This is a genomic window from Kitasatospora sp. NPDC002543 (assembly GCF_053594915.1).
In genome coordinates this window covers 1-57,671 of record NZ_JBSFWR010000023.1, presented here as the reverse complement: position 1 = coordinate 57,671, position 57,671 = coordinate 1, and the positions used below count along the sequence as shown (strand labels likewise).

42 protein-coding genes (1 of these 42 running past the window's edge) are annotated in these 57,671 nt (G+C 74.8%); 16 read left to right on the top strand and 26 right to left on the bottom strand.

Annotation, left to right across the window (positions count from 1 at the left end; translation table 11 throughout):
* The 6 genes in view from ACWD4P_RS13310 to ACWD4P_RS13285 are tightly spaced (at most 60 nt apart) and all read right to left on the bottom strand, a layout consistent with a single transcriptional unit that may run on beyond the window.
* A protein-coding gene (locus tag ACWD4P_RS13310; RefSeq protein WP_449779672.1) for a class I SAM-dependent methyltransferase crosses the window boundary here: on the bottom strand, positions 1-5 show its 5' end (the start). Its footprint begins 1,261 nt before the window's first position; only the first 5 of its 1,266 coding nucleotides appear in the window; the start codon lies at positions 3-5; its stop codon lies off the left edge, out of view.
* Complete coding sequence (locus ACWD4P_RS13305) at positions 5-1,495, bottom strand: NDP-hexose 2,3-dehydratase family protein (protein ID WP_449779671.1); 1,491 nt, start codon at positions 1,493-1,495, stop codon at positions 5-7. Before ACWD4P_RS13305 ends, ACWD4P_RS13310 begins: the two co-directional genes overlap by 1 nt.
* Positions 1,492-2,436, bottom strand: a complete 945-nt coding sequence (locus ACWD4P_RS13300; RefSeq protein ID WP_449779670.1) for an NAD-dependent epimerase/dehydratase family protein — start codon at positions 2,434-2,436, stop codon at positions 1,492-1,494. The genes ACWD4P_RS13305 and ACWD4P_RS13300 overlap by 4 nt, the downstream gene beginning before the upstream one ends.
* Complete coding sequence (locus ACWD4P_RS13295) at positions 2,433-3,047, bottom strand: dTDP-4-dehydrorhamnose 3,5-epimerase family protein (RefSeq protein ID WP_359819743.1); 615 nt, start codon at positions 3,045-3,047, stop codon at positions 2,433-2,435. Before ACWD4P_RS13295 ends, ACWD4P_RS13300 begins: the two co-directional genes overlap by 4 nt.
* 60 nt (positions 3,048-3,107) lie before the next feature.
* A complete protein-coding gene (locus ACWD4P_RS13290; RefSeq protein ID WP_359819740.1) occupies positions 3,108-4,319 on the bottom strand; it encodes a class I SAM-dependent methyltransferase in 1,212 nt (403 codons plus the stop codon).
* Positions 4,320-4,336: 17 nt separating this feature from the next.
* A complete protein-coding gene (locus ACWD4P_RS13285; RefSeq protein ID WP_449779669.1) occupies positions 4,337-5,722 on the bottom strand; it encodes a cytochrome P450 family protein in 1,386 nt (461 codons plus the stop codon).
* 120 nt (positions 5,723-5,842) lie between these two features.
* Here ACWD4P_RS13285 and ACWD4P_RS13280 point away from each other — a divergent pair, with 120 nt between their 5' ends.
* Positions 5,843-6,586, top strand: a complete 744-nt coding sequence (locus tag ACWD4P_RS13280; protein ID WP_449779668.1) for an NAD-dependent epimerase/dehydratase family protein — start codon at positions 5,843-5,845, stop codon at positions 6,584-6,586.
* A gap of 149 nt (positions 6,587-6,735) precedes the next feature.
* Positions 6,736-7,965, top strand: a complete 1,230-nt coding sequence (locus ACWD4P_RS13275) for an acyl-CoA dehydrogenase family protein (RefSeq protein WP_449779667.1) — start codon at positions 6,736-6,738, stop codon at positions 7,963-7,965.
* A gap of 55 nt (positions 7,966-8,020) precedes the next feature.
* On the opposite strand, the gene ACWD4P_RS13270 is transcribed toward ACWD4P_RS13275, so the two are convergent.
* Together ACWD4P_RS13270 and ACWD4P_RS13265 are read right to left on the bottom strand one after the other, a co-directional pair.
* The gene (locus ACWD4P_RS13270; RefSeq protein ID WP_449779666.1) at positions 8,021-8,968 is read right to left on the bottom strand and encodes an aromatase/cyclase; all 948 of its coding nucleotides are present in this window, start codon (positions 8,966-8,968) and stop codon (positions 8,021-8,023) included.
* A gap of 98 nt (positions 8,969-9,066) precedes the next feature.
* Entirely contained in the window at positions 9,067-10,662 is a 1,596-nt protein-coding gene (locus tag ACWD4P_RS13265; RefSeq protein ID WP_449779665.1) for an FAD-binding oxidoreductase, read from the bottom strand.
* Between the two features lie 299 nt (positions 10,663-10,961).
* On the opposite strand from ACWD4P_RS13265, the gene ACWD4P_RS13260 reads away from it, so the two are divergent.
* Genes ACWD4P_RS13260 through ACWD4P_RS13250 form a run of 3 tightly spaced genes read left to right on the top strand, consistent with a single transcriptional unit; the run spans position 10,962 to position 13,448 of the window.
* The gene (locus tag ACWD4P_RS13260; protein ID WP_449779664.1) at positions 10,962-11,951 is read left to right on the top strand and encodes an ATP-binding cassette domain-containing protein; all 990 of its coding nucleotides are present in this window, start codon (positions 10,962-10,964) and stop codon (positions 11,949-11,951) included.
* Between the two features lie 2 nt (positions 11,952-11,953).
* Positions 11,954-12,733 carry an ABC transporter permease gene (locus ACWD4P_RS13255; RefSeq protein ID WP_449779663.1) on the top strand — a complete coding sequence of 260 codons (780 nt, stop codon included), beginning with the start codon at positions 11,954-11,956 and terminating at the stop codon, positions 12,731-12,733.
* A 43-nt stretch (positions 12,734-12,776) separates the two neighbouring features.
* Complete coding sequence (locus tag ACWD4P_RS13250; protein WP_449779662.1) at positions 12,777-13,448, top strand: DsbA family protein; 672 nt, start codon at positions 12,777-12,779, stop codon at positions 13,446-13,448.
* 11 nt (positions 13,449-13,459) lie between these two features.
* Here ACWD4P_RS13250 and ACWD4P_RS13245 read toward each other — a convergent pair whose 3' ends face one another.
* Positions 13,460-14,245 carry an SDR family NAD(P)-dependent oxidoreductase gene (locus ACWD4P_RS13245; RefSeq protein WP_217680453.1) on the bottom strand — a complete coding sequence of 262 codons (786 nt, stop codon included), beginning with the start codon at positions 14,243-14,245 and terminating at the stop codon, positions 13,460-13,462.
* A gap of 155 nt (positions 14,246-14,400) precedes the next feature.
* Between ACWD4P_RS13245 and ACWD4P_RS13240 the strand changes: the two genes are divergently transcribed.
* From ACWD4P_RS13240 to ACWD4P_RS13210, 7 genes are all read left to right on the top strand, one after another.
* The gene (locus ACWD4P_RS13240) at positions 14,401-15,219 is read left to right on the top strand and encodes an NAD(P)H-binding protein (protein WP_449779661.1); all 819 of its coding nucleotides are present in this window, start codon (positions 14,401-14,403) and stop codon (positions 15,217-15,219) included.
* A 97-nt stretch (positions 15,220-15,316) separates the two neighbouring features.
* Positions 15,317-16,501 carry a class I SAM-dependent methyltransferase gene (locus ACWD4P_RS13235; protein ID WP_359819711.1) on the top strand — a complete coding sequence of 395 codons (1,185 nt, stop codon included), beginning with the start codon at positions 15,317-15,319 and terminating at the stop codon, positions 16,499-16,501.
* A 16-nt stretch (positions 16,502-16,517) separates the two neighbouring features.
* A complete protein-coding gene (locus ACWD4P_RS13230; protein WP_449779660.1) occupies positions 16,518-17,741 on the top strand; it encodes a nucleotide disphospho-sugar-binding domain-containing protein in 1,224 nt (407 codons plus the stop codon).
* Between the two features lie 117 nt (positions 17,742-17,858).
* Positions 17,859-18,659 carry an SDR family NAD(P)-dependent oxidoreductase gene (locus ACWD4P_RS13225; protein ID WP_449779659.1) on the top strand — a complete coding sequence of 267 codons (801 nt, stop codon included), beginning with the start codon at positions 17,859-17,861 and terminating at the stop codon, positions 18,657-18,659.
* Positions 18,660-18,724: 65 nt separating this feature from the next.
* Positions 18,725-20,041, top strand: coding sequence for an activator-dependent family glycosyltransferase (locus ACWD4P_RS13220; protein ID WP_449779658.1), 1,317 nt, complete (start codon positions 18,725-18,727; stop codon positions 20,039-20,041).
* 53 nt (positions 20,042-20,094) lie between these two features.
* Entirely contained in the window at positions 20,095-20,532 is a 438-nt protein-coding gene (locus ACWD4P_RS13215; RefSeq protein WP_359819700.1) for a MarR family winged helix-turn-helix transcriptional regulator, read from the top strand.
* A gap of 82 nt (positions 20,533-20,614) precedes the next feature.
* On the top strand, positions 20,615-21,925 hold the full coding sequence (locus ACWD4P_RS13210; protein WP_449779657.1) for an activator-dependent family glycosyltransferase: 1,311 nt from the start codon (positions 20,615-20,617) through the stop codon (positions 21,923-21,925).
* A gap of 29 nt (positions 21,926-21,954) precedes the next feature.
* Here the strand turns inward: ACWD4P_RS13210 and rfbD are convergent, their stop codons facing one another.
* Positions 21,955-22,884 (bottom strand): dTDP-4-dehydrorhamnose reductase, encoded by a 930-nt coding sequence (gene rfbD, locus ACWD4P_RS13205; RefSeq protein WP_449779656.1) that lies wholly within the window; start codon positions 22,882-22,884, stop codon positions 21,955-21,957.
* Between the two features lie 142 nt (positions 22,885-23,026).
* Between rfbD and ACWD4P_RS13200 the strand changes: the two genes are divergently transcribed.
* On the top strand, positions 23,027-23,374 hold the full coding sequence (locus ACWD4P_RS13200) for a muconolactone Delta-isomerase family protein (protein ID WP_449779655.1): 348 nt from the start codon (positions 23,027-23,029) through the stop codon (positions 23,372-23,374).
* 12 nt (positions 23,375-23,386) lie between these two features.
* Here the strand turns inward: ACWD4P_RS13200 and ACWD4P_RS13195 are convergent, their stop codons facing one another.
* Genes ACWD4P_RS13195 through ACWD4P_RS13170 form a run of 6 tightly spaced genes read right to left on the bottom strand, consistent with a single transcriptional unit; the run spans position 23,387 to position 29,440 of the window.
* Entirely contained in the window at positions 23,387-24,355 is a 969-nt protein-coding gene (locus ACWD4P_RS13195; protein ID WP_449779654.1) for an SRPBCC family protein, read from the bottom strand.
* Complete coding sequence (locus ACWD4P_RS13190) at positions 24,352-25,641, bottom strand: activator-dependent family glycosyltransferase (RefSeq protein WP_359831621.1); 1,290 nt, start codon at positions 25,639-25,641, stop codon at positions 24,352-24,354. Before ACWD4P_RS13190 ends, ACWD4P_RS13195 begins: the two co-directional genes overlap by 4 nt.
* A complete protein-coding gene (locus ACWD4P_RS13185) occupies positions 25,638-26,657 on the bottom strand; it encodes a hypothetical protein (protein WP_449779653.1) in 1,020 nt (339 codons plus the stop codon). The genes ACWD4P_RS13190 and ACWD4P_RS13185 overlap by 4 nt, the downstream gene beginning before the upstream one ends.
* Positions 26,654-27,463, bottom strand: a complete 810-nt coding sequence (locus ACWD4P_RS13180) for a phytanoyl-CoA dioxygenase family protein (RefSeq protein ID WP_449779652.1) — start codon at positions 27,461-27,463, stop codon at positions 26,654-26,656. The genes ACWD4P_RS13185 and ACWD4P_RS13180 overlap by 4 nt, the downstream gene beginning before the upstream one ends.
* 53 nt (positions 27,464-27,516) lie before the next feature.
* The gene (locus ACWD4P_RS13175) at positions 27,517-28,665 is read right to left on the bottom strand and encodes a nucleotide disphospho-sugar-binding domain-containing protein (protein WP_449779651.1); all 1,149 of its coding nucleotides are present in this window, start codon (positions 28,663-28,665) and stop codon (positions 27,517-27,519) included.
* Positions 28,666-28,717: 52 nt separating this feature from the next.
* Positions 28,718-29,440 (bottom strand): class I SAM-dependent methyltransferase, encoded by a 723-nt coding sequence (locus ACWD4P_RS13170; protein WP_449779650.1) that lies wholly within the window; start codon positions 29,438-29,440, stop codon positions 28,718-28,720.
* A gap of 162 nt (positions 29,441-29,602) precedes the next feature.
* On the opposite strand from ACWD4P_RS13170, the gene ACWD4P_RS13165 reads away from it, so the two are divergent.
* Complete coding sequence (locus tag ACWD4P_RS13165; RefSeq protein WP_359828199.1) at positions 29,603-30,859, top strand: aromatic ring-hydroxylating oxygenase subunit alpha; 1,257 nt, start codon at positions 29,603-29,605, stop codon at positions 30,857-30,859.
* Here the strand turns inward: ACWD4P_RS13165 and ACWD4P_RS13160 are convergent.
* Together ACWD4P_RS13160 and ACWD4P_RS13155 are read right to left on the bottom strand one after the other, a co-directional pair.
* A complete protein-coding gene (locus ACWD4P_RS13160) occupies positions 30,780-31,184 on the bottom strand; it encodes a RidA family protein (RefSeq protein WP_449779649.1) in 405 nt (134 codons plus the stop codon). The two genes, ACWD4P_RS13165 and ACWD4P_RS13160, sit on opposite strands and share 80 nt — an antisense overlap.
* 202 nt (positions 31,185-31,386) lie before the next feature.
* On the bottom strand, positions 31,387-32,355 hold the full coding sequence (locus ACWD4P_RS13155) for a response regulator transcription factor (RefSeq protein WP_449779648.1): 969 nt from the start codon (positions 32,353-32,355) through the stop codon (positions 31,387-31,389).
* 290 nt (positions 32,356-32,645) lie between these two features.
* On the opposite strand from ACWD4P_RS13155, the gene ACWD4P_RS13150 reads away from it, so the two are divergent.
* The gene (locus tag ACWD4P_RS13150) at positions 32,646-34,097 is read left to right on the top strand and encodes an amidase (RefSeq protein WP_449779647.1); all 1,452 of its coding nucleotides are present in this window, start codon (positions 32,646-32,648) and stop codon (positions 34,095-34,097) included.
* Positions 34,098-34,223: 126 nt separating this feature from the next.
* On the opposite strand, the gene ACWD4P_RS13145 is transcribed toward ACWD4P_RS13150, so the two are convergent.
* From ACWD4P_RS13145 to ACWD4P_RS13110, 8 genes are all read right to left on the bottom strand, one after another.
* Complete coding sequence (locus tag ACWD4P_RS13145) at positions 34,224-35,321, bottom strand: class I SAM-dependent methyltransferase (RefSeq protein ID WP_449779646.1); 1,098 nt, start codon at positions 35,319-35,321, stop codon at positions 34,224-34,226.
* A complete protein-coding gene (locus tag ACWD4P_RS13140) occupies positions 35,318-36,502 on the bottom strand; it encodes a glycosyltransferase (RefSeq protein WP_449779645.1) in 1,185 nt (394 codons plus the stop codon). The genes ACWD4P_RS13145 and ACWD4P_RS13140 overlap by 4 nt, the downstream gene beginning before the upstream one ends.
* Positions 36,499-37,335, bottom strand: a complete 837-nt coding sequence (locus ACWD4P_RS13135) for an alpha/beta fold hydrolase (protein ID WP_449779644.1) — start codon at positions 37,333-37,335, stop codon at positions 36,499-36,501. The genes ACWD4P_RS13140 and ACWD4P_RS13135 overlap by 4 nt, the downstream gene beginning before the upstream one ends.
* Position 37,336: 1 nt before the next feature.
* The gene (locus ACWD4P_RS13130; protein ID WP_359828204.1) at positions 37,337-37,591 is read right to left on the bottom strand and encodes a phosphopantetheine-binding protein; all 255 of its coding nucleotides are present in this window, start codon (positions 37,589-37,591) and stop codon (positions 37,337-37,339) included.
* Between the two features lie 68 nt (positions 37,592-37,659).
* On the bottom strand, positions 37,660-42,231 hold the full coding sequence (locus tag ACWD4P_RS13125) for a beta-ketoacyl synthase N-terminal-like domain-containing protein (protein ID WP_449779690.1): 4,572 nt from the start codon (positions 42,229-42,231) through the stop codon (positions 37,660-37,662).
* Positions 42,232-42,239: 8 nt separating this feature from the next.
* The gene (locus ACWD4P_RS13120; protein ID WP_449779643.1) at positions 42,240-49,172 is read right to left on the bottom strand and encodes an SDR family NAD(P)-dependent oxidoreductase; all 6,933 of its coding nucleotides are present in this window, start codon (positions 49,170-49,172) and stop codon (positions 42,240-42,242) included.
* Positions 49,173-49,538: 366 nt separating this feature from the next.
* Positions 49,539-50,615, bottom strand: a complete 1,077-nt coding sequence (locus tag ACWD4P_RS13115; RefSeq protein WP_449779642.1) for a helix-turn-helix domain-containing protein — start codon at positions 50,613-50,615, stop codon at positions 49,539-49,541.
* 410 nt (positions 50,616-51,025) lie between these two features.
* Positions 51,026-53,095, bottom strand: a complete 2,070-nt coding sequence (locus tag ACWD4P_RS13110; protein ID WP_449779641.1) for a trypsin-like serine protease — start codon at positions 53,093-53,095, stop codon at positions 51,026-51,028.
* Between the two features lie 508 nt (positions 53,096-53,603).
* Here ACWD4P_RS13110 and ACWD4P_RS13105 point away from each other — a divergent pair.
* Positions 53,604-57,671 (top strand): polymorphic toxin-type HINT domain-containing protein (locus ACWD4P_RS13105; RefSeq protein WP_449779640.1); only part of this gene is annotated, 4,068 nt, incomplete at its 3' end.

Genomic DNA, 57,671 nt, shown 5'->3' with positions numbered 1-57,671 from the left:
TGCATCACGGCACCTTCCTCTCCGCGGTCGGCGCCGGCTCGCCGGGGACGAGCAGGCTCTGCAGGCAGGCCACCAGGCTGCGGGCCTGGATGTTCAGGTAGTGGCTGTGGCGCAGCAGCTCGACGAGCTGGTGCACGGTCATCCACCGGTAGTCGGGGTCGTCGGGGGCGATGTCGGTGTCGGCGTCGCCCTCGACGATCAGGTAGCGGTTGCGGGCGTGGTGGAAGCGTCCGCCCTCCTCGGAGAGCACGGACCGGAAGCGGATCCGGCCCGGGTCCGCCGCCTCCACCGCGTCGAGGAAGCGCGGCCGGGCGCTGCCCGGCAGGTGCGCGTAGGAGTCGGGGGTGCACTGGACGGTGGGGGCGAGTTCCACCACGTCCATGTAGCCGGCCTCGGCCCGGGCGTGCATCAGGACGTGCAGCACCCCGTCGATGGGCCGGGTCAGGAAGGCGACCACGCCGGTGCCGTGCGGTTCGATCATCGGCTGGGACCACTGGGCGACCTCCCGGCCGCCGGCCTCCACCCGTACGCCGATGACGTCGAAGAAGGCCCCGCTCTCGTGCGAGATCCGCTCCGGGGTGCGGTGCCAGCCAGGAAGTCCGGCGAGCGGGACGCGGCGCACCCGGACCTCGGTGCGGGTGCGGGCCTCGGTGATCCAGCTCAGCACGGAGTCCAGCGAGTGCCGGGCCCCGGCGGACGGGTCGCAGGAGCGGAACAGGGCCGCCCTGAACTCGTCGTCGGGCGGGCCGAGTTCGCGGGCGAGCCGGGCGTCGGCGAACGGCAGGCAGGACAGCACGGTCCGGGCGTCCATGTTGACCAGGTCGTCCTCGGCGAGGAGTTGGTGCAGCTCGCCGAGGGTGAACCAGCGGAAGCCCTCGTGCACCTCCACGTCCCCGTACGCCTCGACCACCATGTTCCGGTTCCGCTTGTGGTGGAAGGCGGAGCCCTGTTCGGACTGGCGCACGTCGACCAGCGGGCCGTCCGGGCCCGGGTCCCGGAACAGTTCCAGGTACGGTACGGGCCGGCCGCCGTGGACGCCGGTGTAGTTGCTGCGGGTGGCCTGCACGGTCGGCGAGATCTGCAGCCCGTTGGCGTTGCCGGGCTCGACCTTGGCCTGCATCAGGCAGTGCAGGATCCCGTCGAACTCCTGGACCAGGATGCCGAGGACGCCGATCTCGGGCTGGTTGATGATGGGCTGGCTCCAGGCCGGCACCGGGCCGTCCGGGATCCGCACCTCCAGGCCCTCCACGGTGAAGAAGCCACCGGTGTGGTGGCGCAGGTTGCCGGTGCCGGGGTCGGTGCGCCAGCCGGCGAGTTCGTCCAGCGGGACCCGTTCCACCCAGGTGAAGGTGCGCTTCGCGGCCTCGGCGAACCAGTCGCGGAAGTCCTGGCGCGAGGCGGGCCCGTCGGGCCGGGCGCGGGCCGAGGCGGCGACGCGCAGGGGGGTGGCGGCGGTGCGCCGCCGGCTCGCGGGTCGTGCGGTTGCTTCGGTCATGCTCGCTCCAGGTGGTCCGTGCGGGACGCGTCCCACATGTCCTTGATCGAGGCGGGCAGGTCCACCTGCGGTCGCCACCCCAGCAGCCGGGCCGCGCGGGCGATGTCGGCGAGGGTCCAGTCACCGCCCCGGGAGTCGACCGGGGCGGTGCGCCGCCGGACCGCGCCGGGCGGCGGGGCCGCGGCGGCGACGAGCAGGTCGATCAGGCGGCTCACAGGTACTGCCTCGCCGCGACCCACGTTGATCACCTGGCCGGTCACCGGGGCGGTGGCGGCCGCGAGGACGGCGCCGGCCAGGTCCCGGACGTCGAGGTAGTCGCGGTGGGCGTCGGCCACGGTCAGCTCGGCCGGGTGGTCCGGGGTGGCGGCGCGCAGCAGGCGGACCGCGGCGCCCAGGAACCCCGCCGCGACGCCCGGGCCGCACAGGTTGACGACGCGCAGCACCACGCCGTCCACCGCGCCCTCGCGGGTGGCGCGGAGCACCGCCTCGGCGCCGGCCAGTTTGGTGCGGGCGTAGACGGAGCCGGGGTTCGGCGCCCGGGTCTCGTCGACGGCGGTGCCGGCGGGCAGCGGTCCGTACTCGTGCACGGAGCCGATCTGCACCAGGCGCGGCGGTCGGGGCGTGCGCGCGCACGCGGCCAGCAGGTTCTCCACCAGCCGGACGTGGGCGCGCTCGTTCTCGGCCGCTCCGGTGACCCAGCCGCCGGCCGCGTTGACCACGGTGTCCACGTCGGCCTCGGCGAGCAGTGCGGCCAGCTCGGCCGGGTCCGCGGCGGCGACGTCGAGGGCGTGGAAGCGCCGGCCGGCGGTGTCCGGGGGCCGGCGGCGCGCGACCTCGGCCACGGGCCGGCCGGCCCGGGCGAACGCGGCGGTCACCGCGCCGCCGACCCAGCCGGTGGCGCCGATCACGGCGACGGCGCCCGTCCGCGGCCCGGCGGTCATCGGGCCGGGCGTCCGCACAGTGCCCGTTCGAGGTCGAGGCACGCGCGGTACTCCGGGAGGGTGCCGCTCTTCTCGGCCGTCTCCAGGGTCGGCGCGGCCCGGTCCCGTTCGGACATGACCGGGTCGACGTCGCGCGGCAGCGGCAGGCCGAGCGCCGGGTCGAGGACGGAGAGCGACAGCTCGTGCTCGGGGACGTACTCGCCGGAGAGCATGTACGACATCACGGTGTCGTCCTCCAGGGCCACGAAGGCGTGGGCGACGCCGACCGGGAAGTAGACGGCGCGGAAGTCCTCCTGGTCGAGCAGGACGGCGTCCGAGCGGCCGTATGTGGGCGAGCCGACCCGGACGTCGATGACCAGGTCGAGCGCCCGGCCGCGCGCGCAGTACACGTACTTGGCGACCCCCGGGGGCGTGAGGGTGTAATGGGCGCCCCGGATCGTGCCGCGCCGGGAGCGGCTGTGGTTGGTCTGGGCCACGGGGAACAAGGGATGCCCCAGGGCCTCGCGGGCGGCCGTCTCCTGGAACGGGGAGACGAAGAGCCCCCGTTCGTCGGTGAAGACCTTCGGCCGGAACTCGAACGCGCCGGCCACGGCGAGTTGTCGCGACTCCATGTCACCGTCCTCGTTGCTGGTGGTGGCGCCGGCGGGGACCGGCGGTGGGATGGTGCGGGGTCAGATGACGCGGACCTCCGGCGCGTAGACGATCCAGCGCCCGCCGGACTCGCGGAACAGCCGCTCCTTGGCCATGATCTCCTCGGCGTGGTTCCAGGCGAACAGCACCACGTAGTCCGGGTAGGGCTGGGCCAGGGCCTCGCTGGGGCGGACCGGGATGTGCGAGCCGGGCATGAGCTTGCCGTGCTTGGCCGGGGTCACGTCGCAGACCCATTCGATCAACTCGGGTCCGATGCCGCAGTAGTTGGTCACGGTGGCGCTCTTGGCGGTGGCGCCGTAGCCGACGACCCGCTTGCCCTCCGCGCGCAACTTCCTCAGCAGCGTGGTCAGTTCGGTGCGGATGCGTTCGATCCGGACAGCGAACTCGTCGAACACCTCGGGGTTGTCCAGCCCCCTGCGCCGCTCCTCGGCTGCCAGTTCGGCCACGGCCCGGTTCGGGGTGCCGCGGCCGGCCCGCTTGAGGGTGTAGCGCAGTTCGCCACCGTGCACCGGCAGCCGTTCGACGTCGACGACCTCGAAGCCGTGGCGGGCGGCCGCGTTCCGCACCGAGGTCAGGGTGAAGAAGTAGAAGTGCTCGTCGTAGATCTGGTCGAAGGTGGTGCGTTCGAGGATGTCACCGAGGTACGGGTCCTCGAAGACGAAAGCGCCGTCCGGGGCCAGCAGGGTGTCGAGGCCCCGGAAGACGGAGTCCAGGTAGGGGATGTGGCAGACAGTGTTGGCGGAGTAGACCAGGTCGGCGGGGCCGTCCGCGGCCAGGATCGCGGCCGCCGTCGCCTCCTCGAAGAACTCGGAGCGGACCCGGACGCCCTGCTGGCGGGCGAGTTCGGCCACGCCGCCGGAGGGCTCGACACCGAGGTGACGGATGCCCTCCTTGGCCAGGGCGCGCAGCATCACCCCGTCGTTGCAGCCGATCTCCACCACGAACGGGTCGGGCCCACGCAGGTGGTCCCGGGACAGCCGGGCGGCGGTCCGCTCGAAGTGCCGCCGCATGTGGGCCGAGCCGGACGAGTGGTAGGGGTAGGCCTCGTGGAACATGCGGTCCCGGGCGACCTCCTCCAGGAGCTGGGTCATGCCGCAGGACTCGCAGATGCCCACGGCGAGCCGGAAGAAGTACTCCTCGTCGACGCGTTCTGGGTCCACGAAGGCGTCGGACAGTGGCTGGCGCCCGAAGTCGAAGAACTGACGGACGGGTCCTCCACAGACACGGCACATGGGGCCTTCCTCGGGATTCATCGGGCCCGGGGCGGGATCTGCCGCCGGACGGTTCCGTGGCGGGCGGCGGGGAAGCGGAGCACCCCGCTGGTGATCGGTGAGCGGAGCCGGCGCAGCACCTCGCCGGTTCGGGTCAGGTCGGGCAGCTCCGCGGCGAGGGCCCGCAGGGCCGCGTCGGCCGCCAGCCGCGCCGCCGGGACGACGAGACCGCCGTGGTGGCCGTCCTCGGGGAGCAGCCGGCGGTCGGGGGCGGGCCGGCGGAGGTCGAAGCGGTCGGGGTCGGGGTGCCGCCGGGGGTCGCGGTGCACGGCCTCGACCAGCACCACCACCTCCTCGCCGGCGGCCACCCCGGTCCCGGCGATTTCCAGGTCCTGCCGGGCGTACAGTCGGCGCAGCCGGACCGGCGGCGCGTGCCGCAGGGTCTCGGCGACGCAGGCGGTGGCGAGCCCGGGGTCCTCGACCAGGGCCCGCCACTGCTCGGGGTGGTCCAGCAGGAGGGCGAGCGCGTTGCCGACCAGCGTGGTGGTGACGTCGACGCCGACGGTCGCGAGCAGGACGCTCACGGTCAGCACGTCGTCGGCTGCGGCCGCCGGACGCCCGTCCGGGGGCGGGAGCCGCAGCAGCCGGCCGGGCAGGCCGCCCCCGGTCGCACGCCCGACCGTCTTCCCGGCGTACGTGTTCCCGGCGACCGCCTTCTCCGCGTCCGCGACCGTCTCGGCGAGCAGGGCGCGGAGTTCGGGCAGGGCGGCGCCCAGCCGGCGGGCGGTGTCCAGCCTGGGCGGGCAGAGCGTCGCGTCCAGCGCTCCGGCGGTCGCGCCGCACAGTTCGGCGAAGCGCTCGGCCCGGTGCCGCGGCAGCCCGAGCAGCACCCGGGCCGTCTCGACGGTGGCCGGCCGGATCAGGTCGTCCACCAGGTCGAACCGCTCGCCGAGGGCGGCCGCCCGGCTCCGGTAGGCCCGTACGGCCGGTGCCCGCAGGCGGCCCACGGCCCGTTCGCCGAGCACCGGTTCGGCCCAGCGCGCCAGCCGCTCGTACTCCTCGCGGTCGAGTCCGGTGGGCAGTTCGGCGAGCGGCAGTGCCTCGTGCAGGGCGGGAACGTCCCAGGGCGCCGGTTCGCCGGCCGGCTCACCGGCTGACGCCCCGGCCCCCGGTGGCCGGGGCGTCAGCCGCCGGTCGGCCAGCGCGGCGGTGGCCGCCTCGTGGTCCGCCGTCACCCACGCCTCGGCGCTGCTGCGGTACAGGGGGCCGCGCTCGCGGACCCGCCGGCCCAGTTCGGCGCGGTCGTCCCCGGCAGCACGAAGCAGCAGCGCGTACGGATCGCCCTTGGTGCCCAGGATCCACTGCACGCCGCGCAGGGTCAGCAGCACACGCCCCAACTCGCCGTCGGTCATGCTCGCTGTCATGGGGAAGGACGCTAGGCAGGTCCCCTCGATCACCCCTCGACTTCCCGTGGCCGGGTCCGGGCGGGCCGTCGAGCCGGGCACGAGGGGGGCGTGGCACCCACGCCCTAGCGTGACGCGGTCATGGACATCATCGGCAAGGGATTCATCGCCCGGTACCTGCGGCCGCTGCGCGAGGCCTACCCCGGGGTGACGGTGCTGGCCGCGGGCGTACCCCGCCAGCACCTGCCGGACTCCGAGCACGAGCGGGAGGCCGCGCTGGTGCGGGACACGGTCGCGCGCTGCCGCGACCGGGGTGACCTGCTGGTCTTCCTCTCCACGGTGAGCATGTACGGCGGCCCGGGCTGCCGGGGGCGGGAGGACGACCCGCTCGTCGCCAGCACCCGCTACGGCCGGCACAAGCACGCCCTGGAGACCGTGATCCGGGAGTCCGGCGTCGAGCACCTGGTGCTGCGCCTGGCGTATGTCCTCGGGCCGCACGAGCCCGACTTCCGGCTGGTGCCGGCCCTGCTGGCGCAGGTCAGGGCGGGGCTGGTCCGGGTGCACCCGGGGGCCCGGCGCGACCTGCTGCACGTGGCGGACTTCGTCCGGCTCGTGGACGGGCTGCTCGCCGCGGGCGTGCGCAACGAGACGGTGAACGTGGCCTCCGGCGACTGCGTGGACGTCCGGGACCTGGTGGCCCACCTGAAGCGGCGACTGGGCCTGGAGGCGGCCGAGGAACTCGTCGGCGGCGGGGACAGCGCCTTCTCGCACTGCCCGTCGGTGGCGAAGCTGCGGCGGCTGGTGCCCGGGTCGGCCGGGCCCCCCTTCGGGCCCGGCTACCACCGGCGGGCGCTGGACCGCTATCTGCGGGAGACCGGTGCCTGACCGGCCGGACCGGCCGAACTCCGTTACGGAGCATGGACTTTCGGGACGGGCAGCGACTCTCGAACGGTCGTCGAACCGCACCGGACATCATCGAGGCCGTCCCGATCGCACCGGGCGGCCGGATATCGAGCGAAGGAAGCGGGAACGCGATGGCGACACACGACGGATACCGGGCGGTCACGGCGGATCTGCGCACACCGAGGACCGCGGCCGGCCGGGCCCTGCTGGACCGGCTCACCGGGCACCTGCCCGCGATCCGGGACGGCGCCCGGTCGGCCGACCGGGAGGGGGTCTTCCGCACCGAGGTGTTCGCGGCCCTGCGCGCCGGCGGCGTGCTCGGCGCCACCGTGCCGCGGGAGTTGGGCGGTCTGGGCGTCACCTCCCTGCACGACGTCGCCCTGGCTCTGACGGCGGTCGCCGAGGCGGACGCGTCGACCGCGCTGGCACTGCACATGCAGCTCAGCCGGGGGCTGACCTTCACCCACGAGTGGCGGCACGGCGACGACGGGCCGCGGGCGCTGGCCGAGCGGCTGCTGCGCGGCATGGGCTCGGGCGAGGCCGTGGTGTGCACCACCGTCAAGGACGCCCCCGGCGGCCGGGGGGCGACCAGGCTGCGGCCGGCCCCGGACGGGGGCTGGGTGCTGACCGGCCGCAAGACCCTGGCGAGCATGGCGCCGTTCGCGACCGACTTCGTCGTCTCGGCGCAGGTGGAGGTGGCCGGTGTGGCCCGCTCGGCGGCGGCCGTGCTGTCGCGCGGGACCCCGGGCCTGACCGTCCTGGACAACTGGGACGGGCTGGGCATGCGGGCCTCCGGCACCGTGGACGTCGTACTGGAGGACTGTCCGATCCGGGCCGGGGACGTGTTCCTGCGCGGGCCGGTCGGGGAGCAGTCGGACGCGTCCCTGGCGGGCCAGACGGTCAGTTCGATCACCATGCTGGGGATCTACGCGGGGGTGGCGCAAGCGGCGCGGGACGTCGTGGTGGCCGAACTCGCCAAGCGGGGCGGGCTTTCGGCGGCGGGGGCCGCGACGCGCACGCTGCTCGCGGAGATCGAGGCCCGGCTGTACGCGCTGCGCACGACGGTGGCGGGCACGCTGTCGGTGGCGGACTGGCTGGCGTACGGCTTCGACGGTGATCCGGCGGAGCGCGGGCGGCGCATGATGGCCGACTTCCAGTGCGCCAAGCTGATGGTGAACCGGCTGGCACCCGACATCGTCTCGGACTGCCTGGTGGTGATCGGCGGCGCCTCCTACGCGGGGGCGCATCCGCTGTCGCGGCTCTACCGGGACGTGCGGGCGGGCGCGTTCATGCACCCGTTCACCTATCCCGACGCGGTGGATTGGCTGTCCGAGGCGGTGCTCGGCGGCCCGAATGCCTGAGTGACGGGTGGGGGGAGGGCCGGCTGTCCCGGCCCTCCCCCCACCCTTGGTCGCGCTACGCCCGCGGCCGGCCGGCGTGCGCCACGGCGTGCTCCATGGTGGTGGTGCTGTTGCGGCCCAGCGCGTCGCGCACGAAGGCGCGGGCGTCGGCGAGGGTGGCATCCGGTCCGAGGACGGCCGGCACGGCCTCCTCGTCGAGGACCACGGTGTGCACGGAGGTGATCCGGGCCCCTTCACCGTCCGCCCGGAACAGCCACTGCCCGGTGTGGGCGGTCATCAGCGCGGGGGTGCGCAGCTGCTTGTAGACGATCCGGTCGTGCGGGAAGCAGATCCGGACGGACCGGGTGGTGTGGGTGGATCCGTCCGGCGCCCTGGTGTCCATCTCCAGTACCTGGAGGCCCGGTTGATCCTCCGTCAGCTCCGCGCGGGCCACGTGCGGCAGCCGCTCGGGCCAGCGGTGCGCCTCGTCGACGAAGGCGAAGGCGGCCTTGACGTCGCCGTCGAAGGCGACGGTGTCCTCGAAGGTGAGCACCGGGCCGGCCCCGGCCTCCTCGCGCTCGACGGCGGCGCGCAGGGCCTCCAGTTCGGCGCCGCTGTTGTGGTCGACCGCCCGCTGGATCCAGGCGGCGTTCTCGGCGTCGTCGTCGACGGCCCGGAAGTCGTGCAGCAGACGCACCCTGGTCTCGGTATCGGTGAGCGGCTCGACGATCCACTCCCCGCCCATGGCGGACACCGGGGGTTGGGAGACCTCCTGCCGGAAACGGACGCTGAGCCGGCCGGGGTCCAGCAGCCGCCGCGAGGTCCAGGTCTTCACCTCGCCGTTGGCGGTGGCCCAGATCCGGATGCGTTCCCCGGTGTCGCCCCGTTCGACGCGTTCGACGTGCACGGTGGGCGGGAAGGTCTCCGGCCAGCGGCCGACGTCGGCGATCAGGTCGTAGACGCGCCGCGGGGACGCGGACACGGTGATCGAGTGTTCGGTGTGGTGGGTTCCGGGACGTGACATGGTCCTCCTCCGGCTCCGCTGTCGGTCAGCGGAGCCAGGGTCGGGGCCGGCTCTGGTCGGTGACTCGAGAACCGCTGGGCAGGGCTCATCGCCGTCCGTCAGCCGGCCGGCCGGACGCCCAGGTCGTGGTGGAACAGGTCCAGCGGGTCCCAGCGCTCCTTGACCCGTTGCAGCCGCCGGTGGTTGTCCCGGTAGTAGAGGGCGCTCCACGGCACGCCCGAGGTGTTCCAGCCGGGGTCGGCGAGGTCCGTGTCCGGGTAGTTGACGTAGGCACCGCCGTTGGCCTCGTTCGGCACCGGGACGCCGCCGGTGTCGGCGTGCAGCTCCCGGTAGAGGCCACGCACCCAGGCCAGGTGGCGTTCGGTCTGCTCCGGCTCGCCCCACAGGGTCTCGTGGACGACGCTGAACAGGCTGTCCCGGTGGGGCAGGGCGGTGGCGTCCTGGGGCACGGTGTTGATCCGTCCGCCGAGGAAGGTGAGGTAGACGCCGGCGGTGGCGAACTCCTCGCCGCCCCGGTTCAGGTGGTCGTGCAGGACCGCGATCTGCCGGTCGGACCAGGGTTTGCGCAGCACGGTGGACTTGGACTTGAACCGGGCGCCGCCCGGCCACTGCACCACGCCCAGCACCGACTTCAGCCACGGCGTCTCGGTGGTGGTCGCCGTGTGCGGGACGCCGGCCGCGGCGGTCAGTTCGGCGGCGAAGGCGTCCAGGAGTTCCCGGGCGCGGGGGCGGGAGGCGTCGAGGGCGGCGTCCACCGAGACCCGCCCGGCGGCGCGGTGGCCGAGGGTGAGGCCGCTCGACAGGTCGGCGTAGGGCGTGTCCGTACCGGCGTGCCGTTGGTGCCAATCCCCGTGGGCGCGCAGCAGCCGGGCGAACGCCTCCTGGTTCAGGTCCTGCCACTGCCAGCCGAGGGACACCGAGCGTACGGCGGTCGGCGGTTTCGGCAGCAGGTCGCCCGGCGCGCCGGCGGCGCCCGGCGACCGGAACAGGTAGCGGGTGACGACCCCGAAGTTGCCTCCTCCGCCGCCGGTGTGGGCCCACCACAGCTCGCGCTCGGGCCCGGTGGAGTCCCGGGTGGCGGTGACCTGGCGGGCCCGGCCGGACCGGTCCGCGACGACGACCTCGACACCGTACAGGTGGTCGACGACCAGCCCGTACCGGCGGGACAGTGCCCCGTAGCCGCCGCCCGCGACGTGGCCGCCCACCCCGACGCCGGGGCAGCTGCCGCCCGGCAGGGTCACGCCCCAGCCCAGGTAGAGCGTGCGGTAGACCCGCCCGAGGGTGGCGCCGGCCGCGACGGCGAAGAGCTGCCGCTCCGGGTCGTGGGAGACGTCCGTCATCTCGGAGACGTCGATCAGGACCCGGACGGCGGGGTCGTCGACGAAGCCCTCGAAGCAGTGGCCGCCGCTGCGGACCGCGATCCGCCTGCGGTCCCGGGCGGCCTGCTCGACCGCGGCGACCACCTGCCCGGGTGAGCCGACCAGGTGCACCACGTCCGGGGAGCCGGTGAAGCGGCCGTTGTGCCCGCGGGTGGTGAGTTCGGTGTAGCGGGGGTCGTCCGGGCCGAGGACCACCGGCCCCAGGGGGGCACGCGCTCCGGCCACCGGAGTGGCGGCGGCCGGGGCACCGAGCAGCGCGGCTCCCCCGGCCATCGTCGAGAGCTCCATCAACCGTCTGCGCGTGAGTCCTGCCATGGGGTTCACCGACCTTCCCGTGCGGCCTGCGGCGGATCGTCCGTCGGCGGTCAGCCTGGGGTCCGTCGCTGGCGGGCCGGTGGAGGGTCGCTGGTACGCGGCGCGCTCGAACGAGCTTCCGAGGGCGGGAGAAGAACTGTCAGCGGCGCTGACAGTGACGTTATTGACGCTTCTAAGCTCTCAGAAGTCAAGAGCCCGGAGCAGCCGACTTCTCCTCCGCCTGCCCGGGGCCGCTCCGACCGGCCCCGCCCGGCAGCCGTGACCTCCGCGCCCCTCCACGCCCCCGTACGGGAGACCTCATGATCCACACCCGCGGACTCACCCGAAGTTTCCGCGCCAAGGGAGAGACCGTCGAAGCCGTCCGCGGTCTCGACCTCGACATCGAGGCCGGCTCCGTGGTGGCCTTCCTCGGCCCGAACGGCGCCGGGAAGACCACCAGTCTGCGGATGCTGACCACCCTGCTCCCGCCGACCACGGGCACCGCCACCGTCGCCGGGCACGACGTGGTGGCCGACCCGGCCGGGGTGCGCCGCCGGATCGGCTACCTCGGCCAGGGCAACAGCGCCGGCACCGGCTTCCGGGTCATGGACGAACTCGTCACCCAGGGCCGCGCGTACGGCCTGGGCCGCACCGAGGCGCACGCCCGGGCCGAACGCCTGCTGGACGCCCTCGAACTGGAAGGGCTGTCCCGGCGGACGGTCGGCACCCTCTCCGGGGGCCAGCGCCGCCGGCTCGACATCGCCATGGCCCTGGTCCACGAACCGGACCTGCTCTTCCTCGACGAGCCCTCCACCGGGCTCGACCCGCACAGCCGCGCCAACATCTGGGAGCACGTGCTGCGCCTGCACAAGGACCTCGGCACCACCATCGTCTTCACCACCCACTACCTGGAGGAGGCCGACCTGTGGGCCGGGCGGGTGCTGGTCATCGACCACGGCCGGGTGATCGCCGACGACTCCCCGGAGCGCCTCAAGGCCGAACTCGCCGGTGACCTCATCACGTTCACGACCTCCGACCCCGCCGACACCGGCCCGGCCGCCACCCGGGCCCGCACCCTGCGGGCCGTTCGGGAGGTGACCGTCGAGGACCGGGAGGTGCGGGTCCGGACCTCCGACGGCGACGTCCGGCTGCCGGAGCTGCTGCGCGACCTCGACGCGGCCGGGATCCGGGTGCACAGCACCCGGCTGACCCGCCCCACCCTCGACGACGTCTTCCTCACCCTGACCGGCCGCACCCTCCGGGAGAGCGCCGACGCCGGCATCCCGACCACCCCTCACCAGGGAGCCTGACCATGAAGGTGCTCACCGACACCCGCACCGCGTTCGCCCGCGAACTCAAGCCCGAACTGCGCCAGCCCGTCGGCCTGCTCTTCACGATGATGCTGCCGTTCCTGCTGCTGGCCCTCTTCGCGCCGCTGCTCTCCAACTCGGGCCCGGGCGCGGGCGGCGGGCCGGCCGGCGCGGGCTCACCCTGGCAGTGGTTCGTCCCCGGCATGCTCGTCCTGCTCGGCCTGTCCGCCACCGCGGGGTCGGGCGCCTCGCTGCTGGGCGAGATCTCCTCGGGCGCATTCGAGCGGCTGCTCGTCACCCCGCTCAACCGGGCCGCCATGCTGGTCGGCCGGACACTGAAGGAGGTCGTGGTCCTGCTCACCCAGGCCCTGCTGATCCTCCTCCTGCTGCTGCCGACCGACTTCCGGCTGCACCTGCCGGGCGCCCTGGCCGGGCTCGTGCTGCTGAGCGTCTTCGGCGTCGGCATCGGCGCGCTGTCCTTCACCCTGGCGCTCCACTCCCGCCGCCGGCAGACCCTGTTCTACGGGGTACAGCAGGTGGTCTTCTTCCCGCTGCTGCTTCTCTCCGGGGTGCTGCTGCCGATCACCGAGGCGGCCGCGCCGACCTGGCTCTACGTCCTGAGCCGGATCAACCCGGTGACCCACGTGGTCGAGGCCGAACGCGCCCTGTTCGACGGACAGTTGACCGAATCGGTGGTGCTGTACGGATTCCTCGCGGCCGTCGCCATCGCGATCCTGGGCGTCGCGGCCGGGATCCGCGGCATGCGCAACGCCTCAGCGTAGTACCCGCCCCTGACGAAGCATCACATCCTCCGAGGGAGCCACCGTGACCGACCGCAGCGCGCCGGGCCCCGGCGCCCGCACCGTGGACGTCTGGTTCGACCCCGCCTGCCCCTACACCTGGCTGACCTCCCGCTGGCTACGGGAGGCGGCACTGGTCCGCCCGCTGGCTCCGCGCTGGCACCTGATGAGCCTGGCGCTCCTCAACGAGGGCCGCGACGACGACCCGGAAGGGGACCCCGAGGGCTACCTCCTGGTGCCGGTGCGGATCGCCACCGCCGTCCGGCAGGCCCACGGCCAGGACGCCCTGGTCCGCTTCCACCGCGCTCTGTGGGCCGGCAGCGGCCGGCGCTGGATCACCGACCCGGCCACGGCGCTGGCCGCCGCCGGTCTGCCGGCCGCCCTGGCGGCGGCCGGCACCTCCACCGCGCACGACGCGGCGCTGCGCGCCTCGCACGCCGAAGCCCTCGGCCTGCTGGGCCCGCGCACCGGCACACCGGTGGTGGCCGTCACCGACCCGGCACGGCCCGGCCGTCCTCCGGTGGCCTTCTTCGGGCCGGTCCTCTCCCGCGTGCCCCGCGGAGAGGAGGCGGGCCGGCTGTGGGACGCCGCCCTACTGCTGGCCGGCACCCCCGGCTTCCACGAGCTCAAGGGAACGCCCGCGCCCCCGGACCCGGACGTCGGCGCCGGGGACGGGGGCGGGGACGAGCTGCCGTGACCGGGCCGCGCTCAGTAGTTGCCGAGCCCGCCGCACACGTTGAGGGCCTGGGCGGTGATCGGCGCCGCCGTGTCCGTGATCAGGTAGCCGACCAGCCCCGCGACCTCCTCGGGCGTGGTGTACCGGCCCAGCGGGATCTTCGCCTCGAACCGTTCGAGCACCGCCTCGGGCGTGGTGCCCCACACCTCGGCGTAGCCCGCCCGGACCCGCTCGGCCATCGGCGTCTCCACGTAGCCGGGGCAGACCGCGTTGACGGTGATGCCGGTCTTCGCCAGTTCCAGGCCCAGCGCCTTGGTGAAACCGACCACGGCGTGCTTCGAGGCCGAGTACGGCGCGCCCAGCACCACGCCCTGCTTTCCGCCGGTGGAGGCGATGTTGACGATCCGGCCCCGACCGCGGTCCAGCATGCCGCCGCTGGTCAGGGCGGCCCTCGTCACCCGGAACACGCTGGTGAGGTTGGTGTCGACGACGTCCAGCCACAGCTCGTCCGTCAACTGGGCGGTGGCCCCACCCCCGTTGCGGCCCGCATTGTTGACCAGGACGTCGATCGGGCCGAACCGGTCGACGGCGGCGCGCACGAAGGCGTCCACCTCCTCGGTGGAACGCACGTCGCAGCTCCGCCCGTCGGCGTCGACCCCTTCCTCCCGCAGGAGCGTCACGGTGTCGGCAACCGCCGCACCGTCCCGGGCGCAGAGGAAGACCCGCAGCCCCCCGGCGCCCAGCGCTCGGGCCACGGCGAGGCCGATCCCGCTGGTCGCACCGGTGACGACGGCCACCCGTCCATCCGTGCCGCTCATGGTTCCTCCCGGATCGTGACGTGGAACGTACGTAGGCGCCCCGACGATGGCAACGGCCGCTCGACGGGCGCTCAAGTCGCGGCGGAAGCCGCGCCCGAAGCCCCCTGAACACGACGAAGCGCAGTACCCGAGAAGAAGCAGAAGGAGACGAAACCATGACCGTTCTGGTGACCGGAGCCACCGGCAACGTGGGCCGGCACGTGGTGGCGGGCCTGCTGGCGGCGGACGTGCCGGTGCGCGCGATGACCCGCACGCCGGAGCGCGCCACGCTGCCCGAGGGAGTGGAGGTGGTCCGCGGCGACCTCGCGGATCCGTCGAGCCTGGACGCGGCCCTCGCCGGGGTCGACCGGGCCTTCCTGTTCCCGCTCCCCGGTACCGCGGAGGAGTTCACCGCCCGGGCCGCCAAGGCCGGGGTGCGGCGGATCGTCGTGCTCTCCTCGATCGCGGCCGAGTACGCCGCCGGGGACTACAGCGGCGACCACCACAGCGTGGTGGAGCGGGCCGTGGAGGCCTCCGGACTGGAGTGGACGCACGTCCGGCCGGGCGAGTTCATGACCAACCTGCTGTCCTGGTGGGCCCCCACCATCCGGGCCGAGGACACCGTCCGCGCCCCGTTCGGGGCGGCCCGCAGCGCCCCGGTGCACGAAGCCGACATCGCCGACGTGGCGCTGGCCGCCCTGCTGGAGGAGGGGCACGCCGGACGGGCGTACGCCTTCGCGGGCCCGGAGTCGCTGTCCAAGCACGAGCAGGTGCGGGTGCTCGGCGAGGTCCTCGGCCGGCACATCGGATTCGAGGAGCTGACCGTGCCCGCGGCCCGTGAACTGTGGCTCGGCCAGGGCATGCCGGCCGAGGCCGTGGACTGGCTGCTCCAGGACCCGGTGGACGTCCCGGTGGGGCCGACCTGCGAGCGGGTCACCGGCCGGCCCGCCCGCACGTTCGCGCAGTGGGTGGCCGACCACCGCGCGGACTTCTGAGTCCGGGGCCCGGCGGCGTTCAGCGGCGGTCGAGCCACTCTCCAGGCGTTCCCTCGACGGTGGTCGGGACCGCTTCGTGGACCGATGGGACGCCGCCATGGTGGATGCCGCAGAGAACGCCCTGATCCGACGCCTGATCCGAGCCGGAGCCGGCTCCGACGACGAGATCGACGCCCTACTGAAGGACGTCGGCCTGTCCGAGGTGGCCCGGGTGCTCGTCGACGAGGTGCGGTTCCGCTGCCCGGAGCCGGCCAACACCGCCCCCGTCGACGTGGCGCTCGACCTCACCCACGGCGGGGAGCGGCACTCGGCCGCGCTGCGCGTGGTGCGCGACGAGCCGGTCCGCCTGGTCGCCGAGGAGTCCGCCGAGGTCCGCTCGCGGATCACCTTCACCGCCGCGGGGCTGCTCCGCCGGCTCTTCGGGCCAGTGGACTCCCCGCGCACCGGGGACTTCCACAACACCTTCATGCCCACCCCCGAGGACCCCGGTCGACTGCGCGAACTCCTCGGCGAGATGGACATCGTGCTGCGCGCGGCGGCCCAGGCCACCGCCACCCTGATGGCCGGCTGCACCGGGCGCGCCCCGGAGCTCGGGGAGCTGTCCATCCGGTACGGCTCCGACAAGTGGGCCAGCTTCCACTGGTACACCGCGCACTACGAGCACCACTTCGCCCGCTACCGGGACCGGCCCGTACGGGTGCTGGAGATCGGGATCGGCGGGTTCGAGGACGACCTCGGCGGCGGCTCGCTGAAGATGTGGAAGCGCTACTTCCCCCGCGGCACCGTCTTCGGGCTCGACCTGTACGACAAGACCTCGCTCTCCGAGCCCCGGCTCACGGCGCTGGTCGGCGACCAGAACGACCCCGACTTCCTGACCGAACTGGCCCGGGAGCACGGCCCGTTCGACATCGTCATCGACGACGGCAGCCACCTGAACGAGCACGTGCGCACCTCGTTCCGGGCCCTCTTCCCGCACGTGCGGCCCGGCGGCCTGTACGTCGTCGAGGACCTGCAGACCGCCTACTACTCCGACTTCGGCGGCAGCCCCGGCGGCGTCGCCGGCCCGGACACCTCGCTCGGGCTGGTCAAGGAGCTGATCGACGACCTGCACCACCGGGAGCACCGGGACCCCACCGTCACGAACCCCACCCCCACCCAGAGCAGCGTGGTCGGGGTGCACGCGTACCACAACATCGTCTTCGTCGAGAAGGGCACCAACGGGGAGGACACCCTGCCCCGGTGGATGGACGCCGACGTGTGGACCGCGCTCGGCGCGAAGTGAGACGGGGGGACCGACCGTGCGGGTGCTGTTCACCGTGTCGTCCTGGCCCACCCAGTACGCGGCGCTGGTGCCGCTCGGGTGGGCGTTCCAGGCGGCCGGCCACGAGGTGCGGGTGCTGTGCGACCCGTCCCAGACCGATCCGGTCGCCCGGTGCGGGCTGCTGCCCGTGCCGGTCCTCTCGGGGATGCCGGAGGTCCTGCGGCTGCGGCTGCAGTACCACGCGGAGGCGGTGGCCGGGATCTGGCCGTACCCGTGGCTTCCGCCCCACCCGGTGACGGGTGACCGGCTGGACCGGCTCGACGCGTTCGACCTCGCGCACTTCGAGAGCCGGACCGCTCCGGGGCTCGCCGAGGAGGCCGCCCGCGGCTTCGACGCGGCCGTGGCCCACGCCCGGGACTGGCGGCCGCAGCTGGTCCTGCACGACCCCGGGAGCCTGGAGGGGCTACTGGTGGCGAAGCTGCTCGACGTGCCGTCGGCGCTGTGCCTGTGGGGGCCCGCGAGCCCGCACGACCCCGAGCACATGCGGATCGTCCCCACCGACCACAGCGGTTCGTTTCCCCGGTACGGCCTGGGCGCGTTCGACGTGTCGATGATCGAGCGGGTGGTGGACCCGAACCCGGCGTCGCTGAAGGTGCCGGTCGAGGCCGAACGGCTGCCGGTCCGCTTCGTCCCGTACAACGGCGCCGCGTCCGCGCCCGCGTGGACCGCGCGGCGCCCGGAGCGGCCCCGGGTCGTCGTCACCTGGTCCACCGCGCTGTCCACCGTCTCGGGGCCGGACTCCTGCCTGCTCCCCCGGATCGTCGCCGCCCTCGACGGCCTGGACGCGGAGGTGCTGGTCACCGCCACCGCCCGGGACCTGGCCGAGCTCGGGCCGGTGCCGCCCCCGGTCCGGGTGGCCGAGCGCCTACCCCTGGCCACCCTGCTGCCGGGCGCCTCGGCGGTCGTGCACCACGGGGGCGGCGGCAGCTCGCTGACGGCCATATGGGCGGGGGTGCCGCAGTTCATCGCGAGCTTCGCCGCCGAGCAGCGGATCTCCGGCGAGCGGGTGGCCGGCACCGGGGCCGCGCTGCACGTCTCCGGGGAACTCGCCGACGAGGCGACGATCAGGTCGGGCATCGAGCGACTGCTCGACGACACCTCCTACCGGGCCGCGGCCGGGCGGCTGCGCGATGAGGTGGCGGCGGCCCCGACCCCGGCCGAGCTCGCCGCCGACCTGGCGGGGCTCGCGGCCGACGGCTGACCGCAGGGTCCCGGGGCGTTTCCGACGATTCGCGAGTCCGACCGGAATCGTCGGACACGCCCCGCCGCTGCGCGAGGGTCGAGGCGGATGCGAGGCCCGCTCCCGATCCTGTCCGGCATGACCACACGAACCGAGAACACCGACCACCCGGGCCGGTCCGGGGCCGGTGCCCCGCGCGGGATCGTCGTCACCGGCGGCGGCACCGGCATCGGCCGGGCCACCGCCCGCGCCTTCACCGCGCACGGGGACCGGGTGCTCGTCGTCGGCCGCACCGCGGCCACCCTGGCCGAGGCCGCCGACGGGCACCCGGGCGTCCACACCCTGGCCGCCGACCTCACCGACCCGGACGCCCCGGAGCGGATCGTCGACGCCGCTGTGCGCGAGCTCGGCGGCATCGACGTCCTCGTCAACAACGCCGCCGCGCTGGGGTACCGCCCACTCGACGCCCTGGACCGGGCCGAGGCACGGCGCCAGCTCGACACCAACCTGCTGGCGCCGGTGCTGCTCACCCGGGCCGCGCTCGCGCCGCTGGCCGCACGCTCCGGCACGGTGGTGAACATCGGCTCGGCCGGCGCGCTCGGCCTGCGCTCCTGGCCGGAGAACAGCCTGTACGGGGCCACCAAGGCCGGCCTGGACTTCCTCACCCGGTCCTGGGCCGTCGAACTGGCACCGCACGGCATCCGGGTGGTCGGCCTCGCGCCCGGGGTGACCGACACCGCCCCCGAGCCGGCGCCGGGCGGCCCGGGCGCCGATCCGCGGTACGCGGCCTTCCTGGAGCAGACCGCCGACCGGACACCGAGCGGCCGGGTCGCCCGCCCCGAGGAGATCGCCTGGTGGATCGTCCAGCTCACCCGGCCCGAGGCCGGGTACGCCAACGGCCTGGTGCTGCCGGTGGACGGCGGCCTCTCGCTCACCTAGATCCGGGCCGACCACCGCCGAACCGCCGACCACCGCGCCGGCCCGTCCGAGAGGGGAACGCCCGGATGCGGGTCCTGTTCCAGCCGTTCGCCGCCGCCACCCACGTGGCCGCCCAGGTGCCGCTCGCGTGGGCGCTGCGCGCCGCCGGGCACGAGGTGCGCGTCGCCACCCAGCCCGACGCGGCGGAGTCCGTCGCGCGGGCCGGCCTCACCGCGGTGCCGGTCGGCGATCCGCTGCACGTCGCGGCCAAGATGAACCCCGACGAGACGGGACTGCCGGCGGAACTGCGCGACGACGCCTGGCTGCGGATCCTCGATCCGGGCGAGATCCGCCCGGCCCGGCTGTCCGCCGACCACCTGCACGGTGTCTTCGCCGCCTGGACACCGCTGGTGCACCGCAACACGGTGCCGGACCGGATGATCGACGACCTGGTCGCGTTCGCCCGGGACTGGCGGCCGGACCTGGTGGTCTGGGACACCATGACCTTCGCGGGACCGGTCGCCGCCCGCGTCTGCGGCGCCGCCCACGCCCGGCTGATGTTCGGCCTCGACCTGGTCGGCCTGCTCCGCGAGCGCTATCTGGCCGTGCTCGGCCGGCGGCCGGCCGAGCTGCGGGACGATCCGCTGGAGGAGTGGCTGGGGCAGGTCCTGGAGCGGTACGGGATGACCGGTCCGGGCCGCGGCTTCGACGAAGAACTGGTGGTCGGGCAGTGGACGATCGACCCGGTGCCCACCTCCCTGGCCCTGCCGCTCCGCACGCCCCGCGTCCCGGTCCGCTACGTGCCGTACAACGGCCCGGCGGCGGTGCCCGGTTGGCTGGACGAGCCGCCCCGCCGGCGCCGGATCTGCCTCACCCTGGGCGTCTCGTTCCGCGAGGTGGTCGGCGGGGACCAGGCGTCGGTCGGCGACCTCCTCGCGGCCGTCGCCGACCTGGACGTGGAGGTGGTGGCCACACTCGACTCCGAGCAGCTGGCCTCGATCGGGCCGCTGCCGCCGAACGTGCGCGCGGTGGACTTCGTCCCGCTGAACGAGCTGCTGCCGAGCTGCTCCGCGGTCATCCACCACGGAGGTGCCGGCACCTTCCTCACCGCGCTGGCCCACGGGGTGCCGCAGGTCGTGGTGCCGGCCCGGATGTGGTGCAACACCCCGCGGGCCGAACGGGCTCGGGCCGCCGGCCTGGCCCTGACCTGCCCGCCGGAGAAGCTGACCCCCGGCCGGCTGCGCGCGATGGTGACCAGGGTCCTGGAGGACCCCTCGTTCGCGCGCGCCGCGGCCCGGGTGCGGGCCGAGCTGCTCCGCACGCCGGCCCCCCGGGGGCTGGTGCCGGTCCTGGAGCGCCTGGTCGCCGAGCACCGCCCCTGTCGTCACCGCAGCGGGACATGACGTACCGTCGGAGAGGAAACGATCACGGCTCTCCCGGTTGAGGTGAACCGCCCTTGAGGACCCACATCCCCTACCTCCTGGCCGTGGCCAGCACGGTGGCGACGCGCCGGGTGGACGAGCGTCTGCACGACTACGATCTGACGGTCCGCCAGTACGGCCTGCTCATCCAGCTGTCCCACGAACCCGGGCTGACCATGGCGGACCTGGCCCGTCAGCTCGGCATCGCCCGGCAGTCGGTGCACCGGCTCGTCGGCGAACTGGTCGAGGCCGACCACGTGCGCCGCCGGCCCGGAGCCGACGACCGCTCGCGCCGGCTGGAACTCACCGACACGGCCCGCTACATGCTGACCCGGATCGACGGCCCGCTCGCACGAGTGGAGGCGGACCTGCTCGGCGACCTCGACCCGGACGAGATCGAGACCCTGCGCGAGCTCCTCCAGCGGGTGCTGGCGCACGCCACCGACGACGAGGCGTGGCTGCCCGCCCGGTGACGCCCCCCGGGGGGACGGGGCCGGGAACGGGGTCGAGAACGCGTCGAGGTGGGGTCGAGGCCGCCTTCCTACGCTCACCCCCATGCGAGTGCTCTTTGTGACCGTGGCCGCCAAGGCCCACTTCCACGTCCAGGTGCCCTTGGCGTGGGCTCTGCGCGCCGCCGGCCACGAGGTGCGCGTGGCCAGCCAGCCCGACCTGCTGGACACCGTCGTCGCGGCCGGCCTGCCCGCGACCGCGGTGGGACCGCCGCTCGCCCAGGAGGAGTCCGTGGCGGAGCTGCGGCGCCGGCAGGAGCGGGCGGCCGAGCGCCTGACGGACCCGCCCGACGCCCAGGAGCTCATGCGGATGACCGAGGACCGGCCCGAGCACCTGACGCCCGACTTCCTCGACGGCCTGTTCACCGTGATGACCTCCGCCATCTTCCAGAACTTCTCGGCCGAGGAGACCGTCGACGACCTGGTCACGCTGGCCCGGCGCTGGCGCCCCGACCTCGTCGTCTGGGACACCCTGCTGATGGGCGGGGCCGTCGCCGCCCGGGCCGCCGGCGCCGCGCACGCGCGCCTGCTCTACGGCCTGGACCTGGTGGGCACGATGCGGCATCGGCACCGGGAGTCACTGACCGCCCGGCCCGGGGAGCTGCGCGAGGACCCGCTCGCCGAGTGGCTGGACTGGACGGCGGCCCGGTACGGCGGCGGGTTCAGCGAGGACCTGGTGACCGGTCAGTGGACCCTCGACCCCGCGCCGGCCGCGCTGCGCACGCCCACCGACCTGCCCTGGGTGCCGATGCGGCACGTCCCGTACAACGGGCGGGCGGTGCTGCCGCCGTGGCTGCTCGAACCACCGCGCCGGCCCCGGGTATGCCTGACCCTCGGGATCTCCTTCCGCGAGGTGATGGGCGGCGAACGAACCTCCGTGCAGGTGCTGCTGGAGGCACTGGCCGAGCTGGACGCGGAGGTGGTGGCGACCCTGGACACGGCGCAGCTGGCCGAGGCCGGCCCGTTGCCGGCCAACGTGCGGGCGGTGGACTTCGTCCCACTGGACGCGCTGCTGCCGTCCTGCTCCGCGATCGTGCACCAGGGCGGCTTCGGCACCGCGCAGAACGCGCTGGTGCACGGCGTCCCGCAGGTCGTCGTCCCCAACGACCTGTGGGACCTGCGCCCCCGGGCGGAGCTGATCGAGCGGTCGGGGGCGGGAGTGCGCTGGTCCGGCACCGGCCCGCTGACCCCGGCGGAGCTGCACGGGCTGGTGACCCGGGTGCTCGACGACCCGTCGTTCGCGCGCGGGGCGGCGCGGCTCCGGGACGAGATCGGGGCCATGCCCTCGCCCGCCGATCTGGTCCCGGTCCTCGAAGGGCTGACCCACCGGCACCGGCGGGCCGCCTGGACCGGCTGAGCCGGCCGGATCGGCACCCGGCCCCGCCGTCAGCGGGGCCGGTCCGCTTCCTCCCGGGGCGCCGCCGACAGCGCCTCGGCCAGCGCCTCCCGCCAGGGCCGGGGGGCCGGGATGCCCACCTCGTGCCAGCGGTCGTGGCCGAGAACGGTGTACCGCGGCCGGGGGGCGGGGCCGGCGACGGCCGCCGCGGGCACCGGCCGCACCAGGCCGGGATCGGCACCGACCAGCCGGAACACCTCGCGGGCCAGCTCGTACCAGCTGGCCCGGCCGGCGTTGGTGGCGTGGAAGACGCCCCGCGCGCCCGGGGTCCGGCCGAGCGCGAGCAGCAGCCGCGCGACGTCCGCCGCCCAGGTCGGCTGCCCCACCAGGTCCGCCACCACGTCGACGGTCCGGCCGGCCCGGGCCCGTTCGGCCATCACCCCGACGAAGCTGCGGCCGTGCGCGCCGTGCAGCCAGGCGGTGCGGACCACCGCGCCGAGGTCCGGCAGCAGCGCGAGGACGGCCCGCTCGCCCGCGGCCTTGCTGCGCCCGTAGGCGTTGCGCGGGGCGGTCGGATGCCCCTCCGGGTACGGGGAGTCGGCGTCGCCGGGGAAGACGTAGTCGGTGGACAGGTGCAGCAGCCGGGTGCCGTGCCGGGCGCACAGTGCGGCCAGCTGCCGCGGCCCGTCCCCGTTGACCCGCAGCGCCCGCGCCTCGTCCGCCTCGGCGGCCTCCACCGCCGTGTAGGCCGCGCAGTTCACCACCAGGTCGGGGCGGTGCCGGGCGAAGGCCCCGACGAGCGCGTCGGGGTCGGTGACGTCCAGGGCCCGCCGGTCCAGGGCGACCGCGGTCACGCCCTCGGCGGCCAGCGCCGCCGTCACCTCGCGCCCGAGCAGCCCGCCGGCCCCGGTGACGAGCCATCGCGGCGGGGGCGGAAAGGGCGTCTCGGGCCGGCGGTCGGCGGGGAGCGAGGAGTTCACCCGGCCGAGCCTGCCCGCGCCCGGTCGAGCATCCGGCGACGTGCCGTGGTCTCCCCCGAACCGTCCGCTCCAGCGGTCGTCGACCGATCGGTGACCGGGGCCGCCCAGACTCGGACGTCGAGATCCCCGTCCTGGAGGAACGATGGCGTTGTTCGCGGTCCTGGCGACCCAGTCCCCCACCGGCATTTCCGCCGACGACTTCCGTCGGCGGCTCCCCGAAGGCTTCGCGTACATCAAGGAGTTGGTGGACAAGGGTGTCATCCAGCACAACTGGATCCGGGTCGGTGCCTCGGGCGGACTGCTGATCTACCGGGTCGACTCGCACGAGGAGCTCAACACCCTGCTGTACGGGAACCCGCTCAGCCCCCACCTGCGCTTCGAGGTGATCCCGCTGGCGGAGGTCGGCGGCTTCGACCCCAGGGCCTTCGAGTCCACCACCTTCGGGTCCACCACCTTCGAGTCCGCGGCCGCCGAGCGGCCGGCCGGCTGACGCCCCAGGGCGTCAACCGGCCGGCAGCGCGCGGGCGAGGGAGCGGTAGAAGGCCAGGACCCCGGGTTCCTTCGGGGACAGGTGGCCGCGCTCGGCGAACCGGGAGCCGGCCACCCGCTGGACGGCCTCCATGCCCAGCCGGTCCTCCCGGTTCACCACCGCGGCGCTGCGCGCGTTCTCCTCGCGGAGCGCGTCCAGGTCCTGGCCGTCGAGCGCGGCCGGATGCGTCAGCACCCCGCCCCGGACCTCGATCCGGTCGATGGCGAGCGGGATCATGCTGATCCAGACCACCGAGTCCCCGAACGCCGCGAGGCTCGCGGAGGGGAACACCGCGCAGTTGTACATGGTGGCCCGTTGATCGGCGCTGAGCGGCAGCGCCGTGGACGCCAGCGGTTCCCGGAACGGGCTGAGCAGCCGGGTGACCCAGCGGGACTCGGCGCGCACCTCCATCGCTCCGCCGGGCGGGGTGATCAGCGCGACGGTCGTCGGGTGGAGCCCCATCGCGTGGTAGTTCTCGTGGGCGTTCTGCACCGCGATCTTCCAGTTGCACCGCCACACTTCGGTGAAGCCGGTGACCGGCGTCATCTCCGTCAGCCGGTAGGCGGCGAGTTCCTCGCCGATCCGGCCCAGGTGGGGTGCCAGGGGCTCGGCATCCGGGTCGGCGTTGACGAAGACGAAGCCCTGCCACTCCTCCACCGACGTGGGCGGGCGGCGCGCGCCCGTGGCGGACCTGGCTCGCAGGGCCCCGTCCTCCTCCCTGGTCACGGTGACGGGCCGGCCGGCGGGCGCGAGGGTCACCGACGCGCCCGCCTCGGCCAGGTCGCCGACATGACCGGCCAGCAGCCAGGACCGTCCGAAGACCCGTTCACGTTCGGCCGCCCACAGCTCCGGCGACGTGAAGGCCGCCGGGGACAGGCTCAGCCGGGGGGCGTCCTCGTCCAGGTAGCGCCCCAGCTCCGCCACGAGCTCCGTGAGCGTCATGCTGCTCCTCCTCCCTTCCGGTGACGGGCCGTGAGCCGTTCGATGACGGTGACGGCCTCGTTCGGTGTCGGCATCTCCTGGATCTCCCGCCGCAGCCGTCGTGCGTGTTCGGCGAACGACGGCTCGTCGAGCACCCGCGCGACCGTCTCCCGGAAGCGGTCGCGGGTGAACGAACGCAGCGGCAGGGCAAGGAGGTTGCCCTGTTTCTCGTACTCCTCGCCCATGGCCTCGGTGACCCACTCCCAGCCGGTGAGGAGGACCTGGGGCACGCCGTGGAACTCTGCGGTCGCCTTGGTCTGGTAGCCGGCGTGGTGCACGACGGCCGCGCAGGTCGGCAGCAGGTCGTGCATCGGCACGTGGTCGACCACCCGCACGGTGCCCGGGAGCCTCGGCAGGTGGGCGCGCTGCCGTTCGGAGAGCGCGGCGACCACCTCGACGTCCAGGTCGGCCAGGGCGTCCAGCATGCCGGCGAGCACCGCGTCGAGGTCCCACAGGCCGTAGCCGCCGTCGATGCTCACCCCGAGGGTGAGGCAGACCCGGGGCCGCGCCGGCGCCTCGCGCAGCCAACGGGGCACCACGGAGCGGCCGTTGTACGGGACGTAGCGCGCGGGGACGGTGGGCACGCCCAGGTCCTCGCGCAGACCGGCCGGGCGGGTGTCGACGGTCCACTGGCCGGTGAGCACCGACTCGTCGAAGCGGGCCGGCGCGCCCAGGCGCTCCAGGGTCCAGTCCAGCCATTCCGCCGTCGGGTCCTCGCGGTGTTCGGGCGGCTGCTCGGCCGCCAGTCGCAGGAACTCCCGACGGGTGCCCAGTTGCATGGCCAGCTCGGGGCCGGACACCACACGGGCGTGGGCGGCCCCCACCGTGAGCGCGGCGACCGGGCCGGCCAGGCACAGCGTCTCCCAGATGACCAGGTCCGGCCGCCAGTGCCGGGCGAAGGCCACCAGCTCGTCGATCAGCCGGTCGGAGTTCAGGCGGGAGTTCAGGGCGGGGACGATGACGCTCTCGTAGCCGAGCTGATCCGCCCAGGTGTCCTGGCGGTCCGGCTCCCGCTGCTGGTCGGCGGTGCCGAAGTGGGCGATGGCCTCCTGGTGGAACGGCCCGAGGCCCTCGTACCACGGCGGGCAGTCGAGCGGGACGGCCGTGATCCCGGTCCGGGTGACGGTCTCCACCACCTCGGGGACGCAGGCGGCGCGGACCTCGTGCCCGGCGGTGCGCAGCGCCCACGCCAGCGGGGCGAGCAGCTGGAAGTGGCTGCCTTCCAGCGAGGCGAACAGGACCCTCATCGGCCGCCTCCGCCCGTCGCGGCCGCGGTGGCCCGGACCGGCACCCGGGCCGGTCCCCGGGTCAGCGGCGCCCGGGGGCGGCGCACCGCGGGGCCGGCGGGGCGCAGACCGGCGTACCGGGCCGCGAAGGCGGCGAGGGCGCCCTCGGCCAGAGCCCGGCGGAACGGGGCGAGATCCTGACCGTGGTCCTGGCCGTGGTCCTGGCCGTGTCCGTGGCCGATCAGCACCGCCACCCGCTCGCCGGCGGCGATCCGTTCTCCGGCGAGCGGCACCTCGGAGCGGGCCACCAGCGGGGCGATCCACACCGGCGGCCGTTCCCGCAGCGCGTCCGAGACCGTCGGGCCGACCGCGGCGAGCGGCAGCGGGAACCGGGCCCGGAGCAGGGTCCGGACGATCAGGTCGGCGCCGGTGCGGGCGGCGGCCACCACCGTCGCCGGTACCGGGGCGCCGGGGACCGCGGCCAGCAGGGAGCGGAGCGCGTCGGCGGCCGTGTCCAGGCGCCGCGTGGTGTCCAGCCGCTGGGGGCACACCGTCGCGTCCAGGGCGGTGCCGCAGGCCGTGACGGCCCGCGCGAACCGCTCGTGCTCGTTCGCGGGGATCCCGCACGCCTCGGCCAGGGCCGCCGCCACCAGCGGTTCGGCCACCTCGGTGACCAGGTCGAACTCGGGCCCCAGGGCGTCCGGTACGCGAACCCGGACGGCCTCGGGCGGGGGCACCGGCCCAGCCGGGGGCGAGCCGTCGCCGCCGTCGCGGCCGCCGTCGGGCAGGACCGGCGCGGGCGCGAGGCGGGGGTCGGCGAGCAGCGCGGCGCCCATGGCCGGATCCCCCGTCACCCACGGGCCGGTGGCGGAGCGCCACAGCGGTCCGACGGCGCGGACGCGCTCGCGCAGCGGCCCCGGGTCCTCGTCCACGTCGCAGAGCAGCGCCGCGTACGGGTCGCCCTTCATCCGGTGCAGCCAGAGCAGTCCGTGCTCGTGCTGGAGCCGCTCCCCGAGCCGGGCCGGCGCCGCGGTCACGAGGCGCCCCCGGGACCGACTGCGATCAGCGGGAAGAGCTCGCCGTCGACCGGAGCGCCCGGCTCCAGGTGGGCCACCGGGTGGTCCTGCACCCCGGGACGGTAGGTGGCGTCGGAGTCCATGTAGACGGCGGCGAAGGCGAGCCGGCGCTCGCCGTCGGTGTTGGCGGCGGCCATGTGCACGGTGCGGAAGTCGTGGAAGACCACGTCGCCGGCGCGCATCGGAACGGCCACCCGGGGGCTGAACGGGAACTCGGGCCAGATCTCCTCCATCGGCCGGTAGTCCTGGAACCCGGCCAGGTGGACCTGGCGGTGCTCCGCCGGGCGCCGGTGCGAGCCGGGCACGTAGACCAGGCAGCCACGGTCAGCGGGCACGTCCAGCAGCGGGATCCAGGCGGTCAGCGTCCGGCTGAGGCCCGCGAGCGGCAGGCCCGGCTCGTCGTCGTGGACCACGGTGGGCAGGTGGACCCGGGGCTCCTTCTTCAGCACGTCGGTGCCGTAGAGGCGCAGCGGCCCGCCGGCCAGGGACTCGGCGAGCCCGGTGACCGCGGGGTGCAGGGCGAGTCGGCGCAGGTCCGGGTGCTTGCGCCAGGCCGCCTCCACGTAGTGGACCTGGGCCTGCTCCTCGGAGGCGCCCCAGGTCTGCGGGCCCTCCTCGGTGAGGAGTCGGTCGGCGGCGGCCCGGAACACGGCCACCTCGTCGGCGGGGAGCACGGACGTGAAGTGGACGAAGCCCTGCTCCCGGTAGCGGCGCAGGGCCTCCTCGGTGGGCCGCCCGGCCTTCGTCAGATCGGTGGTTGTCTGCATCTGTTCGGCTTCCTGGATCGGGTGGGCGGGGGCAGGGAGGGCGGGCCGGGCGTTCAGCCGAGCGACTCGGCGAGCCGGGCCACCGTCTCGGCGGGGGTGGGCATGGCGAGCAGTTCGGCCCGAACCTGCCGGGCGTTCTCGCGCAGGCGGTCGTCCCGGAGCAGGGCCCGGCACTCGGCCGCGCCGAGGGTGGTGGCCTCGGCCACGAGCCCGATGCCCCGGGCCGGCAGCAGGTCGGCGCCGGTCTGCTGGTACGAACCGCGGGGGATCACGCACTGCGGGATCCCGGCGGCGGCCGCCGTCAGCAGGGTCCCGCTGCCCCCGTGGTGGACGATCGCGGCACAGGTGTCCAGGAGCTGGTCGAGCGGGGCCCACTCGACCAGCCTGACGTTGGGCGGGACATCGCTCAGGAGCGCCGGGTCGCCGCCCCCGAGCGTGACCACGAACTCGGCGTCCACGCCCCGGGCGGCCTTCAGGAGCGGCTCCAGGATGGCGATGCCGCCCCACTGGGCCTCGATGGTGCCGAGGGTGACGGCGATCCGGGGCGCCTGCGGGCGTTCCCTCAACCAGCCGGGCAGCACGGACCCGCCGTTGTAGGGCACGTGGCGCAGCAGCCCGGCCCCGGGGGTGCGGCGGTCTTCGGGGAGGAGCGCGGTGAGGCTCGGGGGGAGGGTGGTGAGCGCGACCGTGGCCGTGGGTTCACCGGTGACGCCGTGACGCTCCCAGTGCGGTGCCGTCCCGGCGCGGAGCAGGGTGCGCAGACTGGCGCCGCTGTCGTACGAACCGAGCCGGGGCTCGACCAGCGGCACGCCCAGCGCGGCGGCGACGAGCCGGCCGGCCGCCTGCAGGGGTGGCGCGACCATCAGGTCGGGTGACCAGTCGCGGGCCGCCGCGAGGACACCGTCGACCATGACCCCGGAGACCCGGGCGAAGAGCATGGCGAGTTCGGCGTCGTCGGGGTCCTCCGCGAACATGGGGTGGTCCGTGGGAACGCCGTCCCCGCTCTCCTGGGGCAGGTAGACCGGCAGGTAGTCCAGGTCCGGGGTGACGTCCACGACGTCGAACCCGGCCTCGGCCGCGGCGAGGCCGAGCCCTCCGGTGGCGTAGCGGACCCGGTGGCCCGCGGCACGGAAGGCCTGGGCGAGGGGGATGGTCGGGAAGAGGTGGCCGAGGCCCGGGGAGGTCACGAACAGGACGCGCATGCTGCTCCCAGGTTGGGTGTCGGGTCGGTCGTCGTCGGGCGCGGCGCGGGTGTCACGGGACCACCGAGGCGGTCCCGAGGAAGAGACCGCGGCCGGCGTGCGGACCGGGGACGTACGTGACGTCGAGGCCGGCCGCGCGGAACGCGGCCTCGTAGGTGGCGCGGGGGAACAGCGAGATGCGGTGGGTCTCGGTGAAGTGCCGGACGCCGGAGCGGGCGTCGGCCACCACGTAGTGCACCTCCATCCGGCAGGCGTCGCCCGCCCGTACGGAGTGCGAGACCCTGGCGATGGTGCGCCCCGCCACGGTGGCGACATCCCCGGAGACGTATCCGTCGAGGTAGGTCTCGGGGAACCACCAGGGATCGACGGCCACCACTCCCCCGGACGTCAGGTGCCGGGCGAAGGCGGCCAGGGCGGCGTGGAGTTCGGCCGGGTCGGTGGCGTAGCCGAGCGACCCGAACAGGCAGGTGATCACGTCGAAGCGGCTGTCGAGCCGGAAGTCGCGCAGGTCTCCGGTGTGGACGGGAACGTCGGGCAGCGCCCGGCGCGCGGCACGGACCATCGGTTCGGACAGTTCGAGCCCGGCGACCCGGTCGAAGAGGCCGGCGAAGTGGCGCAGGTGCGCCCCGGTGCCGCAGGCCACGTCGAGCAGGGAGTCGGCGTCCGGCCGCAACGCGCGCACCCGCCGGGTGAGGTCGTGCGCCTCGGCCGCGTAGTCCTTGCCGCGGCTCTCGTGGATGAGGTCGTGGATCTCGGTGAGGTCAGCCCCGTACATGAACGGGATCGTCGGAAGCCGCGCTGGAGAAATCGCCCAGGGCGGATGGAGGCGGTGCGCGGCGGCGGCGGGGCCGGGTCCATCGCGATCCGACCGGTTCACGAGTGCGCGCGGCCACCCTCGGCCGGAACCGGACGAAGCCGGACCGAAGGGAGGACCGACGTGGACATCGGGGAGATCACGGCGGAGCTGGAGCGGTATCTGGGGCCGGACGCCGAGGATCTGAGCCTGCCGCCGGCGGCGTTCACGTCGCCCGAGTTGTGGGAGGTGGAGCGGCAGCTGGTGTTCGGTCGCTCCTGGGTGCTGGTCGCGCACGTGGACGAGCTGACGGAGACCGGGTCCTACGTGTCCCTGTCGGTGGCGGGCGAGCCGGTCGTCGTGGTGCGCGGCGAGGACGGCTCGCTGTACGGGCTCTCGCCGGTGTGCCGGCACCGGCTGATGCCGGTGGTCGAGGAGGGCGCGGGGCGGACCGACGTCTTCACGTGCCCCTATCACCTGTGGCGCTACGCTCTGGACGGCCGCCTGGTCGGTGCCACCCACATGAAGCGCAATCCGGCCTTCGACCCGTCCACGTGTCGGCTGCCCGCCTTCGCGGTGGAGGAGTGGCAGGGGTTCGTCTTCGTCAACCTGGACGCCTCGGCCGAGCCGCTGGGGCCCCATCTGCGGCGGATCGGCGAGGACCTGGTCAACTACCGGCTGCCGGAGCTGACCCAGGTGGCCGGCTGGACGGAGGAATGGCACTGCAACTGGAAGATCGCCGTCGAGAACGCGCACGAGAACTACCACGTCATGGGCTTCCACCCGGAGACCCTGCAACCGACCACGCCCGGGGGCGCGCGGACGACGGTCCGCGCGGACTCGCCGTGGGCCGACAGCATGCGGGTGCGCTACGCGGAGCCGCTGGAGCCGGTGGTCCTCGACCTCACCGAGGAGGAACGCGCGCACCTGTACGGCTTCTTCGTCTTCCCGTCGGGCAGCCTGGCCGCCTCCGGCGACATGGTGATCTGGCTCAGCCTCCTTCCGACGTCCATCGACCGCACCCTGGTGCGGGGCGGGGTGCTGATGCCCCCCGCCCTGCTCGACGGCCAGGACCGCGAGGCCGTGCGGAAGGAAGCGGAGGCGTACGCCGCCCGGATCAACGGCGAGGACCGACACGGCCTGGAGGCGGTCCAACGAGGCGCCGCCTCGCGCTTCGCCGAGCGCGGCCACCTCTCCCCCAAGGAGCCCGGTGTCCTGCTCTTCTATCGCAGCCTGGCCCGCGCCCTGCTGCGCGACGACGCCGACTGGCCCGGCGAGCTCGGCCCGCCCCCGGAGAGCGCGGCCCCGTCGGACCCCTCACCTACGGCTTCACGTCGAGACGAACGAGCGCGCCGATCTCGACGAGTTGGTCCGGCAGCGCCAAGTCGGATACGCCCATGATCGTGCTGGTGGGCCGGTGCTCCCCGAAGTACTCGGCGTGGAGGCGTGCCGCCGTGTCGAAGTTCTCGCGCAGGTTCCTCACCAGAACCGTGGTCTCCACTACCTGGCCACGCTCGGCCCCGAACTGCCTCAGTACCAGGTCCAGGTTCTCCAGCGTGGTACGGACCTGCAGTTCGAAGTCGTCGGCACCCACGAAAGTGCCGTGCTGGTCATGAGACAGCTGCCCCGACACATAGACCGTGTCACCGACCTGAGTGGCCTGACTGTATCCGTACAACGATTCCCAGGGCATGCCGAACCCGAATGCCTTCACCTGAGTACTCATGGCTCACTCCCTTGATGCAGTTTGCGGGCCGCCCGGTGCAGACAGGCCCCTTACGCGAAGAAAGTTATGGGTTCGCGTGAACAACGCTCGTCCGGCAGCGCCGTCGACGTTTCGTTTGCGCGCACAAAATTGGGTGAGGCCGGACGGGCTGACGGGGCCGGCCTCGATCTCCGGCGGAAGGGCGAGCGACTCGGCGGCCGGATCAACGATGCGCGGCGCCCAACGCGTCCAGGGTGTCGAGTTCGCGTTCGAACGCGGTGCGGGCGAGCGCCGTGCGGTTGGGGCGGTCGAGCTTGATCAGCAGTGACTCGACGTGGCTGCGCACGGTGCGGACCGCGATGCCGAGGGCCAGCGAGATCCGCTCGTTGGACCACCCCCGGGAGACCAGTCCGACGACGTCGAGTTCGCGGCCGGTGAGCCCGCCGAGCGCGGGGGCCCGGCCGATCCGGACGAGGACGGCGTCCGGCCGGCGCACCGCGCGGACGTGCCACCAGGTGCCGTCGGCGGACCGGTGGTGGAAGCCGACGCGGCCCCCCGCGCCGAGGGCGGCGGCCCGGACGGCGAGGCGCAGCTCCGCGCGGTTGAGCGGCGCCCGGGCGAGGTCTCCGGCCCTGACCTCGACCGTCTCCCCGGTGATCCACAGGACCAGGTCGGCCTGGTCGCCGTCGCCGTCCGCCCCGGGGTCGACGAGTCCCGCGAGGTCGTACGACAGCATCGTCAGCGCCAGGCACGACCCGTCGTCGAGCGGTACGGGACGGCTGGAGCTCATCACGACGTATCCCGGGGCGGGTGCGCGGGCGGTGGGCGGAGCCAGGGGCAGCGTCAGCCCCTCGCGGAAGCCGTTGGGCAGGATCGCGTCCCGGTACGTCCGGGTCTCCCGGACGTCGAACGGCACGTCCATGAAGCGCACGGGGGCACCCCGGCGCAGGGCGAGCTGGTGGACCGGGCAGGTGCGCCCGTATGTCGTGGTCACGTAGGCGAGGGTGTCCGCCGGGTAGTCGAGGTTGACGACGGCCGCGTGCGGGCCGGCACCGGAGGCGATCAGCGCGGCGCAGTCGAAGCCGAGCCCGTCGCGCATGGCACGCAGGGGCGCCTCGGGCGGAAGCTCGCCCCGGCCGGCCGCGCGGACGTCCTCGGCGAGCCGGACCCACCACTGCATGTCGGCGGCCATTCGAGAACCTCCCATATGGGACGAATGGACGAATCATGGGGACGGCCGCCCGGCGGTGTCAAGACCAGGAGCCCTTCTGCGGAACGAGGTCGCGGGAGGATCCGGCTCCCGGTGCGAGCGATCGTGCTCCACGGTGGAGCACTCACCACCCCTTCTCCCCCGCCGGACGCACAGCCGGGGCGTGAGGGGAACGGCCTTTCGGCCGAGGTGCGGGACCTCACAGGCTCGTAGCTTCTGCACACCGAGTCGGCCGACGGGCCTCCTCCTCGTCACGGCAGATGGAGATCCTGATGAACATCGACGAATACGCCGCCCTCGACGCCACCGCCCTCGCTGCGGTCATCGCGTCCGGTGAGGTCACCGCCGACGACGTGGCCGCGCTGGCCACCGAGGCCATCACCACCGTCGACAAGGAACTGAACGCGGTCGCCGAGGGCCCGTTCGACCGCCCGCTCGACCACGCCGCCGACGGCCGGTTCGCCGGCGTGCCGTTCGCGATCAAGGACCTCGTCCTCCACGCCGCCGGCGTGCCGACCCGGATGGGGACGCGGCTGCTGGGCAAGGACGGCTACGTGCCGGCCGCCGACACCCACCTGATGGAACGCTTCCGCGCCGCCGGCCTGGCCACACTCGCCGTGACGACCACCCCGGAGCTGGGCTTCAACGGCAACTCCGAGGCGCTCGCCTACGGCCCGACCCGCAACCCCTGGAACACCGCCCACAGCGCCGGCGGGTCCAGCGGCGGCTCGGCGGCGCTCGTCGCCGCGGGGGCGCTCCCGGTCGCGCACGCCAACGACGGCGGCGGCTCGATCCGGGTGCCCGCCGCCTGCAACGGACTGGTCGGGCTGAAGCCCAGCCGGGGCCGCGTACCCTCCGGTCCGGACCACGGTGACGCGCTCTACGGGATGGGCGTCGAGCTCGCGGTGAGCCGTACCGTCCGGGACACCGCCGCGCTGCTCGACGAGGTGGCCGTGAGCTACCCCGGCGATCCGGTCGTCATCGCGCCGCCCGCGCGCCCGTTCCTCCAGGAGGTGGGTGCCGACACGGGCCGGCTGCGGATCGCCGTGCACACCGAGTCCTGGGCGGGCAGCCACGTGGACCCGGAGGTCGCCCGGGCCGTCGAGGCCACCGCCAGGACCCTCGAAGCCGCGGGACACCACGTCGACCGCGCGACCCCCGTCGTCGACTGGGGGCGGCTGCTGACCTCGAACATCGCCCTGTGGTCGGCCTTCCTCGCCGAGGGCGTCGCCGGGATCGAGGCCATGACCGGCATGACGGCGGGGCCGGAGAACCTCGAACTCACCACGCTGGCCTGCGTCGAGTACGGCCGCAGGCTCAGCGCGCTCGAACTCAACGACGCCCTCGCCTCGATGAACGCCGTCTCGCGCGAGCTCGGACGGTTCTTCACCGGGTACGACCTCCTGCTGACGCCCACCATGAACACCCCGGCACCGCTGCTCGGCCACCTCGACGGCAACGCCGACCTCGGCGCGCTGGAGTGGGCCCGACGGATCTTCGAGGTCTGTTCCTTCACCCCGCTGTTCAACCAGACCGGCACCCCCGCCGTCAGCCTGCCGCTCGCCCAGTCCTCGCAGGGCCTGCCCATCGGCGTCCAGCTCGCCGGTCCCTTCGGCTCGGAGGCGCTGCTGCTGCGGGTCTCCGCCCTGCTGGAAAGCGCGATGCCGTGGGCGGACCGGCGCCCTGCCGTCCACGCCGCCACGCTCATGTCCCAGGACGCGTAGGCCTCACCCCCCGCACGGGCCCGTTCCGCCGGAACCGCGGCGGCGGAACAGGGCCGTCGGCCCACACCCCTGCTCCCCCGGCGGGGCGGCGGCCGGGGCTCCGGGCGCCCGGCGGAGGGCCCCGGATCACTCCCGGCGGGCCAGCAGCCGGTAGGCGTTCGACAGGCCGGTGCGGCCGGCGGACCGGGCGGCCAGCCGGTCGAGCAGCGCCGCGAGCAGCAGGACGGGCGCACCGGCCAGGAACACCGCGCCGCGCAGCGCCCGCCGCAGCCGTCCCGGCGGGTCGCCCGGCAGCCAGGGCGCGTCCTCGCGCGGCGCGCCCGCGTCCAGCAGCAGCCAGCCGGCGGCCAACAGGTCCACCGGGTCGTGCGGTTCGCCGTGCTGCTCCAGCACGACGGTGAAGCCGAGTTCGCCGAGCCTGCGGCGCAGGTTGGCGGCCGGCATCAGGTGCAGGTGCTGCGGCTGGAGCCAGGGCAGCCACCAGCGGCCCAGCAGCCGGGCGTAGCGGCTCTGCGGGTCCGGGACCTCGATCAGCAGCAGCCCGCCGGGGCGCAGCACCTGGCGGGCGGCGGCCAGCTCGCGGACCGGGTCGGTGCTGTGCTCCAGGTAGTGGAACATGCTCACCACCTCGTACCGGTCGGCCAGCCCGGGTGCGAGATCGGGCAGGGACCCCCGGAAGCCGTGCGCCAACCGGCCGTTCCGCTGCGCGAGTTCGGCGCCCTCGCTGAGGTCCAGGCCGTCGAAGGCGGTGTCGGGGAAGACCTCGCGGGCGGTCTCGCAGAAGTGGCCGTGCCCGGTGCCGACGTCAAGCCAGCTGCCGGGCGCGGCGGCGAAGGGGGCCACCGAGCGGGCGCGGTCGCGGTAGGCCGCGGTGCGGGTGCCGAAGACCCCGCCGAGCCGCTGCTCGCCCAGGCCGTCGTAGAAGTCGCGGTAGTAGAACTCCAGTCCCTCGCCGGTCAGTCGGGGGTTCTGGAAGACGTGCGCGCAGTCCTGGCACTCGTCCAGGACGAACCGGCCCGGCTTGTGCTGCAACAGGTCGGTGGTGCGCAGCCGGACCCGCAGCCGGCCGGAGCCGCACCAGGGGCAGTCGGCACGCCGCGGTTCGAAGAACCGCTCGGTGCCGCCGGCCAGTTCGGCCCGGTAGGCGGGTCGGCGGGCGGCGACCCGGCGGGCGCGGAGCGCCGCCTTGCCGGCCGTGGCCGGGGCTGGTTCGGTGGTGGTCACGGGACCCTCCTGACGGACAGGGCTTCGAGGTGGTCGGCGGCCCGGGCGGCGCCGCCGGCCGCGCGGAAGGAGGCGCCGACCCGGCGGGCGGCGGCCCGATGGGCCGGGTCGTCGAGGACGGCGTCCACGGCCTGGCCGAGCCGGGCCGCGCCGGTGCGGCCGAACCGCACCCGGACGCCCGCGCCGGCCGCCACCACCTGCCCGGCCACCACCGGCTGGTCGTCGCGGATCGGGGCGACCACCAGCGGGACGCCGTGCCAGAGGGCCTCACAGACCGTGTTGTGCCCGGCATGGCAGACCACGGCGGCGGCGCGCTCCAGCAGCTCCAGCTGCGGTACCGAGGGCAGGACCAGGACGTCCGGGTCCTGCGCCGGGGCGCCCAGGACCGCACCGGGGTCGACGATCACGGCCTGCAGCCGCCCGGCGCGGGCGCGCAGTGCCTCCTGGCAGGCCGCCAGGAAGGCCGTTCCGGTGTCGGTGTTGGCGGTGCCGAGGGTGACCAGCACCGTTTCGCGGTCCGGGTCCAGCCACTGCCACGGGAAGCCCGGCCCCGTGCGGCGGGCCGCCATGGCCGGGCCGACGCAGCGGATCGGTCCGGCCGCGGGGGCGGCCGGCCCGGCCAGCTCGGGGGTGGTGAAGGCGAGGGTCAGGTACGGGGAGAAGCGGGGGTCGCCGGTGCGTTCCGGGTCGCCGATCCGCCCCCGCAGGCCGGCCAGCAGGCCGGAGATCCAGCCCTCCACCAGCGGCATGGCGTCCAGCGCTCCGGTGAACTCCGCCGAAGTGGTCGCGCTGGTGGCCCACGGCAGGCCGAGCCGCTCGGCCACCAGCGCACCGGCCACCGCCTGCTGGTCCACCACCAGCACGTCCGGCCGGAACTTCCGCACCGCCGCCGCCACGCCGGGGGCCATCGCCTCGGCGAGCGGAACCAGGAAGTCCTCCCAGAGGAACTTCAGGGCCGCCGGGCCGCGCAGCTCCGGCGGCCGCTGCGCCGTGCCGCCGGGGCCGAACTCGGGTACGCCGCAGGGGAAGACCAGCGCCTCGGGCCCCACGAGCGGGCCGAGCAGCCCGGGCAGACCGGCCCAGGCGGTCGGGTGTCCGCGCGCGGCCAGTTCGGCGGCGACGCCCGCGGCCGGGTTGATGTGGCCGACCAGGGGCGGGACGACGAACAGGTACCCGGTCACCGGACGCTCCACTCGGCCTCGCGCCGAGGCACGCCCTCGCGCAGCCGGGCGCCGTGCTCGCGCAGCCAGGACAGCGTGAGCTCGCGAGTGGCCCCGGGGGCCTCGACCAGGACGGAGTGGTCCTGGCCGGGGACGAAGGTGCTCCGGCAGTCCGCCAGCAGCCCGTCCAGCCAGGCGGCCTGGGGTGCCAGGTCGGACTCCGTCCCGTAGACGGCCAGCACCGGGCAGCGGATCGCGCGAAGCTCGGCCTCGGTGGGCAGCAGGCTGGCGGGGATGTCCCGGGCCAGCGAGGTGTCGGCCAGCAGGGCGCCGGCCGAGCGGGCCAGCCTGGCCGTGTGCGAGCCCCGCTGCCGGGCGACCCAGGCCAGCGTCTCCTCCTCCACCAGATGGCGTTCGGCCTGCCGCAGGATGCCGTCCAGCTTCACCGACCAGGCGCGTGAGGCCGGTTCGGACTCGATCGCCAGGATGCCCGCGACCTGCGCCGGGCGCCGGGTGGCGAGGCCGAACGCCACTGTGCCGCCGAAGGAGTTGCCGACCAGGTGGACCGGGCCGATCACGTCCAGCCGGTCCAGCAGCGCCTCCAGGTCGTCGACGAAGTGCTCCAGGCGGTAGCCGGTCGGCGGCCGGGCGGTGCGGCCGTGGCCGCGGTGGTCGTACATCAGCACGTCCAGCCCGGCGGCGGCCAGCGCGGGGGCGAGGGTGAAGTAGTAGCTGGCGAGGCTGTCGGTGAGCAGCCCGTGCAGCAGGACGACGGTCGCGGCGGGCGGGCGGCCGTCCTGCGGGCCGAGCCGCTGCACGTGGCAGCGGAGCCCGCCGAGGTCCAGGAAGACCATCTCAGCTCCGCCCGGCGGTCCGCAGGCGCTCCACCACGTGGCGGACCAGTCGGCCGACCGTCAGGCCGATGATCTCGTCGAGTTCCATGCCCGCGAGGAACTCGGCGAAGTTGATCCGGTCGCCCCAGCGCTCCTGGAGCTGCCCGGCCAGCGTGACCAGGTCGATGCTCTCCAGTTCCAGGTCCTCGGTGAACCGGGACTCCATGGTGACCTCGGCGTCGTCGAGGCCGTACTCCTCCAGCACGGCGGCCAGCATGGCGGTGATCTCGGTGAGGACCTCCTGCTCGGTGGGCGGTCGCAGGTCCACGGTCTGCTCGCTGGCGGTCACTTGACTTTCGTCCTCTCGTCGCTCTCGATGTGGTCGCTCTCGATGCGGTCGCTGTCGGGGCCGTCGTCGGCTCGGGTCCAGGCGACGACGTAGCTGCGCTCCGGCAGGCCGGGCGGGCTGTCGACGCCGGCGCAGCGCAGCCGGTGGGTGCGCGGTCCGGCCGGCCCGGCGGCCACGACCGTCAACGCGGACGGTTCGGCCGCGACCACGGCGAAGTCGCGCGGCCTGCCCCGCAGACCGGTGCCCTCGCTCTTGGCCGCCGCCTCCTTGGCCGCCCAGAACCGGCTGAACCAGAGCGCCTCGGAGCCGCCGTGGACCTGTCGGCACTCCGCCAGGAGTGCCAGCTCCGCCGGGCCCAGGGCGACCCGCAGGGTCTCCGCCGGGCGCTCCACGACCTCCTCCAGGTCGATGCCCGCCCCCGGCCCACCGCCGGGGCGGTGCGGCCGGACCAGTGCGACGGCCGCCTCGGCCCGGTGGGCGAGCGAAACCTCCAGCTCCGGTAGCGTCCGGCCGTGCACTCCGGCCACCCGGGGGCGGCCGGAGTCCTCGTTGAGCACCTCGATCTCCGCCGGGAAGACCGCGGTCTCGCCCTGCTGCCAGAGCAGGCGCCGCACCGCGTCCTTGGCCGCGATCCGGCCGAGCAGCCAGGCCCGGCGGCCGCGCGGCGGCTGCCGCTCGTACCGGGCCCGCTCGGCGGTGCCGAGGTGGTTGCGCATGATCAGGTCGCGGGAGGCGAGGTCGGGCCAGCGCTCGTGCAGCAGCACCCAACCGCCGGGCTGCGGGGTGGAGAGGGTGTTGCGCTCGACGAACCGGTCGACGGGCCTGGTCTCGGGGTGGCTGTCGAAGCGGCGGTCCTGCCAGCCGCGTGCCTCCGCCCAGACGGCGCCGCCGGACAGCAGCTGCGCGTCGGCCTCCAGGACGGTGTCGGTGAGGCCGGTGATCCGGATGTGGCACCGCAGCTCGGTGCCCGGTCGCGGCGGCGGTCCGTAGAAGCGCAACTGCCCGATGCCGACCGGGAAGACCACCGTCCGCTCGGCGCGGGTCGCCATGATCCAGTAGCCCAGCAGCTGGCCGACGTTGTCCAGCAGCGCGCCGGGCGCGGCCGGTGCGGTGATCACGCCGCGTACGTGCGACCGTCCGAGGGCGGTCAGCTCGGTGAGTCCCTGGAACGCGGGGCCGTGGAACATCCACCGCTGGTCGTACAGCCCGGCGGCGGTCAGCTCCGGCGCCCGCTCGGTCGAGGGGTCGACCGGCCACGGGGCCGGCGGCGGAGCGTGATGCTCCGTCAGTTCGACCACCCCCCGGGCGAATCCGCCGAAATCTGCGGCGAGCAGGCCGGGGCCGGCGTGCTCCAGGGTGATGTCGACGTCCAGCGGGGTCGCGGCCGGCACCCACTGCCCGAAGCGCAACTCGCGCACCCCGGTGGCCAGTCGGCCGGGGACCGCCCGCTCGGCGGCGTCCGCCAGGTGCTGCACGATGGTGGTGGCCGGTACGACGGGCCAGCGGTCCAGCGGGTCGGGCCAGCCGGGGCGCTGGCGGAAGAAGCAGTGGTCGAGCAGGTAGGGCATGGTCTCGAGCGAGACGCGGAGTCTGCTGACGAGTTCCTGACGCGGCGCGGCAGGTACGGCGGGCGCGGCAGGTACGGCCGGTACGGCCGGCACGATGGGCCCGGCCGGTGCGGCCGGTGCGGCGGATGCGACCGGCTGCCGCCCCGCGCCGATCAGTTCGGCTGCTGCCCGTCCGGTCTCGCGCAGCAGTGCGTCCAGTTCGGCGGCGACCGGCGAGCGGTCGGCGAGCGAGGCGAGGTCGGGCCCGGTCCGACGGGCGGACGCCAGGTCGGCGCGGAGCGCACCGAGTACGACCGGGTCCAGCGAGACGAGCGCGCCGCCGAGGTCCAACGGTACCGCCGGGTGCGGCCGTTGCGGCGCGGCGGCTCGGACGGCGGCGGGCCGCAGGGCGGCCGCGTCCGGTTCGGCGCCGTCCACCCAGAGCGCGGCCGCCACCCGGCGCAGCTGCGCCAGCCCGTCGCGCAGCGGGGAGTTGGCCGCGACCGCCAGGTGCGCCCGTGCGCCGAGGGTGTCCCCCACCAGCGAGGCGAGCTGCCCGGTCCCCGCCTGGACGAACACCCGGAACCCGGCCGCGTACATCGCCTCGACCAGCGGCCGGAACCGCACCGGCTCCAGCAGGTGGCGCAGGAACAGCGCGCGGACGGCCGCCTCGGTCGGCGGGAAGGGCGAGGCGGTCGTCCCGGACCAGACCGGCACGGTGGGCCGGTGCAGCTCGAACAGGTCGGCGGACCGCCGGATCGGGTCGAGGTAGGGGGCCAGCATCGGGGTGTGGAAGCCGGACCGGAACGGCAGCACCTGGCCGAGGACGCCGCGTGCGCGGAACCAGTGCACCAGCTCGGCCACCGGCTGCTCGGGACCGCAGACGATCGACTGCTGCGGCGCGTTGTCGTGCGAGAGGACCACCTCGGACATGCCGTCGACCGTCGCCAGCACGTCGAGCACCCGGTCGGCGGGGGCACCGAGCGCGGCGAAGGCCAGCCCGGGGACGCGCAGCGAATCCGGGTCGAAGGCCGTCAGGAAGGCGTCCACCGAGGCTCCGGAGTACAGGCCGCCCGCGATCATGGCGGTCCACTCGCCGACGCTGTGCCCGGCCACGGCGTCCGGCCGGACGCCGATCCGGCGCAGCGCGGTGTCGAGCAGCCGCCCGACGGCGACCACGCCGACGCCGTGCCGCGCCACGTCGCCGACCGGGGCGACGTCCGCCGGGCGGGGCAGGCCGAAGTGGTCGGCGACATCGTCCACCCGAGGGGTGAACTCCCCCTCCAGGCCGGGGAAGAGGAAGGCGATCCGGCCACCGGACGCCAGCAGCGGCTCCGGCGTGAACCACACGTCGCCGCGCCCGCGCCAGGCCCGCCCCCGGGCCACCGCCCGACGGGCCAGCGCCAGCCGCTTCGGCGTCGGGTCGGCGATCGCCAGCCGGCAGCCCGGCGCGCCGGCCCCCGGCTCCTCCGCCGCGGCGGCCAGCAGCGCCGAGTCGTCGGCCGCCAACCGGCCGGAGAGCTGTTCGGGCCCGTCGGCGGCCAGTCGCAGCACGCGCTCGGGTTCGGCGACGGACAGGGCGGCGCCGCGGACGGCCCGGGTGGGGACCGGGGCCTGCTCCAGCACCACGTGGGCGTTGATGCCGCCGAAGCCGAAGGCGTTCACCCCGGCCCGGCGGGGCGGCCCGGCGGGGCCGGTCTCCCAGGGCTGCGCGGCGGCGATGGTGCGGAACCGGGTGCCGGCCAGCGCCGGGTGCGGGTCCTCGCAGTGCAGGGTGGGCAGCAGCACGCCGTGGTGCACGGCCAGCACCGCCTTGACCAGGCCGGCCACGCCGGCGGCCGGCATGGTGTGGCCGATCATGGACTTCACCGAGCCGAGCACGGCCCGCTCCGCTCCGCCCGGAGGCCCGAACACCTCGGCCAGGGTGGCGAGTTCGGCGGCGTCACCGGCCGGGGTTGCGGTGCCGTGGGCCTCCAGCAGGCCGAGCGCGCCGGGCGCCGCCGGGTCGAGCCCGGCCGCCCGCCAGGCCGCCCGGACGGCGCGGGCCTGGCCCCCCGGGTCGGGGCTGGCCAGGCCCGCCGTCCGGCCGTCGCTCGCCACTCCGGTGCCCCGGATCACCGCGTACACCCGGTCACCGTCCCGCTCGGCGTCGGCGAGCCGCTTGAGCGCCACCACGCCGGTGCCCTCACCGACCAGCAGGCCGTCGGCGCCCCGGTGGAACGGGCGGATCCGCTGGCTCGGCGAGAGCGCCCGCAGCTGCGCGAACACGCTCCACAGCGTGACGTCGTGGCAGTGGTGCACCCCGCCCGCCAGCACCAGGTCACAGCGCCCGGTGGCCAGTTCGCCGACCGCCTGGTCGACGGCGACCAGCGAGGACGCGCAGGCGGCGTCCACGGTGTAGGCGGGGCCGCGCAGGTCGAGCCGGTTGGCCAGCCGGGAGGCGGCCAGGTTGGGCACCAGGCCGATCGCCGACTCGGGCTGATCCGGGCCGAGCCGGTCGGTGAACGCGGACCGGACCTTCTCCAGTTGCCCCTCCGTCAGGTCCGGCAGCAGCTCGGCGAGTGTGCGGACCACCTGGCGCGCGCTGCGCACCCGCTGGTCGAGCCGGACCAGGCCAGGTGTCAGGTACCCGCCCCGGCCGAGCACCACCCCGATCCGGTCGCGGTCCGGCAGCCGCTCCGGGCCGCCCGCGTCGGCGATGGCGGCGGCGGCCACCTGGAGCGCGATCAACTGGTCGGGCTCGGTGGCCGCGACCGAGCTCGGCATCAGGCCGAACCGGGTCGGCTGCACCTCGGCCAGCCCGTCCACGAAGCCGCCGCGCCGGCAGTAGAGCCGGTCCGGCACGGCCGGCCCGGTGGCGCCGCCCGGGTCGTAGTAGTCCGCGTCCCAGCGCCCGGCCGGGACGTCGGTGACCGCGTCGACCCCGTCGACCAGGTTCCGCCAGTAGGCCGCCAGGTCGGGGGCTCCCGGCAGCAGCACCGCCATGCCCACCACGGCCACCGGGGTGGCTGCCCGCCGCATCGGGACGCTCACCAGCCCGAGGCGGTGTAGACCACGGCCCGCTCCGACCGCTCGCCCCAGGCGAGTTCGCGCAGCAGCGCCAGCGTGCCGGCGTCCGGGTCGATCAGCCTGACACCGCGCCGGACGTAGTCCCGGGCCAGCTCCTCGGACACCATGCCGCCGTGTGCGCCGGCCGGCGCCCAGGGGCCCCAGTGCACCGTCAGCGCCCGGCGCCCGGTGCGGTCCGACCAGCGGGCACCCAGCTCCTCCAGGGCGTCGTTGGCCGCCGCGTAGTCGGCCTGGCCCCGGTTGCCCAGCGCGGCCGCGATGCTGCCGAAGAGCACCGTGAACCCCGGCCCGCCGGGCAGTTCGGCGAGCGCTTCCAGCAGCGCCCGGGCGCCGTCCGCCTTGGTGGCGAACACCCGCCGGAAGGACTCCGGATCCTTCTCGGCGAGAAGCCTGTCCTCGATCACGCCCGCCGCGTAGACCACGCCGTCCAGCCGGCCGTACTCGGCGTACACCTCCTTGACCGCCTGGCGCAGGGCCGCCGGGTCGGCCGCGTCCACCGCGCGGTAGCGGGCCCGCGAGCCGAGCGCCGACAGTTCGTCGAGGGTCGCCGCGACTTCGCGCCCGGCCAGCAGCCGGGAGGCGGCGGCGTCGACCTCGGGCAGCGGTACGCCCCGGCGAGCGAGCGCGGCCCGCAGCGCGGACCGGTCGCGGGCGGCGGCCGTCGCCGGATCCTCCGGGCCCTCGGGCGGCGCGGTGCGGCCCAGCAGCTCCAGCCGGCAGCGGCTCGCCGAGGCGAGCGCGGCCGCGAACCGCGCGGTGATCCCGCGCGCCCCGCCGACCAGCAGCACCACGGCCTCCTGGTCCAGTCCCAGCGCGGCGGCCTCCGCCACGCCGTCGCCGGCGGGCCCGGCCCCCGTGCTGCCGAGCAGCCCGAGGCCGCGCTCCACCAGCGCGAGGCCCTGGCGTCCGGCCGGGCCGTGCAGCACCACCGGCTCGCGATCGTCGGCGAGCAGGTCGACGAGCAGCAGGTCGGCGGCCCGTGCCGGGTCCGCCGGATCCAGTTCGACCAGCCGCACCGAGCTCTCCGGGTACTCCCGGGCCAGGGTGCGGAACAGTCCGCGCAGCCCGTCCGTCCGGCCGGGGCCCGGCCGCGTGGCCGGCCGGACGGCGATCAGCCGTCCGGGGGCGAGGGCCAGCGCGGCCTGCAGGGCGGGCACACCTCCGGGCAGTACCGGTGCTCCGTTCTCCGCGAGCGGGTCCAGCAGCAGGATCGCGTCGAACGGGCCGTCCGCCGCCGGGAGTTCGCTTCCGGCGGGGACGGCCTGCGGGTGCGCGCCGGCGGCGGTCAGCCGGGCGACGAGGGCCGGGCCGACGCCGTGGCCGTCCTCCCCCAGGAGGGCGAACCGCTTGCCCGCCAGGGCCTCCGGGGTGCGGGCCGGTCCGGCGAGCGGTACGGCTTCGAAGGCCAGCCGGACCGGCTCGTGGCCCGTGACGGGCGGCTCGGCCCCGGGGGTGTGGGCGTCGGCGGCGCGGGCCTCAGGGGTGACGGCCTCGGCGGCGGCACCGTCCGGTGCGGTGACCGGCCCGGCGGCGGGCGCGCCGAGCCGGGTGGTGAGCCAGGCGGTGATGTCGGCGGCGGTGCGGGCGCGGGAGAGTTCCTCCACCTGCTCGTCGGCGAGGGCGCCGAGCGCGCCGGTCCCCTGCGCGTCGCCGAAGCGGCCGGCTAGTCGGCCGGCGAGTCGGCCGATGATCTCGGTGCGCTTGATGGAGTCGATGCTGAGGTCGGCTTCGAGGTCCAGGTCGGGCTCGATCATGTCGGCCGGGTAGCCGGTGCGTTCGCTGATCACCTCGACCACCACGCGCAGCACGTCCTCCTCGCCGACCGGCGCGGCCACGGCCGCCTCAGTCGCCTCAGCCGCCACCGGCGCCACCGGCGCCACGGCCACCGGCTCCGGTCGGGCGGCGGCGGACAGCTCGGGCAGCGGTACCGCCGTCGGCACCGGCAGCTGCGCGGCGGGCGGGGACAGCGGGGCGGGCGCCTGACCGGTGCCACCGAGGTAGGTCATCAGCACGTCGCGCTGGGCCGCGATCAGCTCTCGGCTGCTGCGCAGGAACTCCGAGACCAGTGCGTCGCCGTTCGGGTTCGGTGCCTGGGCTGTCATCAGCGCCTCCGGTACAGGTCGGGCCGGCGCGAGCGCACCGGGCAGCAGTTCTCCGGCAGCGGTGCGCACCAGCTGCCCGTCCACCGTCCAGCCGGGCCGGCGCGGCGTGCGCGCCCGGCCGGCGTCCACCGCGTCCCGGCCGCGGAACAGCCGGTCGGTCCGCACCGGAACGCCCGCGACGGCGAGCGCGGCGAGCGCGTCGAGGAAGCCGGGCAGACCCCGTCGGCGGCCTTCGAGCGGCACCGCCCGGTGCGGCCGGTCGCCGAGCACCGCCGACACCAGCCGGGTCAGCACCGACCCCGGGCCGGCCTCGACGAACACCCGGGCGCCCGCCTCGTACATCGCCTCGACCTGCGCCACGAAGCGCACCGGTGCGCCGATCTGCGCCGCCAGCTCGGCCCGCACCCCGGCCGGATCGGCCGGGTAGGCGGCCGCCGTCCGGTTCGCGAAGACCGGGAACTCCGGCGCCCGTACCGTCCGGGCCGCCAGCGTCTCGGCGAAGCGCTCACCCGCGCCCGCCACCAGCGGGCTGTGAAAGGCGCAGGCGACCGACAGCCGCTTCACGCCGTACCCGGCTTCGCGCAGCAGCCCGATCGCGGTGGCCAGCTCCGCCGTCGTACCGGACACCACCGTCTGCCGGGGCGCGTTGTGGTTGGCCACCACCACCCGGCCCGCGAGGCCGCCGGCCGCCAGCACCCGCTCGACCTGCTCGGCCCCGGCCGCCACCGCGACCATCGAGCCCGGGTCGCCGCCCGCGCCGACCGCGCCGAGGATGGCCCGCGCCCGCTCGGCGCCGAGCGAGGGCAGCTCCTCGGCGGCCAGCGCGCCCGCCGCGCAGAGCGCGACCAGCTCGCCGTAGCTGTGGCCGCCCGCGAGCTGCGGGCTCACCCCGGCCAGGGCCAGCAGCTCGAACGCCGCCAGGCCCGCCATGCCCAGCACGGGCTGGGCCACCCTGGTGTCCGTCACGGCGGTGCGCTGCGCCTCCCTCGCCTCGGGGGTGAAGGCCAGCGGCGGGTACAACGCGTCCGCGTAGCCCGCGCCGAGCCGCAGGTGGCGCTGTACCCCGGGGAAGGCCGCGAACAGCTCGGCGAACATCCCCGGGCGCTGGCTGCCCTGCCCGGGGAAGAGGAAGGCCACCTCGCCCGGCTGCTCGCCCGCCGCCTCCGCGAGGTACAGTCCGTCGGCGGGCGCTCCGGCCTCGGCGGCCCGCAGCAGCCGGACCAGTTCGGCGACGTCCGAGGCCACCACGGCGACCTGGACCGGGCCGCGCCCGGACTCCGCCCGCCGGGAGGCTGCCAGCGCGAGGTCGCGCAGCCGCCAGGGCGCGCCGTCCGACACCGACCGCAGGAGCTCCGCGACTCCGCGCAGCGCCCGCTCCCGGTCGGTGCCCCGGAAGGTGAACAGTTCGGCCGGCCACTCATGGAGCCCGTGCACCGGCGTCGGCCCGTCGTAACCGCGCAGCACCGCATGGAAGTTGGTACCGCCGAAGCCGAACGCGCTGACGCCGGCCACCCGTTCGGCCGGTGCGGCGGCCCACGGACGGGCCTCGGCGTGGAAGACGAACGGGCTGCCGTCGGCCTCCCAGGCCGCGTTCGGCCGCTCCACGTGCAGGGTGGGGGGCTTGATCCCGGTGTGCAGTGCCAGCGAGACCTTGATCAGACCGGCCAGTCCGGCCGCGCACTTGGTGTGCCCGATCTGCGACTTGACCGACCCCAGCGCGCAACTCCCGGGTGCGGCGCCGTCCTCGGCGAACACCTCGCTCAGTACGGCGAGTTCGGTACGGTCGCCGACCACCGTGCCGGTGCCGTGCGCCTCGACCAGCCCGACCCGGGCCGGGCCGGTACCGGCGCCGCGGTACGCGCGCTCCAGCGCCAGCCGCTGCCCTTCGGGGCGGGGCGCCGTCAGGCCGAGCGACCGGCCGTCGCTCGCGCTGCCGATCCCCTGGACCACCGCGTACACCCGGTCGCCGTCCCGCTCCGCGTCCGCCAGCCGCTTCAGCACCAGGCAGCCGACGCCTTCGCCCAGCGCGATGCCGTCCGCCGACGCGTCGAACGGGCGGGAGCGGCCGGTGGGCGAGAGCGCGTGCACCGAGGCGAAGAGCAGGAAGTCGTTGATCCCGTTGTGCAGGTCGGCGCCGCCGCACAGGGCCAGGTCGCTCGCCCCGGAGGCCAGTTCCTTGCAGGCCACGTCCAGCGCCGCCAGCGAGGAGGCGCAGGCCGCGTCCACCGTGAAGTTGGCGCCGCCCAGGTCCAGGCGGTTGGCGATCCGGCCGGAGATGACGTTGGAGAGCATGCCCGGGAAGGAGTCCTCGGTGAGCGTCGGCAACTGCTCGGCGATCGCCTCCGGCACCTTGCCCAGGTAGGCCGGGAGCACCGCGCCCAGCACGCCCGCGTTCGACAGGTCACTGCCCGCCTCCGCGCCGAACACCACGCTGGTGCGGGACCGGTCGAAGTCCCGGCCGCCCTCCGCTCCCCCGCCGTCGTACCCGGCGTCCAGCAGCGCCCGCCGCGCCGCCTCCAGTGCGAGCAGTTGCACCGGCTCGATGCTGCCGAGCGCGGCCGGCGGGATCCCGTAGGCCAGCGGGTCGAACGGGATCCGCGGCAGGAAGCCGCCCCACTTGGAGGGCGTGCTGCCGGGGCCGCCGTCGGCCGAGTGGTAGAGCGCCGGATCCCAGCGCTCGGCCGGCACCTCCGTCACCGCGTCCACCCCGCCGACCACGTTCGCCCAGAAGGCCGGCAGGTCGGGGGCGCCGGGGAACATGCCGGCCATGCCGATCACGGCGATGTCGAGCGGAGCCGGCTCGGGCTCCGCCGCGGCCTCCGGTACCAGGCCCAGCCGCTCCACCAGGTCGGTGGCCCGCGCGGACAGGAATCCGGCCGCGCCGGTGCCGACCGCGGCGTGCAGCTCGGCCACCGTCGTGGTGGCCGAGCGCAGGACGGCGACCTGCCCGGCCATGAACATGCCCCGGGCCAGCTGCTCCTGCTCGTCCACCCCGACGAGTTCCCCGGCCACCCGGTCGAGGCCCTTGCTGGCGATCCGCAGCCGGCCGACGTTCAGCCGTTCCAGCCGCTCCCAGACCTCGCGCTCGGGCACGCCCTCGGCCCGCAGCCGCTCCCGGGTCCGCTCGAACTCGGCCGTGAACGGGCTCGCGACACAGCGGGTGGCGTGCCCGGGAGCCGTCTGCAGCAGCTCCGTCCCGCGCGCCGCCAGCACCTGCCGCTGGAACTGCGGCTGGACGGCGCCGTGGGCCACCGCCTCCTCGGTGAACAGGTACGCCGTCCCCATCAGGAGTCCCACCGCCACACCCCGGCCGGCCAGCGGTGCGGCCAGCGCCGCGACCATGGCCGCCGAGCGCTCGTCGTGCACGCCGCCCGCGAACAGCAGCTCCACCTGAGGGCTGTCCCGCGCGGCGGCCAGGAAGTCCTCCACCACCGCCGACTGCGCCTCCCACAGCGGGAAGCTGTGCCGGGGCCCGACGTGTCCGCCGCACTCCGAGCCCTCCAGGACGAACCGGCGGGCCCCGTCCTCCAGGAACTGCTTCAGCAGCCCCGGGGAGGGCACGTGCAGGAAGGTCCGGACACCCGCCTCCTCCAGCACCCGGGCTTGCGACGGGCGCCCGCCCGCGATCACCGCGTGGGTGGGCCGCGCCGCCAGCACCTCGGCGAGCTGGGCGCTCCGCACCTCCTCCGGCGCGAAGCCCAACACCCCTACGCCCCAGGGTTGTCCGTCGAGGGCGGCGGCGGTCTCCGCCAGCAGGTCACGGGTCTGCTCCGGGCCGGCCAGGGCGAGGGCCACCACCGGCAGGCCACCCGCCTCGGCCACCGCGGCCGCGAACCCCGGCTGGTCGCTGACCCTGGTCATCGGGCCCTGCACCACGGGCAGTCCGGTCCCCAGCGCCCGGCTCATCGGCGTACCGGGCCCGAGCAGCGCCGACGCCGCACCGGGCGCGGCCGCGGCCCGCAGTGCGTCCAGCACGGCGTCCCGGACCGCGCGGACCGCCGCCCCGGCCGTTCTCCATCGATCGGCGAATCTGCCTGCCAGGAAACCGTCCTGACCGACCATCAGCCGAGCTCCCGGCGATTCGCCGGAGGAGGCCCTCTGCAGCACCCGGCACCCGTCGACCACCGCCGTCTCGGACCCGTCCATGCGGCGCACGGCCGCCGCGATCTCCTGCGGAACCGCCGACTCGGCGAGCAGCGCGAGCTGGCTGTCCAGCACCACTCCGGCCGCCCCGCCGGCCACCGCCGCCGCCGCGGTGCGCAGGCCGATGCCACCGCCGGCCCAGACCGGCACCCCGATCCCGGGCGCTGCCAGCAGTTGCTGGAGCAGCACGAAGGTGCTCAACTCACCGACCGGGCCGCCGCTCTCGCTGCCGCGCGCGATCAGCCCGTGCGCGCCGGCGCGGACCGCCGCGAGTGCCTGCGCGAGATCGGTGACCTCGACCAACAGGCGGTACGCACCGGCCAGTTCGGCCGCGTTCCGGCGGGGGGCGCCCTCGGCCAGTACCACGGTGTCCGGTCCCGCACCGCCGCGCGAGCGCAGCTCGGCGAGGTCGAACCCGCAGCCGGGGCCGACCCTGACGCCGAACCGGCCGGTGAACCGCCCGCGGAGGGTGGCGAGTTCCTCGCGGGCGCGGCGGTCCCCCGCCCCGAGGTCCAGCACACCCAGCGCGCCCGCGCGGGACACGGCCTCGACGAGCCCCGCATCCGGCTGCTGGAACGGCGTGAGGCCGATGACGAGGTCGGTCAGCAGGGCGGTCGGTGCGGTGGTCGACTGTGCGGCGGACCTCATGGGCTCTCCCGGTGTGAGTCTGACGGCGCAGCGGGGGCACGAGCGACTCTCGGTGCAGCGCATCACGAAGCGCCCCCGCGGCATTGCCGGAGGCACTCTCGCGCGATTCGCCGCCCGCTTGTAGGTTGACACTACTAGCGGGTAGTGCCCGACAGGTTAAACGCACGTTGCGCGTGCATGTCAAGACAATCGACAGTCCCTGGCGTCACCCCCGAATGAGTCGGAGATCGAGCCAAAAGCACGACCACGGAGGGAAGTTGACGACGGCGTCCGCCCTGCGGGCCGGTCCGGTGATCGACGCTGCCCGCGGTCAGGTGACGGGACGTCACACTGCCTGTCCCACGGGGGAACGCCACCCGGGAGTTCTCACACGCGGACGGTCCCGACGCCGGCGCCGTTCCCGTCCGTCTGCGCGGCGGCTCCCTGAGCGGCTTCCGGGGCCGCCCTGTCACCGGTGCCGCCGCCACCGCCTGCCGCCCCCGCGAGCAGCGCCTGGCGGCGGCACTCCCGGGGTGAGATCCCGTACTGGGCTTTGAACGCGCGGCTGAACTCGGCCGCGCGCGGGAGGCCGCAGGCCGCCGCGACGACATGGACCGGGGTACCCCGCAGTGCCGGGTCGGCCAGGTCCCGATGGGCCCTGGCCAGTCGCTGACGACGAATGGAGGCGGCGATGGTCTCGCCACCGGAATGCCGGGTGAACAGGCGGTGCAGATGGCTGACGGAGATGTGGTGCGCGGCCGCGATCGCCGGTGGGGTCAGTCCGGGGTCGTGGAGATTGCGCCGGACGAACGCCCGGATGCTCTCCATCATGGCCCGCTGCCGGGACTCCTCGGACAGCGTGTGCTCGGCTTCGAGCTCCCCCGCGATCCAGGCCGCCGTCAGGTCGGCCACCACCGTCCCCAGCCGGGCCGCCTCCGTCGGCCGCAGCGCGGCTCCCTGACGGTCCAGCCCGATCAGGAACTGCCCGAGCAGCGCCCCCGAACCCGCGCGCGCGGAAAGCCTCCGCCCCAGCAGGCCGCGCACCAGGGGCCGGGGCACCGGCAGCAACGACTGGGGCAGGTTGACGCCCAGAGCGGTGACTCGCGGACCGTCCTCCTCGGGGTGCCGTTCCCCGACCATCCGCACGTCGTGCGGGGTGGAGGTGTCGATGAGGGCGAGGTCCCCGGCAGCGAACGTCTCCGCCTGGTCCCGGCCGCGCCTGAGTCCGTGCACTCCGGAGGTCAGCAGCGTCAGGTAGTACAACTCCTGGTCCGAGCGCCGGATCATGCGCTCCGTACGCCGGAACCGCGCCGACGGGAACGACGACGCCATCAGCGCGACCGGACCCAGCTCCGTCCGCCGCAAGTCCGCCTCGAAGCTGTCGGCGTGCGCGCTGGTCGTCTCGCACTCCCGCGCCTTCCCCAGCACGTCCCGCCAGCGCTCGAACCGGTCCTTCGCAGACAAGCCCTTGTCCCACGCTTCCGCCTGAGACCCCACCGACGCCCCCACCGACGATTCCCCTCTCCCGAACCCAACCCGGACCAGCCGAGTCCCCCTCGACATCATCGCCTCCCGTGGGGCACAGAGACAACGAGCGAGTCCGGTCGGGGCGCTTCCGGGCGGTCCTGGCGGAAGGGGCCGCTTCCTCACTCCGGGAGCTGGTCGGGGCGGGTGGGCGGGAGGTGGGCGAATCGTTGCCGGAGCGCCCGGACGGGCATCGTCGGGGCCGCCGAGGTCGGCCGGGGCCTTCAGGGCCGCCCACAGGTCTCGGCGTGCGAACACCGCCACCGGGCTCGGTCCGAGCCCGGTGGCGAGTGACTGCGGGGCCTGCCGGGCGCCCGGGATCCCCCCGGCCGCCCACCCGATCGGGACGGTCAGCCGGTGGTGGTGGCCGTGATGGCCTTCACGCCGGTGGCGCCACCGGGGATCTCGCTCCACGGCGTCCACTGGTCGGTGTTGTAGTCGGCGTCGCGACTGTAGACCATGTTGTCCTCGTTGACGGCGACGACATGGACGACGTTGCCCTCGGCGCTGCTGCTGATCGCCTTCAAGTGGTTGTCGCTGACCTTCTGCCACTGCTGGTCCCAGCTGCCGAGGTCGTAGTGGCCGTAGGTGGTGAACAGGTCGCCGATGCCGCCGATGATCTGCAGGTCGACGGTGTAGCCGCGGGCGGCGGCGGTGATGCCCCGGACACCGACGGCGCCGCCGGGGATCTCGCCCCACGGGGTCCAGCTGCCGTTGGTCAGCTTGTCGCGGGTGTAGACCCTGCCGGTGGTGCCGACGGAGTACAGGTGGACCACGTTGTCGGAGGTGGTGGCGCTGCTGAGGTGGTCGGCGGTGTTGTCGCCGAGCTTCACCCAGCCGTTCCAGCTGCCGGTGCCGTAGTCGATGGTGGCGTCCCACACCGTCTTGTCCGAGCCGAGGATCTGCAGGCTGACGGTATTGCCGCGAGCGGTCGCGGTGATGCCCCGGACACCGACGGCGCCGCCGGGCACCTCACGCCACGGGGTCCATGCGCCGCCGACCGTGCCGTCCTTCGTGTAGACCCGGCCTGCTCCGACCACGAAGACGTGCACGGTGTCGCCGATCGTGACGCTGTCCACCGCGGTCAGCGAACTGCTGTCGATCAGCGACCACTTGCCGAGCCAGCTGTTCGTCCTGCGGTCGACGGCGGTGTCCCACAGCGCGTCGTTGCCGCCGACGATCTGGACGTGCAGGCCTGCCTTGACCTCCGCCGTGCGGTAGCTCAGCACCTTGACCCAGGGACCCAGGTCGTCCACGCGGGTGGCGCTGGCGCCGGTGCGGGTCTCGGTCGACGGAGTGTCCAGGCAGCCGCCCTGCCAGGAGCGGGTGGCGATGGCCGCCAGTTCCGTGGCGCCGTTCGTGTCACGCAGGGTGGGGGCGCCGGCGTCACCCTGGCAGAGCGCGGCCTGGCCCGCGGCCGGCGCGGTGTCGACACCGGTCGCCGTGACCGCGGAGACCGCGTGGGTGGTGGTGTGCAGCTTCGTGGGCACCCAGTCGGTGGCGGTGCGGCCGTAGCCCGGGATGCGCAGGTTGTCCCCGGCCGTGGGCGCGGTGCCGGCGATCGTGGCCGGCGCGATGCCGTCGACGGGCGTGGCCAGGCGGGCCATCACCAGGTCGCGGTCGGTGCGCGGCAACAGCTCGGCCACGTCGACGACCGCGCCGGTGCCGGTGTTGGTGAGATCGGTGCGGCCGACGGTGACGGTGGTCCTGTCCTTCGGCGCGCCGGCGGTGACGGTGGACAGGTCGTTCGGGGTGTCGGTGAAGCAGGACGCCGCCGTCATCAGCCAGTACCGGTCCACCAGCGTGCCGGTGCAGGAGCGCTTGCCGTCACCGACGTCGATCTTGGCGGTGAAGGCGAGTGCCGGGTCGGTGGGCTGGGGGGCGGGCGAGGTGGCGGTGGATCCGGTGACGCGCAGTTCGAGGAGGACCGCCCGGCTGTTCGGGTCCAGCGTCTCCCCGATGCCCTTCGTCCCGCCCGCGGCGATGTCAACCGTCTCGGTGGGCTTCTGGTCCGTCGACAGGCTCGCCCTCACCGAGCGGCCGTACGTGCTGACCCGGTACGCGTTCGGGATCGACAGCGCCAGGTACCCGGAGGCCCCCGGTGCGGCGAAGCAGATCTCGTCGTTAGGGTTCGGCGGCGTGGTGATCGCCCGCACCTTGATCTGGAAGCTCCCGGCCTTTCCGCAGTCGGCCAGCGTGACGCCCCCGTCGCCACGCGTCAGGGTGATCCCCCGCGCTGCCAGGATCTGCGCCGAACCGGGGTAGGCGAAGGTCTCCACCGCGGTGGGTGGCGCATCCGCCCCCGCGGTCGGCGCGGCACCGGCGGGCGCCGCCGAAGCGGTGCCCCAGCCCGCCACCGTGGACAGAACGAGAGCGGTCGCCACGGCCGTCATACCGCGCTTGCCTGAAATGTTCTTCATAACTCCTCATCGATTCGGGACAACACCAGGAATAACGGTTCTCCGGGACGAGAACCCAAGGAATCGGCATCACGCCCGATGGCGGGTGTGCGGCCGAATTGAGACGTAATTCTGCGCGAGTGGCTGCTGGAGGATTCTGACAGGGGCGCGGCCCGGACTTTTTTGCACTGCGTCGACAGGACTTCGCATCGCGTCGGCAGTCCTGTGCGCCCCGTCGACCCGTGAGGGCGGCCGGCGGTCACCGCAGCCCCACGGTGCCCCGAGCACGCACGCCCTTCCCTCACAGCGCCTTGCCCGGTCGACAAGGGAGGACACGCATCCCTGACAAGACGGCTGAAACAGACATGTGCCGCCGCTTTGCCGGCACTTGATTCGATCGCCGGAGCCGACTCTGATGGAGCACCACCCATTGCGGTGAACCGATGCGCACGGCCAGAAATCGGAGGGATTCCCGAGGCCGCACCCCGCGCTGCCCGGAATCACCCCGTCGACTTTTTGCGAGGAATTCATGAGTTCAGTTTCGAATGGCCTGGAACACCGGGGAAGGAGGGCTGGGCTGAGGCTGCTGTGCCGCACGGTGCTGCCGGTCGCACTGCTCGCGTCCACGCTGTCCGTCGCCCCCGCGATGGCGGACGGGACGACGCCCGCCCCGCCGCTGACGGACCGTGCGCGGGTGCTGAGGGCCTGGAAGGACGGTGGCCCGAGCGTCCGGGCGGCCGCCGAGATCGCCCTCACCGGGACCGCGGACCAGGTCCGGCTGTTCCTCGGCACGCCGCAGAGCCCGCAGGACGGCGAGCTGGCCAAGGCCGAGGCGAAGGACGGCCGGGCGGCCGTCCTGCAGATGGTCACCGTCAGCGGCCCCCGGCTGCGCGCGGCCGCCGAGGCGGCGCTCGCCGGCACCGACCAGGACGTCGCCGCCTTCACCAAGGACGGTTGGAAGAACCCGCTGGAGCAGGACCAGCGGGTCCTGGTCTCCCAGATCGCCGAGGCTGCCGGCCCCCGGACCAAGGCCGCTGCCCTCGCGGTGCTGGACAAGCCGGTCGCCGATGTCCAGGCCTTCCTGGAGCAGGGCCGGTTCTCGCTCCAGGAGACCGACGACCGGGTCCGGGTCTCGCAGCTCCTCGAGACCGGCGGCCCCGCCACCCAGCAGGCAGCCCAGATCGCCCTCGACGGCGGCCCGGAGGAGATCCGCACCTTCCTGGAGACCGGCCAGCACATCGCCGCCGCCCGGGACCAGGAGCACGCGACCATCGACCAGCTGGTCCAACAGGCGCAGCAGGCCGGTGCGGAGGCGTCACGCAAGAAGGACGCCGCCAAGGAGGCCTCCGACCGCGCCGTCGAGGCCGCCGCCCTCGCCAAGAAGGCCACCGACGAGGCCCTCGCCGAGACCCGTGCCGCCCAGAACGACGCCCAGCGGGCGGCGGCCGCCGCCAGGCGCGCCGCCGAGGCCACCCAGCGCGCCGCCGACGCGGCCCGGGCCTCGATCGCCGCGGCCCGGGCCGCCGTCCAGGCCGCCAACGTCGCCTCCGCGGCCGCCGGCCGTGCCGCGGCCGCCGCCGCCGGGGCCGCCCAGGCCACGACCCGCGCCCTCGCCTCCGCCGCCGAGGGCAAGGTCGACGAGGGCGCGGCCGCCGCCGCCACCCAAGCCGCCGCCCAGGCGCGCGCCGCCGGCGCCGCCGCCGACAACGCTTCCAAGGCCGCGGTCGAGGCCCAGTACGCGGCGGAGAAGGCGGCGTCCGCCGTCGCCAACGTGAACGCCGCCGCCGACGCGGCCGACCAGGCGGTCGGCTACGCCGACCAGGCCGGGGCCTCGTCCGCCGAGGCCAGGCGGGCCGCGGCCACGGCCCGCCGCAACGCCGCCGAGGCGACCCGCTCCGCCAACGCCGCCGCCAAGTTCGCCAAGGACGCCGGCCAGGCCGCCGCCGAGGCCCGCGACGCCGCCAACTCGGCCGCCGACCGCGCCACCAGGGCCGCCGAGTCCGCGCGCAACGCCGCCGCCAACGCCGGCAACGCCACCACAGCGGCCCAGCAGTCCGCCGCCCACGCCGAGAGCTCCCGGCAGGCCGCCGCCGACGCCGACGCCGCCCTCGCCAAGGCCCGACTGGTCCACGCCCAGGCGCTGGCCGCCGAGACCGAGGAGCAGAACTCCCGCACGGCCGACGGCATCGTCCAGGCCCAGGACCTGAAGGCCGACTACGACGCCGGCCTGCAGGCGACCGACGACGCCAAGGCCACAGCCCAACGTCTGGACCAGGAGGCGGTACAGCTCGCCGCCCGGGCCTCCCAGCCCGGCACCGACCCGGCCACCGTGGTCGCCGACGGCCGCAGGATGGCACTCGCCGCCCTCAAGGTCCGCGGCCCGTGGGCCAAGTCCGCCGCCGAGTACGCCCTCGCCGGCAGCGACGAGGCCGTGGTCGACTACGTCCGCACCGCCTGGCGGACCTCGTCCGAACAAGACGAGCGCACCGAGACCCGATACCTCGCCGACAACAGCGAGTACGACACCGTCCGCGCCGCGGCCCGGACCGCGCTGACCGGCGACGGCGCCGTCGTCCACGACTTCCTCCGGACCGGCCGGCACACCGCGGCGCTCAGCCAGTACCGGGTCAAGGTCTCCCAGCTCGCCGAGACCGGCGGGACCCACCTCCAGCAGGCCGCCAAGGCCGCGTTGGAGACCAACACCCCCGACTCCCTCGTCACCTTCCTCGCCCGCGGCCAGTACGACGCCAAGGCGGTCGACGACCGCCTCACGGCCTCCCGGTTGATCGAGACCGGCGGCGCGGAGGTCAAGTCCGCTGCCCGCATCGCCATGGACGGCCCCTACGCGGTCCTCGCCGACTTCCTGGAGACCGGCCAGTACCAGGCCCAGCAGCAGGACAACCTGACGGCGACGCACGTCGCCACGATCGACAACGCCATCAACGGCGCTGCACAGGTCGTGGCCCTCGCCCGGCAGAACGCCGCCCAGGCCGCCCAGTACGCGGCCGTCGCCGCCGGGGCCTCCGACGCCGCCAACGCCGCGGCCGCCCAGGCGAAGGACGCGGCCACGGCGGCGGCCGGTTTCGCACAGCAGGCCAAGACCTCCGCCGACAACGCCGACGCGTCCGCGGCCAAGGCCGCCGGCTACGCCGCCGCCGCCCGCGCCGCCCAGGCCACGGCCACCCGGGCGTCCGAGTCCGCGCAGAACTCGGCCACCTACGCGGCGGCCAGCGCGGCAGCCGCGCGCGGCTCCGCGGACGTCGCGTACGCCGCCGTCGCCTCCGCCCGGCAGTCCGCCGAGAACGCCGGGAAGAGCCGCGACGAGGCCCGCGCCATCGCGGAGAACGCCCAGTTGGACGCCGTCCGGCAGGCGCAGCGGGAGGACACGATCCGGCGGATGGCGGAGCAGGCGGCGCTGTCGGTGCTGCGCGACTACAACGCTCCGTCCGAGTTCTTCCGGACCTGGTACGACTGGTTCTCCAGCACGGGTCACACCGTTCTCCACCTCGCCAGTTACGTCCCGGAGGTCGGCCCGGCCGCCGGAGTCGTCAACTGCGTCTGGTACGTCGGCGAGGGCTTCGCCGACTACGCCGACACCTCCGACGTCGTGAGCGGCTGCGCCGGCGCGCTGGTCGGCCTCAAGAGCGTCAAGGACATCGCCAAGGAGGCCCTCAAGTGGGGCCCGAAGCTCGCGGACGTCGGCGGCGCGGTCGCCAAGTGGACCGCCAACCAGGCCAGGAAGGCGGCACCACTCGTCCGGAAGTTCCTCGACCGCATTCCCGGCTTCAACAGCTTCCCCGCCGGCACCCTCGTCATGATGGCCGACGGAACGACCCGCCCGATCGAGCAGGTCCGCGTGGGCGACGCCGTCGCGGCCGCCGACCCGCAGACCGGCGTGTCCGGTCCGCGGACCGTCCGGGCGACCATCTCCAGCCCGAACGACACCGAGTTCACCGAACTCACCGTCGCCGGCCCGGACGGCGCGGAGTCCGTCCTCACCGCCACCGACAGCCACCCCTTCTGGGCGCAGAACACCGGCCGGTGGACCGACGCGGCCGGCCTCCGGCCCGGCGACACCCTGCGCACCGACACCGGTGCGGCCGTCGAGGTCGTCTCCGTACAGCACCGGAGCGCTCCCGCTCCCGCCTACAACCTCACCGTCGACGAGCTCCACACGTACTTCGTGCTCGCGGGCGACACCCCCGTCCTCGTCCACAACGACGGGCGGGAGACCTTCGCCGGGCAGCTCCTCGGCAGGCTTCCCGGATGGCAGAAGGGCGGCCCCACCTGGGGAACCGTCATCGTCCAGGGCTGGCAGGGGGACTCCTACCCGCTCAGCGGCGCGCTCCCCAGCGGGGAGGGCGTCGACGCCCAGGAGATCGCCGCCTTCCTGCACTCCTCCGGCCCTGCCAACGGGCTCGTCGAGACGAAGCTGGCCTGGCGGATGGCCAAGTACCGGATGTCACTCGGAGAGGTCGTCATCAACGACCCCCAGGGGCCGTGCAGCGCCGAGCAGCGTGAGCGCTGGCTGCGGCCGCTGCTGGACGGCGAGATCCGCTCCGCCTTCGCGATGACCGAGCCCGAGGTGGCTTCCTCG

Excerpts from the sequence above, each read along its gene's own strand:
- ACWD4P_RS13305 (WP_449779671.1), bottom strand. The coding sequence starts at position 1,495 with ATGACCGAAGCAACCGCACGACCCGCGAGCCGGCGGCGCACCGCCGCC.
- ACWD4P_RS13300 (WP_449779670.1), bottom strand. The coding sequence starts at position 2,436 with ATGACCGCCGGGCCGCGGACGGGCGCCGTCGCCGTGATCGGCGCCACC.
- ACWD4P_RS13295 (WP_359819743.1), bottom strand. The coding sequence starts at position 3,047 with ATGGAGTCGCGACAACTCGCCGTGGCCGGCGCGTTCGAGTTCCGGCCG.
- ACWD4P_RS13290 (WP_359819740.1), bottom strand. The coding sequence starts at position 4,319 with ATGTGCCGTGTCTGTGGAGGACCCGTCCGTCAGTTCTTCGACTTCGGG.
- ACWD4P_RS13285 (WP_449779669.1), bottom strand. The coding sequence starts at position 5,722 with ATGACAGCGAGCATGACCGACGGCGAGTTGGGGCGTGTGCTGCTGACC.
- ACWD4P_RS13280 (WP_449779668.1), top strand. The coding sequence starts at position 5,843 with ATGGACATCATCGGCAAGGGATTCATCGCCCGGTACCTGCGGCCGCTG.
- ACWD4P_RS13275 (WP_449779667.1), top strand. The coding sequence starts at position 6,736 with ATGGCGACACACGACGGATACCGGGCGGTCACGGCGGATCTGCGCACA.
- ACWD4P_RS13270 (WP_449779666.1), bottom strand. The coding sequence starts at position 8,968 with ATGTCACGTCCCGGAACCCACCACACCGAACACTCGATCACCGTGTCC.
- ACWD4P_RS13265 (WP_449779665.1), bottom strand. The coding sequence starts at position 10,662 with ATGGCAGGACTCACGCGCAGACGGTTGATGGAGCTCTCGACGATGGCC.
- ACWD4P_RS13260 (WP_449779664.1), top strand. The coding sequence starts at position 10,962 with ATGATCCACACCCGCGGACTCACCCGAAGTTTCCGCGCCAAGGGAGAG.
- ACWD4P_RS13255 (WP_449779663.1), top strand. The coding sequence starts at position 11,954 with ATGAAGGTGCTCACCGACACCCGCACCGCGTTCGCCCGCGAACTCAAG.
- ACWD4P_RS13245 (WP_217680453.1), bottom strand. The coding sequence starts at position 14,245 with ATGAGCGGCACGGATGGACGGGTGGCCGTCGTCACCGGTGCGACCAGC.
- ACWD4P_RS13240 (WP_449779661.1), top strand. The coding sequence starts at position 14,401 with ATGACCGTTCTGGTGACCGGAGCCACCGGCAACGTGGGCCGGCACGTG.
- ACWD4P_RS13235 (WP_359819711.1), top strand. The coding sequence starts at position 15,317 with ATGGTGGATGCCGCAGAGAACGCCCTGATCCGACGCCTGATCCGAGCC.
- ACWD4P_RS13225 (WP_449779659.1), top strand. The coding sequence starts at position 17,859 with ATGACCACACGAACCGAGAACACCGACCACCCGGGCCGGTCCGGGGCC.
- ACWD4P_RS13220 (WP_449779658.1), top strand. The coding sequence starts at position 18,725 with ATGCGGGTCCTGTTCCAGCCGTTCGCCGCCGCCACCCACGTGGCCGCC.
- ACWD4P_RS13210 (WP_449779657.1), top strand. The coding sequence starts at position 20,615 with ATGCGAGTGCTCTTTGTGACCGTGGCCGCCAAGGCCCACTTCCACGTC.
- ACWD4P_RS13200 (WP_449779655.1), top strand. The coding sequence starts at position 23,027 with ATGGCGTTGTTCGCGGTCCTGGCGACCCAGTCCCCCACCGGCATTTCC.
- ACWD4P_RS13195 (WP_449779654.1), bottom strand. The coding sequence starts at position 24,355 with ATGACGCTCACGGAGCTCGTGGCGGAGCTGGGGCGCTACCTGGACGAG.
- ACWD4P_RS13190 (WP_359831621.1), bottom strand. The coding sequence starts at position 25,641 with ATGAGGGTCCTGTTCGCCTCGCTGGAAGGCAGCCACTTCCAGCTGCTC.
- ACWD4P_RS13180 (WP_449779652.1), bottom strand. The coding sequence starts at position 27,463 with ATGCAGACAACCACCGATCTGACGAAGGCCGGGCGGCCCACCGAGGAG.
- ACWD4P_RS13175 (WP_449779651.1), bottom strand. The coding sequence starts at position 28,665 with ATGCGCGTCCTGTTCGTGACCTCCCCGGGCCTCGGCCACCTCTTCCCG.
- ACWD4P_RS13170 (WP_449779650.1), bottom strand. The coding sequence starts at position 29,440 with ATGTACGGGGCTGACCTCACCGAGATCCACGACCTCATCCACGAGAGC.
- ACWD4P_RS13160 (WP_449779649.1), bottom strand. The coding sequence starts at position 31,184 with ATGAGTACTCAGGTGAAGGCATTCGGGTTCGGCATGCCCTGGGAATCG.
- ACWD4P_RS13155 (WP_449779648.1), bottom strand. The coding sequence starts at position 32,355 with ATGGCCGCCGACATGCAGTGGTGGGTCCGGCTCGCCGAGGACGTCCGC.
- ACWD4P_RS13150 (WP_449779647.1), top strand. The coding sequence starts at position 32,646 with ATGAACATCGACGAATACGCCGCCCTCGACGCCACCGCCCTCGCTGCG.
- ACWD4P_RS13135 (WP_449779644.1), bottom strand. The coding sequence starts at position 37,335 with ATGGTCTTCCTGGACCTCGGCGGGCTCCGCTGCCACGTGCAGCGGCTC.
- ACWD4P_RS13130 (WP_359828204.1), bottom strand. The coding sequence starts at position 37,591 with ATGCTGGCCGCCGTGCTGGAGGAGTACGGCCTCGACGACGCCGAGGTC.
- ACWD4P_RS13125 (WP_449779690.1), bottom strand. The coding sequence starts at position 42,231 with ATGCGGCGGGCAGCCACCCCGGTGGCCGTGGTGGGCATGGCGGTGCTG.
- ACWD4P_RS13120 (WP_449779643.1), bottom strand. The coding sequence starts at position 49,172 with ATGAGGTCCGCCGCACAGTCGACCACCGCACCGACCGCCCTGCTGACC.
- ACWD4P_RS13110 (WP_449779641.1), bottom strand. The coding sequence starts at position 53,095 with ATGAAGAACATTTCAGGCAAGCGCGGTATGACGGCCGTGGCGACCGCT.